Origin of the sequence: Conexibacter sp. CPCC 205762 (assembly GCF_030646155.1) — a bacterium.
Taxonomy (GTDB): domain Bacteria; phylum Actinomycetota; class Thermoleophilia; order Solirubrobacterales; family Solirubrobacteraceae; genus Conexibacter.
Genome location: NZ_JAUTDN010000006.1, coordinates 1 through 55,728, shown reverse-complemented (window position 1 = coordinate 55,728; position 55,728 = coordinate 1). Strand labels below are relative to the sequence as shown.

General features: G+C 72.7%; 54 protein-coding genes. 18 read left to right on the top strand and 36 right to left on the bottom strand.

The features are described 5' to 3' along the window. Positions 1–4: 4 nt before the first annotated feature. The 8 genes from Q7L73_RS08035 to Q7L73_RS08000 form a co-directional block, all read right to left on the bottom strand. Positions 5–844 (bottom strand): 2-keto-4-pentenoate hydratase, encoded by an 840-nt coding sequence (locus tag Q7L73_RS08035; RefSeq protein WP_304688304.1) that lies wholly within the window; start codon positions 842–844, stop codon positions 5–7. Beyond that, positions 841–1,905, bottom strand: coding sequence for a 4-hydroxy-2-oxovalerate aldolase (dmpG, locus tag Q7L73_RS08030; protein WP_304688301.1), 1,065 nt, complete (start codon positions 1,903–1,905; stop codon positions 841–843). Before dmpG ends, Q7L73_RS08035 begins: the two co-directional genes overlap by 4 nt. A gap of 34 nt (positions 1,906–1,939) precedes the next feature. Further along, positions 1,940–2,911, bottom strand: coding sequence for an acetaldehyde dehydrogenase (acetylating) (locus Q7L73_RS08025; RefSeq protein WP_304688300.1), 972 nt, complete (start codon positions 2,909–2,911; stop codon positions 1,940–1,942). Positions 2,912–2,934: 23 nt separating this feature from the next. After that, the gene (locus Q7L73_RS08020) at positions 2,935–3,333 is read right to left on the bottom strand and encodes a hypothetical protein (protein ID WP_304688298.1); all 399 of its coding nucleotides are present in this window, start codon (positions 3,331–3,333) and stop codon (positions 2,935–2,937) included. Further along, positions 3,330–4,349, bottom strand: a complete 1,020-nt coding sequence (locus Q7L73_RS08015; RefSeq protein WP_304688296.1) for a cyclopropane-fatty-acyl-phospholipid synthase family protein — start codon at positions 4,347–4,349, stop codon at positions 3,330–3,332. Before Q7L73_RS08015 ends, Q7L73_RS08020 begins: the two co-directional genes overlap by 4 nt. 294 nt (positions 4,350–4,643) lie before the next feature. After that, complete coding sequence (locus tag Q7L73_RS08010; RefSeq protein ID WP_304688294.1) at positions 4,644–5,594, bottom strand: TerC/Alx family metal homeostasis membrane protein; 951 nt, start codon at positions 5,592–5,594, stop codon at positions 4,644–4,646. A gap of 122 nt (positions 5,595–5,716) precedes the next feature. After that, positions 5,717–6,493 carry a polyphosphate kinase 2 family protein gene (locus Q7L73_RS08005; protein ID WP_304688292.1) on the bottom strand — a complete coding sequence of 259 codons (777 nt, stop codon included), beginning with the start codon at positions 6,491–6,493 and terminating at the stop codon, positions 5,717–5,719. Continuing rightward, complete coding sequence (locus Q7L73_RS08000) at positions 6,460–7,254, bottom strand: hypothetical protein (RefSeq protein ID WP_304688290.1); 795 nt, start codon at positions 7,252–7,254, stop codon at positions 6,460–6,462. The genes Q7L73_RS08005 and Q7L73_RS08000 overlap by 34 nt, the downstream gene beginning before the upstream one ends. 115 nt (positions 7,255–7,369) lie before the next feature. On the opposite strand from Q7L73_RS08000, the gene Q7L73_RS07995 reads away from it, so the two are divergent. Genes Q7L73_RS07995 through Q7L73_RS07985 form a run of 3 tightly spaced genes read left to right on the top strand, consistent with a single transcriptional unit; the run spans position 7,370 to position 10,010 of the window. Then, positions 7,370–8,149, top strand: a complete 780-nt coding sequence (locus Q7L73_RS07995; protein WP_304688289.1) for an ABC transporter permease — start codon at positions 7,370–7,372, stop codon at positions 8,147–8,149. Positions 8,150–8,172: 23 nt separating this feature from the next. Further along, a complete protein-coding gene (locus tag Q7L73_RS07990) occupies positions 8,173–9,240 on the top strand; it encodes an ABC transporter substrate-binding protein (protein WP_304688288.1) in 1,068 nt (355 codons plus the stop codon). After that, positions 9,237–10,010: an ABC transporter ATP-binding protein gene (locus tag Q7L73_RS07985; RefSeq protein WP_304688286.1), complete on the top strand. Its 774-nt coding sequence runs from the start codon at positions 9,237–9,239 to the stop codon at positions 10,008–10,010. The genes Q7L73_RS07990 and Q7L73_RS07985 overlap by 4 nt, the downstream gene beginning before the upstream one ends. A 6-nt stretch (positions 10,011–10,016) precedes the next feature. Here Q7L73_RS07985 and Q7L73_RS07980 read toward each other — a convergent pair whose 3' ends face one another. Then, positions 10,017–10,673, bottom strand: coding sequence for an SDR family oxidoreductase (locus tag Q7L73_RS07980; RefSeq protein WP_304688284.1), 657 nt, complete (start codon positions 10,671–10,673; stop codon positions 10,017–10,019). A 3-nt stretch (positions 10,674–10,676) separates the two neighbouring features. Then, complete coding sequence (locus Q7L73_RS07975; RefSeq protein WP_304688282.1) at positions 10,677–11,549, bottom strand: hypothetical protein; 873 nt, start codon at positions 11,547–11,549, stop codon at positions 10,677–10,679. 233 nt (positions 11,550–11,782) lie between these two features. Here Q7L73_RS07975 and Q7L73_RS07970 point away from each other — a divergent pair, with 233 nt between their 5' ends. Then, positions 11,783–12,658 (top strand): VOC family protein, encoded by an 876-nt coding sequence (locus tag Q7L73_RS07970; protein WP_304688280.1) that lies wholly within the window; start codon positions 11,783–11,785, stop codon positions 12,656–12,658. Here Q7L73_RS07970 and Q7L73_RS07965 read toward each other — a convergent pair. Beyond that, the gene (locus tag Q7L73_RS07965) at positions 12,655–13,257 is read right to left on the bottom strand and encodes an NADPH-dependent FMN reductase (protein ID WP_304688278.1); all 603 of its coding nucleotides are present in this window, start codon (positions 13,255–13,257) and stop codon (positions 12,655–12,657) included. The two genes, Q7L73_RS07970 and Q7L73_RS07965, sit on opposite strands and share 4 nt — an antisense overlap. 41 nt (positions 13,258–13,298) lie before the next feature. On the opposite strand from Q7L73_RS07965, the gene Q7L73_RS07960 reads away from it, so the two are divergent. Beyond that, entirely contained in the window at positions 13,299–14,246 is a 948-nt protein-coding gene (locus Q7L73_RS07960) for an aldo/keto reductase (RefSeq protein ID WP_304688276.1), read from the top strand. Here Q7L73_RS07960 and Q7L73_RS07955 read toward each other — a convergent pair. Continuing rightward, positions 14,221–15,279, bottom strand: a complete 1,059-nt coding sequence (locus tag Q7L73_RS07955; RefSeq protein ID WP_304688274.1) for a C4-dicarboxylate ABC transporter — start codon at positions 15,277–15,279, stop codon at positions 14,221–14,223. The genes Q7L73_RS07960 and Q7L73_RS07955 overlap by 26 nt on opposite strands. A 112-nt stretch (positions 15,280–15,391) precedes the next feature. Here Q7L73_RS07955 and Q7L73_RS07950 point away from each other — a divergent pair, with 112 nt between their 5' ends. Continuing rightward, positions 15,392–16,306 (top strand): LysR family transcriptional regulator, encoded by a 915-nt coding sequence (locus Q7L73_RS07950; RefSeq protein ID WP_304688272.1) that lies wholly within the window; start codon positions 15,392–15,394, stop codon positions 16,304–16,306. A gap of 12 nt (positions 16,307–16,318) precedes the next feature. On the opposite strand, the gene Q7L73_RS07945 is transcribed toward Q7L73_RS07950, so the two are convergent. Together Q7L73_RS07945 and Q7L73_RS07940 are read right to left on the bottom strand one after the other, a co-directional pair. Next, the gene (locus tag Q7L73_RS07945; RefSeq protein ID WP_304688270.1) at positions 16,319–16,774 is read right to left on the bottom strand and encodes a hypothetical protein; all 456 of its coding nucleotides are present in this window, start codon (positions 16,772–16,774) and stop codon (positions 16,319–16,321) included. Positions 16,775–16,887: 113 nt separating this feature from the next. Next, the gene (locus Q7L73_RS07940; RefSeq protein WP_304688269.1) at positions 16,888–18,381 is read right to left on the bottom strand and encodes an aldehyde dehydrogenase family protein; all 1,494 of its coding nucleotides are present in this window, start codon (positions 18,379–18,381) and stop codon (positions 16,888–16,890) included. Positions 18,382–18,545: 164 nt separating this feature from the next. Here Q7L73_RS07940 and Q7L73_RS07935 point away from each other — a divergent pair, with 164 nt between their 5' ends. Next, the gene (locus Q7L73_RS07935; RefSeq protein ID WP_304688268.1) at positions 18,546–20,846 is read left to right on the top strand and encodes a glycosyltransferase; all 2,301 of its coding nucleotides are present in this window, start codon (positions 18,546–18,548) and stop codon (positions 20,844–20,846) included. A 59-nt stretch (positions 20,847–20,905) separates the two neighbouring features. On the opposite strand, the gene Q7L73_RS07930 is transcribed toward Q7L73_RS07935, so the two are convergent. The 7 genes from Q7L73_RS07930 to Q7L73_RS07900 are packed head-to-tail and all read right to left on the bottom strand — an operon-like array spanning position 20,906 to position 27,843. Beyond that, a complete protein-coding gene (locus Q7L73_RS07930) occupies positions 20,906–22,438 on the bottom strand; it encodes a GAF domain-containing protein (protein WP_304688267.1) in 1,533 nt (510 codons plus the stop codon). A gap of 39 nt (positions 22,439–22,477) precedes the next feature. Beyond that, on the bottom strand, positions 22,478–23,056 hold the full coding sequence (locus Q7L73_RS07925) for a propanediol/glycerol family dehydratase medium subunit (RefSeq protein ID WP_304688266.1): 579 nt from the start codon (positions 23,054–23,056) through the stop codon (positions 22,478–22,480). A 14-nt stretch (positions 23,057–23,070) separates the two neighbouring features. Continuing rightward, entirely contained in the window at positions 23,071–24,771 is a 1,701-nt protein-coding gene (locus Q7L73_RS07920) for a propanediol/glycerol family dehydratase large subunit (RefSeq protein ID WP_304688264.1), read from the bottom strand. Positions 24,772–24,792: 21 nt separating this feature from the next. Continuing rightward, positions 24,793–25,224: a diol dehydratase small subunit gene (locus tag Q7L73_RS07915; protein WP_304688262.1), complete on the bottom strand. Its 432-nt coding sequence runs from the start codon at positions 25,222–25,224 to the stop codon at positions 24,793–24,795. Between the two features lie 20 nt (positions 25,225–25,244). Beyond that, complete coding sequence (locus Q7L73_RS07910) at positions 25,245–25,676, bottom strand: heme-binding protein (protein WP_304688260.1); 432 nt, start codon at positions 25,674–25,676, stop codon at positions 25,245–25,247. After that, the gene (locus Q7L73_RS07905) at positions 25,673–26,014 is read right to left on the bottom strand and encodes a glycerol dehydratase reactivase beta/small subunit family protein (RefSeq protein ID WP_304688258.1); all 342 of its coding nucleotides are present in this window, start codon (positions 26,012–26,014) and stop codon (positions 25,673–25,675) included. Before Q7L73_RS07905 ends, Q7L73_RS07910 begins: the two co-directional genes overlap by 4 nt. Then, the gene (locus Q7L73_RS07900) at positions 26,011–27,843 is read right to left on the bottom strand and encodes a diol dehydratase reactivase subunit alpha (RefSeq protein WP_370552368.1); all 1,833 of its coding nucleotides are present in this window, start codon (positions 27,841–27,843) and stop codon (positions 26,011–26,013) included. The genes Q7L73_RS07905 and Q7L73_RS07900 overlap by 4 nt, the downstream gene beginning before the upstream one ends. Positions 27,844–28,044: 201 nt before the next feature. Here Q7L73_RS07900 and Q7L73_RS07895 point away from each other — a divergent pair, with 201 nt between their 5' ends. Together Q7L73_RS07895 and Q7L73_RS07890 are read left to right on the top strand one after the other, a co-directional pair. Next, on the top strand, positions 28,045–29,112 hold the full coding sequence (locus Q7L73_RS07895) for a hypothetical protein (protein ID WP_304688254.1): 1,068 nt from the start codon (positions 28,045–28,047) through the stop codon (positions 29,110–29,112). 14 nt (positions 29,113–29,126) lie between these two features. After that, a complete protein-coding gene (locus Q7L73_RS07890) occupies positions 29,127–30,707 on the top strand; it encodes an acyl-CoA synthetase (protein ID WP_304688248.1) in 1,581 nt (526 codons plus the stop codon). A gap of 31 nt (positions 30,708–30,738) precedes the next feature. On the opposite strand, the gene Q7L73_RS07885 is transcribed toward Q7L73_RS07890, so the two are convergent. Genes Q7L73_RS07885 through Q7L73_RS07845 form a run of 9 tightly spaced genes read right to left on the bottom strand, consistent with a single transcriptional unit; the run spans position 30,739 to position 40,798 of the window. Continuing rightward, on the bottom strand, positions 30,739–31,908 hold the full coding sequence (locus tag Q7L73_RS07885) for an alanine racemase (protein WP_304688246.1): 1,170 nt from the start codon (positions 31,906–31,908) through the stop codon (positions 30,739–30,741). A gap of 28 nt (positions 31,909–31,936) precedes the next feature. Then, on the bottom strand, positions 31,937–33,373 hold the full coding sequence (locus Q7L73_RS07880) for an LLM class flavin-dependent oxidoreductase (RefSeq protein WP_304688244.1): 1,437 nt from the start codon (positions 33,371–33,373) through the stop codon (positions 31,937–31,939). A 16-nt stretch (positions 33,374–33,389) separates the two neighbouring features. Then, complete coding sequence (locus tag Q7L73_RS07875; protein ID WP_304688242.1) at positions 33,390–34,202, bottom strand: carbohydrate ABC transporter permease; 813 nt, start codon at positions 34,200–34,202, stop codon at positions 33,390–33,392. Further along, positions 34,199–35,062 (bottom strand): carbohydrate ABC transporter permease, encoded by an 864-nt coding sequence (locus tag Q7L73_RS07870; RefSeq protein ID WP_304688239.1) that lies wholly within the window; start codon positions 35,060–35,062, stop codon positions 34,199–34,201. The genes Q7L73_RS07875 and Q7L73_RS07870 overlap by 4 nt, the downstream gene beginning before the upstream one ends. Further along, positions 35,059–36,390 (bottom strand): ABC transporter substrate-binding protein, encoded by a 1,332-nt coding sequence (locus tag Q7L73_RS07865; RefSeq protein ID WP_304688237.1) that lies wholly within the window; start codon positions 36,388–36,390, stop codon positions 35,059–35,061. The genes Q7L73_RS07870 and Q7L73_RS07865 overlap by 4 nt, the downstream gene beginning before the upstream one ends. Positions 36,391–36,411: 21 nt before the next feature. Next, positions 36,412–37,617 (bottom strand): acyl-CoA dehydrogenase family protein, encoded by a 1,206-nt coding sequence (locus Q7L73_RS07860; protein ID WP_304688234.1) that lies wholly within the window; start codon positions 37,615–37,617, stop codon positions 36,412–36,414. 10 nt (positions 37,618–37,627) lie between these two features. Next, positions 37,628–38,941, bottom strand: coding sequence for an SfnB family sulfur acquisition oxidoreductase (locus Q7L73_RS07855; protein ID WP_304688231.1), 1,314 nt, complete (start codon positions 38,939–38,941; stop codon positions 37,628–37,630). Then, the gene (locus Q7L73_RS07850; RefSeq protein WP_304688229.1) at positions 38,938–40,113 is read right to left on the bottom strand and encodes an LLM class flavin-dependent oxidoreductase; all 1,176 of its coding nucleotides are present in this window, start codon (positions 40,111–40,113) and stop codon (positions 38,938–38,940) included. Before Q7L73_RS07850 ends, Q7L73_RS07855 begins: the two co-directional genes overlap by 4 nt. A 40-nt stretch (positions 40,114–40,153) precedes the next feature. Then, complete coding sequence (locus tag Q7L73_RS07845) at positions 40,154–40,798, bottom strand: LuxR C-terminal-related transcriptional regulator (RefSeq protein ID WP_304688227.1); 645 nt, start codon at positions 40,796–40,798, stop codon at positions 40,154–40,156. Positions 40,799–40,869: 71 nt separating this feature from the next. Here Q7L73_RS07845 and Q7L73_RS07840 point away from each other — a divergent pair, with 71 nt between their 5' ends. After that, positions 40,870–42,123 carry an SfnB family sulfur acquisition oxidoreductase gene (locus Q7L73_RS07840; RefSeq protein WP_304688225.1) on the top strand — a complete coding sequence of 418 codons (1,254 nt, stop codon included), beginning with the start codon at positions 40,870–40,872 and terminating at the stop codon, positions 42,121–42,123. Between the two features lie 250 nt (positions 42,124–42,373). Continuing rightward, complete coding sequence (locus Q7L73_RS07835) at positions 42,374–42,889, top strand: SRPBCC family protein (RefSeq protein ID WP_304688223.1); 516 nt, start codon at positions 42,374–42,376, stop codon at positions 42,887–42,889. Positions 42,890–42,908: 19 nt separating this feature from the next. Here Q7L73_RS07835 and Q7L73_RS07830 read toward each other — a convergent pair whose 3' ends face one another. Beyond that, on the bottom strand, positions 42,909–43,064 hold the full coding sequence (locus tag Q7L73_RS07830; protein ID WP_304688221.1) for a DUF6131 family protein: 156 nt from the start codon (positions 43,062–43,064) through the stop codon (positions 42,909–42,911). 112 nt (positions 43,065–43,176) lie between these two features. Between Q7L73_RS07830 and Q7L73_RS07825 the strand changes: the two genes are divergently transcribed. After that, positions 43,177–44,310: a YbdK family carboxylate-amine ligase gene (locus Q7L73_RS07825; RefSeq protein WP_304688219.1), complete on the top strand. Its 1,134-nt coding sequence runs from the start codon at positions 43,177–43,179 to the stop codon at positions 44,308–44,310. Between the two features lie 238 nt (positions 44,311–44,548). On the opposite strand, the gene Q7L73_RS07820 is transcribed toward Q7L73_RS07825, so the two are convergent. The 3 genes from Q7L73_RS07820 to Q7L73_RS07810 form a co-directional block, all read right to left on the bottom strand. Next, positions 44,549–44,908, bottom strand: coding sequence for a hypothetical protein (locus Q7L73_RS07820; protein ID WP_304688217.1), 360 nt, complete (start codon positions 44,906–44,908; stop codon positions 44,549–44,551). Between the two features lie 480 nt (positions 44,909–45,388). Beyond that, entirely contained in the window at positions 45,389–45,727 is a 339-nt protein-coding gene (locus tag Q7L73_RS07815; protein ID WP_304688215.1) for an STAS domain-containing protein, read from the bottom strand. Positions 45,728–45,858: 131 nt separating this feature from the next. Further along, positions 45,859–46,320, bottom strand: a complete 462-nt coding sequence (locus tag Q7L73_RS07810) for a YtoQ family protein (protein WP_304688213.1) — start codon at positions 46,318–46,320, stop codon at positions 45,859–45,861. Between the two features lie 85 nt (positions 46,321–46,405). Between Q7L73_RS07810 and Q7L73_RS07805 the strand changes: the two genes are divergently transcribed. From Q7L73_RS07805 to Q7L73_RS07780, 6 genes are all read left to right on the top strand, one after another. Beyond that, positions 46,406–47,878, top strand: coding sequence for a phospholipase C (locus tag Q7L73_RS07805; RefSeq protein ID WP_304688211.1), 1,473 nt, complete (start codon positions 46,406–46,408; stop codon positions 47,876–47,878). A gap of 71 nt (positions 47,879–47,949) precedes the next feature. Continuing rightward, positions 47,950–49,149, top strand: coding sequence for a S1C family serine protease (locus Q7L73_RS07800; protein ID WP_304688209.1), 1,200 nt, complete (start codon positions 47,950–47,952; stop codon positions 49,147–49,149). Further along, positions 49,146–50,123 (top strand): VWA domain-containing protein, encoded by a 978-nt coding sequence (locus tag Q7L73_RS07795; protein WP_304688207.1) that lies wholly within the window; start codon positions 49,146–49,148, stop codon positions 50,121–50,123. Before Q7L73_RS07800 ends, Q7L73_RS07795 begins: the two co-directional genes overlap by 4 nt. A gap of 22 nt (positions 50,124–50,145) precedes the next feature. Beyond that, positions 50,146–51,204 carry a MoxR family ATPase gene (locus Q7L73_RS07790; protein WP_304688205.1) on the top strand — a complete coding sequence of 353 codons (1,059 nt, stop codon included), beginning with the start codon at positions 50,146–50,148 and terminating at the stop codon, positions 51,202–51,204. Positions 51,205–51,212: 8 nt separating this feature from the next. After that, complete coding sequence (locus tag Q7L73_RS07785; protein ID WP_304688203.1) at positions 51,213–52,121, top strand: DUF58 domain-containing protein; 909 nt, start codon at positions 51,213–51,215, stop codon at positions 52,119–52,121. Continuing rightward, entirely contained in the window at positions 52,118–53,095 is a 978-nt protein-coding gene (locus tag Q7L73_RS07780) for a VWA domain-containing protein (protein WP_304688201.1), read from the top strand. The genes Q7L73_RS07785 and Q7L73_RS07780 overlap by 4 nt, the downstream gene beginning before the upstream one ends. Positions 53,096–53,123: 28 nt before the next feature. Here Q7L73_RS07780 and Q7L73_RS07775 read toward each other — a convergent pair whose 3' ends face one another. Continuing rightward, positions 53,124–54,236 (bottom strand): ATP-binding protein, encoded by a 1,113-nt coding sequence (locus tag Q7L73_RS07775; protein ID WP_304688199.1) that lies wholly within the window; start codon positions 54,234–54,236, stop codon positions 53,124–53,126. A gap of 58 nt (positions 54,237–54,294) precedes the next feature. Beyond that, a partial coding sequence (locus tag Q7L73_RS07770) for a hypothetical protein (protein ID WP_304715517.1) occupies positions 54,295–55,728 on the bottom strand: 1,434 nt, incomplete at its 5' end.

Here is a 55,728-nt window from a genome sequence, read left to right as displayed (position 1 = left end):
GCTCTCAGACAAGGCCGACGCTCACCTCGCCCAGACGGTCGAAGGTCGCGTAGGCGGTCTGGCCCTGCGCGATCGGGACGGCGCGGGAGACCGAGCCCGGCATCACGATGTCGCCCGGCTCCAGCCGCTCGCCCTGTTCGGCGAGCATCCGCGCCAGCCACGCGACCGGCTCGGCCGGGTGGCCGAGGACCGCGTCGCCGCGGCCGCGCACCAGCTCCGGGCCGACCGCCAGCGAGACGCCGAGCGTCTCCGCCTGGACGTCCTCGGCCGGCTCCCAGTCGCCGATCACGCACATGCCCGAGGAGGCGTTGTCGGCGACCGTGTCGACGATCCCGATCCGCCAGTCGCTGATGCGCGAGTCGATCACCTCGAGCGCCGGCGCGAGCGCGTGCGTCGCCTCCAGCACCTCCTCGCGGGTGACGCCGGGGCCCTCCAGCGGCGACTTCAGCAGGAAGGCGATCTCGGCCTCGACGCGCGGCTGGATGAAGCGCGAGGCGCGCAGCTGCGCGCCGCTGTGGACGACCATCGACTCCAGCAGGTAGCCGGAGTCCGGCTGGTCGACGCCCATCATCTCCTGCATCGCCACGCTCGTCAGGCCGACCTTCCAGCCGCGCAGCTCCTCGCCCTCGGCGGTCCGCAGGGTGCGGCCGATCGCCTGTATTCGATAGGCGTCCCAGAGCGTCAGGTCCGGGAACGTGCCGCTGAGCGGCTCGATCGCCTCCCCGCGCAGCTCGGCGTGCCACAGCAGCCGCGCCAGCGCTTCGTGATGTGGCGTCAGCGCGGCGGCTTCCAGGAGCGCCGGGCGGTCGCCGTCAAAGGTCCTCGTGATCGTGTGCGGAGTCATGCCTTGTCCCCCTCGGCATCGCTGATCTCGTCGTCCTGCTGCTCCAGCCCCTGGTTCTCCACTGCATCTCGCAGCGCCATCGCGACCTCGAGGATCACGTCCTCCTGGCCGGCGATCACGTCCCGTCTGCCGAGCGCGAAGAATACGTCGCGCGGGTCGATCCCGAAGTCTCTCGCGATCCGCCGCACCGGCTTCGAATAGCCGGAGAAGACGCCCGCGAGCCCGCTGACGATGCCGACCGAGTCCGTCGTCGGCAGCTGCTGCACCAGCTCGGCGTCGGCCAGGTCGGCCGCGTCGAGCACCTTGTACAGGTCTATCCCCGTGTCGTGGCCAAGCTCGGCCAGCACCGCGACCAGCACCTCGAGCGCGGTGTTGCCGGCACCGGCGCCGAATCCCCGCGCCGTGCCGTCGACGATCGTCGCGCCGGCGTCGACCGCCGCGACCGAGTTGGCGACCGCCAGGCACAGGTTGTTGTGCCCGTGGAAGCCGATCGCGATCTGCGTCGCGTCCACCATGCGCGCTATTCGGTCCTGCAGGTCGCGCGTCAGGAAGGCGCCGGCCGAGTCCATCACGACGACCCCCTGGGCGCCGTAGGACTTCATCTTGAGCGCCTCTTCGCAGAGCTGCTCCGGCGTCGCCATATGACACATCATCAGGACGCCGTACACCTCCTTGTCGCGCTCGCGCAGGTAGGTGATGTGACGTTCCGTGAGGTCGGCCTCGGTGCAGTGCGCGCCGACCCGGAAGACGTCGACGCCGACGTCGATCGCGAGATCGAGGTCACGCCGCATCGTCGCGAAGCCGGGGATGCCGAACGCCCCCAGCTTCACGTCGGACAGCTCCTCGCGCGCGATCCGCAGCATCTCCTCGTCGCTCAGCAGCGCCTCGCCGACCTGCAGCGAGGACGCCCCCAGCCCGTTGCCGTGCCCGACTTCGACGATCGCGACTCTGGCGGCGTTGGCCGCTGCCGCGTAGCGCCGGATCTGCTCTGCGGTCAGGCGGTGCTGGACGGCGTGGTTGCCGTCTCGCAACGTCGGATCGCTGATCAAGATCTGTGCCATCTGTCTGGTTCCCCCTTGTTCCCCCAAGAACCGTTCAGGCTTGCGTTGACGCGGCGTCCTGCAGCAGGACGCGCGCGTTCTCCTCCGCCGCGGCGACCGCGGCGCAGGTGATGATGTCCAGGTTGCCGGCATAGGCCGGCAGGTAGTCACCGGCGCCCGCGACCTGGACCGTCATCGCGATGCGCCCGTTCTCGTAGAGCGGCGGCACGACGAGCCGGTAGCCCGGCACGTACCGCTGTATCCGCTCGACCATCTGCTCGACCGCCGTCGTGAGCGCCGGCAGGTCGGTCTCGTCGGCCTTCGCGAAGACCGTGTTCTGCATCATGATCGGCGGCGTCGACGGGTTGACGAGCAGGATCGACTTGCAGCGCCCGACGCCGCTGAAGTGGCTCAGCGCCGCCTCGGTGGTCGCCAGGTACTCGTCTATGTTGATCCGCGTCGCCGGCCCGACGGAGGCCGACGCGCTCGTCGAGACGATCTCGACGTAGTCGACCTGCGGGTGCGTCTCCATCACGGTGCGGGCGAGCGGCACCGCCGCCTGCCCGCCGCACGTGACCATGCAGAGGTTCGGCTCGCCGACGCAGTCGGCGAGGTTGAGCGCCGGCACGCACATCTTCCCCAGCTTCGCCGGCGTCAGGTCGATCACCGGTATGCCGTGCGGCTTCAGCAGCTCGTAGTGGCGGCGCGCGTCGACCGCCGAGGTGGCGTCGAAGACGAGGTCGAACCGCTCCGGCTCCTCCAGCAGCGCGTCGATGCTGCGGTCGGAGGTCTCGACGCCCATCGCCTGGGCCCGGCGTATCCCGGCCGAGCCGCTGCTGCGCCCGGCGAACAGCTCGCAGTCGAGCAGCTCGGAGCGCTGCACCTTCAGCAGCAGGTCCGTGCCGATGTTGCCGGTGCCGATGATCGCGACGCGCAGGCGTCCGCGCCTGCCCGGACCGGCGAGCCGCAGCCGTGGCCGGCGCGTCTCGGCTTCCGTCGTCGTTCCTTTGATCGCCGAAGCTTCCATTCCCCTCGTGCCCCTCTCCCCCCCTACGCGGGGAGCGTGCCCTTCTCGACCAGGATCCCGAGGAAGGGGCAGTGGTCGCCCTCGACCTCGTGGCAGATCAACCGATGCCTGACGCCGGCGGGGATCGAGATCGTCGCCGGCGAGTTCAGCTCGATCCGCTCCTCCTCCGTCTCGACCGTGAAGCGCAGCCCCGGCGTCGCGACGAGGTACAGCTCGTCGTGGTCGTCGTGGACGTGCAGGTCCGCGTGCGGCGCGCCGACCAGTCTCGCGGCGTCGACGACGGCGATGCTGAAGGGCGTGCCCGGCAGCGTCTCCGGGGTGACCATGAACGGCGTCGGGCCGTGGTGGCCGTCGACCTCGACCGGCACCGGCAGGCCCTGGGTGATGAGGACGCCGGCGCGTCTGGTGATCTGCGCGCTCACGCCTCCGCTCCGTTCTCGTTGCGGTAGAGCAGCAGGATCGCGCCCGGCAGGCCCAGCTCGACGACCTCGTGGCGGCTCCAGCCGGCCTCGGTGAACGCCTCGTGCCAGCCCTGCTCCGTCAGCAGCTGTTGACGCATGATCGCGTGCAAGAGCGTGAATTCTGGCCGCCAGCGCTCCTCCGGTGCGCCGCTTGCCGGCTGCACCTCCGCGACGAGCATGTGCGCGCCCTTCGGCATCAGCGTGCCGAGCTTGCGCAGATAGGCCATCAGCGCGTCACGCCCGTGCTCGAAGATCTCGTGCAGCAGGAAGAAGGCGACGGCGAGATCGGAGCGCTCCAGCTCCGGGATCGCGTCGAGGTCGCCGGCGTCGCCGCAGCGGACGGTGAGGCGATCGCTGAGGCCGGCGGCGGCGATCGCGTGCTCGGCGTCCTCGCACGCCTCCGGCGCGAGGTCGACGCCGACGCCGCTGACGCCGAACCGTCTGGCGGCGGCGATCAGGAAGCGGGCGTTGCCGCAGCCGAGGTCGACGACGTGCGAGAAGTCGATCGTCTCGAGCACCGCGGTGGCGTGCGGCGAGACGTCGTCGCGCCCGATCAGGGCGGAGCCGTCGGCGACCCAGCGACCGTCGCGGATCACGTCGCTCCCGTAGCGTCTGGCGCCGGTAGAGAAATCGCCCAGCGCGGCGAGAACGTGGCCGTAGCCGCCCTGCAGCCAGACGAGGTAGCCCTTGTCCTTGACGATCGCGCGACCGCGGTCCGAAAGACTGTAGGTTCCGTCGCTCTCCTCAACGATGCCACGTTGAGCAAGATACCGGAGCGTGGCCAGCGGCAGTCCGTCGGGACCGTCGTCGGCGTCGGCAGGCAGACCGCCGCCCTCCAGCCGCTCGAGCAGCCCCGCGCGCTCCAACGAAGCGAGCACGCTCGTCAGCGCGAAGCCCTCGAACAACTCGAAGACCGGGCGAACGCCGTCGCCGGCGCCCTCCTGCTCGGCCTTCAGCGTTGGCTGGACGTCAGTCATCAACCGCTCACCTCGTCCTCCGGGCAGGAGCGACCGTGACGCGTCGTGCGCCCGTGCCGTCGTCCCCCGACATCGTTTTCACGCAGCTCGAACCTGCCGGCCCCCTGTGCTTGCGGACTCGGTCGGCACCTTCCACGAGCTGCTCCTCGGATCGTTCCCCCGGCGCCGCTGGACGCAGCGCCAACTCGTGTTATATGCCGGCCACGGAGGTCCCGTCAAGCGGCGATGTAGCGAGAGGACGCTGCGCTCTGGTCGTCGTGTTCCCGAAGATCGTCGGTCTGCGGGCGCTGAGCGCTACTTCTCGACGCGCTCCTGCTCGCGCTCGCGGCGCTCCTGCGCCAGCCGCATCTCTCTTCTCTCGACGATCATCGAGGCGAGCGCGGCGCCGGAGAGCGCGAGCGCGATCACGATCAGCGAGATGCCGTTGGACGGGTGCCAGACGTCGACGAGCAGCAGCTTGGCGGCGACGAAGGCGAGGATCACCGCGAGGCCGAAGTGGAGGTAGCGGAAGCGGTCCAGCAGGCCGTCGAGCAGGAAGTAGAGCGACACCATGCCGAGCAGCGAGAAGGCGTTCGCGGCGAAGACGATGTAGGTGTCGCGCGTGATCGCGAAGATCGCCGGGATCGAGTCGATCGCGAACATCACGTCGAAGGCGGCGACCAGCGCCAGCGCCGCGAACAGCGGCGTCGCAAGTCTCTTGCCGTTCTGGACCGTGAACAGCTTGTCGCCGTCGAACTCTCTGGAGAGCGGCAGCAGCTTGCGCAGCCAGCGCATGATCAGCGTTCTGTCCGGGTCCATCTCCTCGGCGCCGCTTCTGGCGATTCTGATCGCGGTCAGCAGCAGCAGCGCGCCGAGCACGTAGGTCGTCGCGTGGAAGGCGTCGAGCGCGGCGGCGCCGACGAGGATGAAGATCGTGCGCAGCACGATCGCGCCCGCGATGCCCCACACGAGCACCTTCAGCCGCTGCGTGTCCGGCACCTGCAGGAACGAGAAGAGGATCGCGAAGACGAACAGGTTGTCGAGCGAGAGCGACTTCTCGATCAGGAAGCCGGAGAGGTACTCACCGGCCGACTCGCCGCTGTCGAAGACGGCCAGCAGTATCGCGAAGGCGGCGCCGATCGCCGTCCACGCGATCGACCAGATGAGCGCGTTGCGCGGCGTCATCGGTCTGCCGCCGTGGCCGCGCAGGTCGATCGTCAGCGAGACGACGATGAACACGACCAGGCCGAGCCAGGGGATCAACATCTATTGGGACTCCTTCGAGAACGATTCGATGGTCTCGAAGGTTTGACCCGCCGCGGGGCTGCAGCCGGCGCGCCGGGCTCCCATCTGGGGAACCGTGTTGACGAACGCGCCGTGTCGCAGGGCTACTTCCCTTCTCGTGCAGGGAAAGATATCGGCTCTCTGCCGTGTGCGCGCAAAGCTCGCACGATTGCCGCGTTGACAGTCTCCAAAACGGCGACTCGCGCGTACGCCTTCGACTCCGCCGGCACGACCGTCCACGGCGCCGCCGGGCGGTCGGTGCGCGCGAACAGCTCCTCCAGCGCCTCCTCGTACTGCGGCCGCTTCTCGCGGTTGCGCCAGTCCTCGTCGGTCAGCTTCCACTGCTTGAGCGGATCCTGCGCCCGCTTCTCGAAGCGCTGCTTCTGCTCCTCGTCGCTGATCTGCAGCCAGAACTTGACGATCGTCGTGCCCTCGACGTGGAGCATCTGCTCGAACGCCGCGATCTCGTCGTAGCCGCGCCGCCACTCGGCCTCGTCGGCGAAGCCCTCGACCCGCTCGACCAGCACGCGGCCGTAGTAGGAGCGGTCGAAGACGGCCATCCCGCCCCAGCCCGGCAGCGGCGGCCAGAAGCGCTGGAGGAAGTGGTGGCGCTTCTCGTCGGCGGAGGGCGCGGCGAACTGCACGACGCGCACGTGGCGCGGATCCAGCGGCGTCACCAGCCGTCTGATCGCGCCGCCCTTGCCGGAGGCGTCCCAGCCTTCGAAGAGGACCAGCAGCGGCGGGCCGAGCCAGCCGTCGCCGATCAGGCCGCCGAGCTGGAGGCGCAGCGCCAGCAGGCGGCGCTGCTCCTCGGCAAGCCGCCGCTCGCCCTCCGCCTTGTCGAGCGTCAGTGAGAGGTCGGTCTCGTCGAGTCGTCCCATGGAGGCAGGCTACCCGCAGCGCTCGGCGGCGCCCATCTTCTGGCAGGTGCCTCCTGGGCCGGCGGCGGCGCGCTGAGCCGCGGCGGCGGCGCGCTCGGCGGCGCCGCGGGGGCGCCGTAGGCCGGGTGCGGCTGCGGCTGCGGCTGCCGCGACGGCGCCGCCTGGACGCCCCCGTAGGGCCCGCCGAACGCCGCCGGCTGCGGGGCGCCGCCATAGGGCCCGCCGTACGTGTCCGGCCGGGTGGCGGGGACGCGCGCGGGCGCCGGCGCGACCGCCTTCATCAGCTTCAGCGGGATCGCCGCGAAGAAGGCGCCGCCGAGCACGACCGTGAGCGCGCCGGCGCCGATCAGCCAGATGCCGGAGCCCGGCGACAGCTCCGAGCTGGAGGCGTGGTACGGGCCGCGGTAGGCGACGTTGTAGAGGTCGTGGTTGTTGATGTCGACGACCCAGAAGACGACGAAGCAGAGCCCCCAGACGCCGATCGACGATGGGATCCACGCCGGCATCGGCACACCCCGCCAGCGCCCGATCGCGAGCGCGAGCGCGCAGGTCGCGCCGACGATCGTCAGCACGCCGGGCCCGGCCGCGCCGGAGATCGCCGCGTTGTCGACGATCGTCACCGCCGGATCTGGCGTCGAGAAGAACGGCAGGAAGATGCCGACGTAGGCGAGCACGGCGCCGACGGCGACGAGCAGCATGCCCACGAGTGAGAAGGCCTTCTGCCGCGGCGTGAGCAGAGGCGGCTGAGCTGTGGTCTCCATCGGCCGGAATCTTCGCACGGACGACTGCGTACGCGCCACCGCCGCTTATGCTGTATTAATCCCGCCTATCTTGGTCGAGATTGTGCAAAATGCTCCGCGGATTTCCGTGCGGCGGGTGGCGACACGGCTTGCGATCCCGCTGCTGTCGCTCGCGATCCTGCTCGGCGTCTGGTGGCTCGTGGTCGAGCTGAGAGTGTGGTCGGAGGTCTTCGTGCCGAGCCCGGCGAGCGTCTGGGAGCGGCTGAAGGAGGGCGAATCGGTCCACGACGGACAGGTCGGCCTGTCGGGCTACTACCTCCACCAGCACCTCTGGGCGAGCCTCTGGCGGATCCTCCGCGGCGTTGCCTTCGCGCTCGTCTTCGGCGTCGCGCTCGGCCTCGCATTGGCGACGATCAAGCCGTTCCGGCTGGTCGTCGAGCCGTACGTCAACTTCATCCGCTCGCTGCCGCCGCTGGCCTACTTCTCGCTCCTGATCATCTGGTTCGGGATCGAGGACACGTCGAAGATCTGGCTGCTGTTCCTGGCCGCCTTCCCGCCGATCGCGCTGTCGGTGCTGGCGGGCGTCGAGGGCATCAGGCGCGAGCGGGTCGACGCGGCGCGGGCGCTCGGCGCCAGCCGCTGGCAGGTCGTCCGCTTCGTGACGCTGCCGTCGATCCTGCCGCAGCTGTTCACCGGCACGCGGCTGGCGCTCGGCTTCGCCTGGACGACGATCGTCGCGGCCGAGACCGTCGACGGGATCCCCGGGATCGGCGGGCTCGCATGGCAGACGAAGAAGTTCCAGCAGACCGACGTGGCGGTCCTCTGCATCATCGTGATCGGCCTCACCGCGATCGCGCTCGATCAGCTCGTCAAGCAGCTGGAGAAGCGTGTCTTGCCGTGGCACGGCAAGGCGTGAGAACCCACCAGGAGGTACGTCGCATGTCCACCGTCAGACGCGGCCCGCTCAGGCCGCTGCTCGCGCTGCTGCTCGCCGCGCTGCTCGTCTTCGGCGTCGCCGCGTGCGGCTCGTCCGACGACGACAAGGGAGGGGCCGACACGGCCGCCGCCGCTTCCGGCGACGGCGGCTCGGGCGCGCCCGAGAAGATCACGATCGCCTACCAGGCGATCCCCAACGGCGATCTCGTCGTCAAGAACCAGAGATGGCTGGAGGAGGCCTTCCCCGACACGCAGATCGAGTGGAAGCTGTTCGACTCCGGCGGCACGGTCAACGAGGCGGTGCTGGCCAACTCGATCGACATCGGCCTCGCCGGCTCGAGCCCCGTCGCACGCGGCCTCTCGACGCCGATCGAGTACCAGGTGCCGTGGATCCACGACGTGATCGGCAGAGCCGAGGCGCTCGTCGTCAAAGACGACATCGGCTCGATCGAGGACCTCAAGGGCAAGAAGATCGCGACCCCGCTCGCCTCGACCTCGCACTACTCGCTGCTGGCCGCGCTCGACAGAGCCGGGCTGAGCGAGAGAGACGTCGACGTGATCGACGCCGAGCCCGACGACATCTACGCCGCCTGGACGCGTGGCGACATCGACGGCGCCTACGTCTGGAACCCGAACCTGGCGAGAATCGTCGCCGACGGCGGCAGAGTGCTGATCTCCAGCGAGGAGCTGGCGAGAGAGGGCAAGACGACGTACGACCTCGCGGTCGTCACGAACTCCTTCGCCGACAAGTACCCGGACGCGGTCACGACCTGGGTCAGAGCGCAGGACAGAGCGGTCAGACTGATCCAGGACGACCCCGACGCGGCGGCGAGATCGATCGCGGCCGAGCTGAACATCGAGCCGGCCGACGCGAAGGCGCAGGTCGCCGACCTGATCTTCGTGACGGCGGCCGACCAGGCCGGCCCCGAGTACCTCGGCGGCGGCGTCGGCAGAAACCTCTTCGCGACGGCCGCCTTCAACCAGAGACTCGGCCAGATCCCGTCGGTCTTCGACGAGCAGAGATACCTCGACGCCGTCACGACGAGATTCGTGGAGGCCGCGTCGAAGTGAGCGTCTCAGGCGACCACACGGTCGTCCTGCGCGGCGTCGCGCACCGTTACCGCGGGCGCGACGCCGACGTGCAGGCGCTGGCGCCGCTGGAGCTGGAGATCGGCGCCGGCGAGTTCGTCGCCGTCGTCGGCCCGTCGGGCTGCGGCAAGACGACGCTGCTGCAGCTGCTGGCCGGCTTCCTGACGCCGACCGAGGGGACGGTGACGGTCGGCGGCGCGCCGGTCACGGCGCCCTCGCCCGACCGCGGCGTCGTCTTCCAGCAGGCCAACCTGTACCCGTGGATGACGGTCCGCGGCAACGTCGAGCTGGGGCCGCGGCTGCGCGGCGTCCCACGCGCCGAGCGCCGCCGGATCGCCGAGCGGTACCTGGAGCTGGTCGGGCTGAGCGAGTTCGGCGGGGCCGCCACCTACGAGCTGTCGGGCGGGATGCAGCAGCGCTGCCAGATCGCGCGCGTGCTCGCCAACGACCCGGCGATCATGCTGCTGGACGAGCCGTTCGGGGCGCTCGACGCGCTCACGCGCGACCGTCTCCAGGACGAGCTGCACCGCATCTGGCGCGGCTCCGGCAAGACCGCCTTCTTCATCACCCACAGCGTCGAGGAGGCGGTCTACCTCGGCACGCGCGTGCTCGTGATGAGCCCGCGCCCGGGGCGGATCGTGCTCGACGAGCAGGTTCCCTTCGACGCCGGCGCGCGCACCGCCGAGCTGCGCGCGACGCCGGCGTTCGTCGCCTTCCGCGAGCGGATCGCGGCGACGATCGGGCAGGGGTAGCTCGCGCTAGGAGCCGGCGGCGATCTGCTGGACCGCTTCGGCGACCGGCGTGTCGCCGCCGACCAGCAGGAAGGTTCTGCCGGCCGTCGCGGGCTCGTCGAGCACGGCGACGAGCGTCGCGGCGACGTCGTCGCGCGAGATCTCGCCCTCGCCCGTGTCGGTGCGGACCCGGCCCGTGCCGGAGTCGTTGACGAGCGCGCCGGGGCGGACGATCGTCCAGCTCAGGCCGCTCGCTCTGACGGCCTCGTCGGCCTCGCCCTTGGCGCGCAGGTAGGCGGAGAAGCCGTCGCCCTGCGCCTGCGCGTCGGCGCCGCGCGAGGAGACGATCAGGTAGCGCTCGATCCCGTTCGCCTTCGCCCCCTCGATCAGCTTGACGGCACCGTCGCGGTCCATCGTCTGCTTGCGCCCCTCGCCGCTGCCGGGGCCGGCGCCCGCGGCGAAGACGACCGCGTCGGCGCCCTCGACGGCGTCGGCGACGGCCTGCGCACCGGCCGCTTCGAGGTCGAGCACGACCGGCTCGACGCCGGCGGCGCGGAGGTCGTCGGCGTGGTCGGGGTTGCGGATCAGGCCGCGGACGCGGTCACCGCGGGCGGACAGGAGCTTGCCGAGGCGGAGGGCGATCTGCCCGTGCCCGCCTGCGATCGCGACGTCGAGAGGTGCCATGCGTCAGAGGCTAGCCGGGGCGGGCACCGGTTCAATCGCGGTTGCGATCGGATCGGCGGCGGGCTCGCGCTCGGGGCGGCCGCCGGCGCGGCGGCGGCGACCGCGGCGGATGCGCCAGGCGAGGCGGGCGGCGCCGGCGGCCTCGACGACGAGCAGCGCGAGCGCCACCGGGACGGTCGCGGGCAGGCGGTCGAAGGCGAGGAAGACGAGCCCCGCCAGCAGCGCGAACAGCAGCGTGAGGCCGGCCGCCCAGGTGCGCGGGCGGGCGCGCGCGGCCAGCAGCGCACCGACCAGCGCCGGCAGGAAGATGTCGCCGTAGCCCATCTCCAGCGGCCCGATCTCGACCCGCTGCAGCTGCGGCAGGTGGTCGCTGACGCCGGCTGCGTTGAGCACGTCGCTGGCCGGGCCGAGCAGGCCGCTGGCGACGAGGACCAGATCGGCGACGGCCATCGCGATGATGCCGGCGCCGAGCCACTCGGGCGGCGTCAGCGCGACCAGCAGCGTGCCGAGCAGCAGGCAGCTGCCGCCGATCAGCGTCAGCGCCGCGACCTGGCCCAGCAGCGAGTGGGTGTCGTGCAGCACGAGCGCGATCGCGGTCAAGGTGATCAGCAGCGCCGGGGCGCCGACGCGCGCCGCGCCGAGCAGCGCCAGCAGCGGCACGCAGACGAGCGCGACCGTCGCGAAGCTGTCGGCGTACTCCGGGTGCAGCCGCAGCAGCACGACGACGCCGACGAGCGACAGCAACGGCACGAGCGCGAACAGGCGGTGGCGCAGCTGCTTTATCCAGACCGGGGTCGCCGTCGCCGTCGCGCCTGCGACGAGTGCCGCCTGCGCGACGGAGCTGCCCGCGTAGGCGGCGATGAAGTCGACGCTCATCGAGCGTTCCGGCGGCCCGGGGGGAAAGCCATGAATTCGACTGTTCCCGCAGTTGATGAGAGGAGAATTAACGCAACCCGAACGTCTGCCCATAGAGCGTGTGAGGTCGCTCACGCTCGGGCACGTCGGCGTTCTTGAAACGCCGCGCTCCGGCCTCGCGCCCGCCGCGCCCGCGGCGGTGGCGTCGTTTGCTATTGTTGATTGCGCAAGCAACCTTGATGACGAGCGTGAACATGCCTCCTTCACTCCCCGCTGCGACAACCCTCGGCCCGATCCGCCTCACGGTCAACGATCTCGCGACCGAGGCCGCCTTCTACGAGCAGGTGATCGGGCTCGTGCCGCTGCGCCACGACGGTGACGAGGCGACCCTCGGCACGCCCGACGGCACGCCGCTGCTGGAGCTCGTCGGCCGCGCCGACGCCGAGCAGCGCCCGCGCCGCTCCGCCGGCCTCTTCCACCTCGCGATCCTGCTGCCGACGCGCGCCGACCTCGCGCTCGCACTGCGGCGCCTGGCGAGCGCCCGCTATCCGCTCGAAGGCGCCTCCGACCACCTCGTCAGCGAGGCGCTCTACCTCAGCGACCCCGAGGGCAACGGGATCGAGATCTACCGCGACCGCCCACGCTCGGAGTGGGGCCGCGAGGCCGACGGCCAGATCAGAATGGCGACGCTTCCGCTCGACCTCGACAGCGTGATCGACGACATGCCGGCCGGCATCGACGCCAGCACGCCCAACGCGCCGGTCGCCGACGGCACCGTGCTCGGCCACGTCCACCTGCAGGTCTCCGACCTCGAGCAGGCGGAGGCGTTCTACAACGGCGTGCTCGGCTTCGACGTCGTCGTGCGCGGCTACCCGGGCGCGCTGTTCGTCTCGGCCGGCGGCTACCACCACCACCTCGGCCTCAACACCTGGGCCAGCGCCGGCGCCCCCGCCAACACGCCGGCGACGCGCGGCCTCGACCGCTTCGAGGTCGTCCTCCCCGACGCCGCCGCGCTCGCCGACCTGCGCGACCGCCTCGACGCCGCCAGAACGCCGGCGCTGGAGAGCGACGGCGCGCTGTTCGCGACCGACCCGTTCGGCAACGGGCTGCGCTTCGTCGCCGCCGCCTAGGAGGGCTTCGGCGGCTTCGGCCGCCGCGGCAGCGGGCGCGCGCCGCCGAGGCTGAGGCCGTCGGTCGCGCGCGCGAGCGTCGCGACCGCGGCCAGCAGCGTGTCGAGGTCGGCGGCCGCGTGCTCGGTCGGGACGCCGTCGGCGAAGTCGGCCGAGGTCAGGTAGACGCCGACCGGGGCGACGAGCGCGCCGAAGAAGGCGAGCACGTCGCGCAGGTGGCTCTCGGCGCCGAGGAAGTGGTGCGGCGTCGCGCCCATCGCGACGATCCCGACCGGCGTGTCCTGCAGCGCCTCGACCGGCACGTGGTCGAGCAGGTTCTTCAGCACGCCGGTGAACGAGCCGCGGTAGACCGGCGTCGCCAGCACGACGGCGTCGGCCGCGGCGATCGCGGCGACCGTCGCCGCGGTGTCGTCGCCGAGCTGCTCGGGCGGCGTGCCGTCGGCGTTCGCGATCCGGACCTCGGCGAGGTCGATCAGGGCCGGCGCGATCGCGCCCGTGCGCTCAGCGCGCTCCAGCGCCTCGGCGACGGCGCGGCGCAGGCGGCCGGGCGGCGTCGCGCTGCCGATCACGACGGTCACTCTCACGGTGTTCTCGACCATTTGGGTCGAGATGGTACAGACCCTGCTGATAGGTTCGAGCGATGGCGAACACTGCATGGACGAACCTCACGCTCTTCCCGCTCGCGCTCGGCGGCAACGTCTTCGGCTGGACCGCCGACGAGACTGAGTCGTTCGCGGTGCTCGACGCCTACGCGGCGGCCGGCGGCAACCACATCGACACCGCCGACTCCTACTCGGCGTGGGTGCCCGGCAACTCCGGCGGCGAGTCGGAGACGATCATCGGCAACTGGATGAAGGCGCGCGGCAACCGCGACCAGATCATGGTCGCGACCAAGGCCGGCAGACTCGGCAGACTGACCGGCGCCAACATCGCCACGTTCGCCGACGCCTCGCTGAGACGGCTGCAGAGCGACTACATCGACCTCTTCTACATGCACGACGACCACAGCGACGTGCCGCTGGAGGAGTCGCTCGGCGCGCTCGACGCGCTCGTCAGAGCAGGCAAGGTGCGCGCGATCGCCGCCTCCAACTTCACCGCCGCGCGGCTCGCCGAGGCGCGCGAGGTCTCCGCCCGCGAGGGCTTCGCCGCCTACGTCGCGCTGCAGCCGTACTACAACCTCGTCGAGCGCCGCCACGACGAGATCCCCTACGAGGGCCCGCTGCAGGACTACGTCGTCGCCGAGCACGTCGACGTCTTCCCCTTCTTCAGCCTCGCGATGGGCTTCCTCGCCGGCAAGTACCGGCCCGGCGGCGAGCAGGTGCAGAGCGCCCGCGCCGCCGGCGCCGCCGCCTACCTGGAGACGGCCAGAGGCCCGGCCGTGCTGACCGCGCTGGACCAGATCGCCGCCGCGCACCAGACGAACGTCGCCGCCGTCGCGCTCGCCTGGACGCTCGCCCAGCCCGGCATCGCCGCGCCGATCGCGAGCGCGCGCACGACCGATCAGCTGGCGCAGCTGCTGCCGGTCGCCGAGCTGAGGCTCGCCGAGGACGAGCTGGCCGCGCTCACGCAGGCGTCGGAGCTGGAGTAGCGCCCGCGCGGCGCGTGTAGGCATGGCGGGCGGTCGCCGCGGCGACCGTCACCCACGCCGCCAGCAGCGCCGCGAACAGCAGCCCGGCGATCCACGTCAGCGGCGCGGCGCCGAGCCGCTGCGCCAGCCCGGAGCTGCCGGTGACGCAGGTCCCGAGCGGGAAGATGAAGCTCCACCAGGTCGCCGCGAACGGCAGGCCGGGGCCGCGCGCGGTGCGGGCGGTGACGGTCGCCGCGACCGTCAGCCAGATCAGCGCGAGCGCGAAGACCGGTATCGCGAAGACGAGCGCGAACACGTCGATGCCGTGCGCCAGCCGCGCGCCGACCGCCACCGGCGCGACCGCCGCCAGCAGGCAGGCCGCGGTCACCGACTGGCCGAGCGGGCCGAGCGCGATGAACAGCGTCGGCACCATCCGCGCGGGGCCGGCGCCGTGCCGCCTGAGACGGCGCACGAGCAGCCGCTTGGTCGCGATCACGGCCGTGATGCTGAGCGCGAACAGCGCGCAGCAGGCGAGCAGCAGACCGGTCCGCAGCGGGCCCGCGGGCGCTCTGGCGATCAGCGCGGCGCCGCTGGTGGCGGAGACGAGCGGCGGCACGACCGGCAGCAGCCAGGTCGCGTAGACGTCGTCGAGCCGGCTGTCGGGATGGTTGCGCAGCCAGCGCGGAACGGCCCAGACGGCGACGAGGCCGCCGATCGTGCCGGTGCTCCACATCACCGCCGCGACCGCCAGCGCGGCGTCCTCGCCGAGCAGGTCGCGGCCGACCAGCAGCGTGCCGGAGGCGATCGTCATCAGCGCCATCGGCGGGGCGCCCCAGAAGGGCGCGCTGGCGAGCGTGACGCTCGGCAGCGACCAGCCGCTGCGCCACTGCTGGAAGCAGAGCGCCAGCAGTCTCGCCAGCAGCAGCACCGCCGCGACCCAGGCGGCGAGCGCGAGCGCATGCAGACCGGGCAGGTCGAGCGGCAGCAGCACGGCGGCGTTGGCGACGATGCCGGTGCCCATCGCGGCGGTGAACCAGTTGGGGGCGACCCTCACGTCATCCATGGTGCGCCCGGACGGGGCTCGGAACCAGTCGACATCGGCCGCGATCGATTCCGATGTGGAATGGGTCAGTATTCCGAATTGGAATTGTTGCGATGATGACGAGATGGGCGAACTGACCGCCAACCCGCTCCCGAGCGCCGACCTGGCGGCGTTCGTCGCCGCCTTCGAGGCCGGCACGATGCGCGGCGCCGCCGACACGCTCGAGCTGACGCAGTCGGCGGTCACCAAGCGCGTCGCGGCGCTGGAGCGGCGCACCGGCGCGACGCTGCTGGAGCGCGGCCGCTTCGGCGTCCGCCCGACCGGCGCCGGCCGCGTCCTCTACCCGGAGGCCAAGCGCGTGCTGGCCGCCCTGCGCGACGCCGAGGAGGCGCTCGCCAGCCACCAGCGCGACGGCGGGCCCTCGCTGGCGCTCGCCGCCAGCCACACCGTCGGCGAGTTCCTGCTGCCGGACTGGCTGGCGCGCTTCCGCGGCGAGCTGCCGACCGTCCACGCGCAGGTCGACATCGTCAACTCGGCGGGCGTGATCGCGGCGCTGCGCGAACGGCGCGCGCAGATCGGCTTCGTCGAGGGCCGCGACCCGCTCGGCAGCCTCGAGCCGCTCGTCGTCCACCGCGACGAGATCGCCGTCGTCGTCTCGACCGCGCACCGCTGGGCACGCCGCAGATCGCTGCGCGCGGCTGAGCTGCGCGGCCAGCCCTATGTCGCCCGCGAGGCCGGCTCCGGCACCCGCATGGTCGCGACCGCCGCGCTCGCCGAGCAGGACGTCGCGCTGGAGCCGCTGCTGGAGCTGGCGAGCGCCGAGAGCGTCAAGCGCGCGCTCGCCGCCGGCGGCTTCGCACTGCTGTCACGCCTGGCGGTCGACGCCGAGCAGCGCAACGGCACCCTCCGCACCGTCCCCCTCCGCGACGTCCCGCTGGCGCGCGAGCTGCGCGCCGTCCGTGACCCCCGCCGCGCCCTGCCGAGACAGGCCGAGCGGTTCTGGAGCTGGCTCGCAACGACCCTCGCCCCGCAGGCCTGACGCGCCTCCCGCTCAGCCGCCCGCGCAGCCGTCTATCCCCAGTCTTCTGGCGATCGCGTTCTGCTTCTCGTTGGCGACCGCGCTGTCGGTCGAGGCTGCGTCCGCGGTCGCTCTGTCGCCCGACGCCATCGCGTCGTGGATTCTCTGAAAGCTGTCGGTCTGCTCTCCGATCAGCGCGACGAACTGGTCGTACTCACCCTTCGCGTCGGCAGGCACCTCCACCTGCGCAAGTCTGCTCGCGCCGTCGCGGCGGATTCTGATCACCTGCTCGAGCCACACGGCCGTGTCTCTGGCCGGGTCCTGCTGCGTCAGCGACGATCTCGGCACGGCCGCGATCTCGGCGTTCAACCCGTCGCAGACGTCCCAAGCCGCTCTCACGAACGCGGCGCTGCCGTCAGGTGCCGCCGTCGCGACGGTGGCGGAGTCGTCGCCGCCCGAGCTCCCACATCCGGCAACCGCGAGCAGCATGGCGGTCGCCAGGATGGCTAGTGCAGATCTTCTGTCGAACATCGCATCACGCTACGCCTCCCCGGGGAGCGGGCGCAAGCGGGAACCAGCGCGCCGCCCCCTGGGAAAGGAATTCAGAGCCCGACGATGACCGACTTGGTCTCCATGTAGTTGTTGAGCACCTCTTCGCCCATCTCGCGGCCCCAGCCGGACTGCTTGTAGCCGCCGAACGGCAGCTCGGCGCTGAAGACGTGGTACGAGTTGACGTGGACGGTGCCGGCCTTGATCCGCTTCGCCAGCTTGTGCGCCTTCGAGATGTCGCGCGTCCAGACGCCGGCGGCGAGGCCGTAGTGGGAGTCGTTGGCTTGGCGGGCGAGGTCGTCGACGTCGCTGAACGGCATCGCCGCGATCACCGGGCCGAAGACCTCCTCCTGCACGATCGTGTGCTCGGGCTTGGCGTCGACGAGCACGGTCGGCTGGACGAACCAGCCCTCGCCGTCGATCGCGCTGCCGCCGGCGGTCGCGCGGTTGCCCTCCTGCTCGCCGATCGAGAGGTATCTCGTGACGCGGTCGAACTGCTCCTGCGAGACGAGCGGGCCCATCTCCGTGTCGGGGTCGAGGCCGTGGCCGACTCTGATCGACTGGGCCGCGCTGGTGAGGCCCTCGACGACGCGGTCGAACTGATCCTCCTGCACGTACAGGCGCGAGCCGGCCGAGCAGACCTCGCCCTGGTTGAAGAAGATCCCCTGCGCGGCGCCGGCGATCGCGGCGTCGACGTCGGCGTCGCTGAAGACGATGTTCGGCGACTTGCCGCCGAGCTCCAGCGAGACGCGCTTGAGGTTGCCGGTCGCCTGCTGGGCGATCAGCTTGCCGACCTCGGTCGAGCCGGTGAAGGCGACCTTGTCGACGCCCGGGTGCTGGGCGAGCGCGGCGCCGGCGGTCTCGCCGAAGCCGGGGATCACGTTGACGACGCCGTCCGGGACGCCGGCCTCCTGGATCAGCTCGGCGAGCCGCAGCGCACTCAGCGGCGTCTGCTCCGCCGGCTTCAGCACGACCGTGCAGCCGGTCGTCAGCGCCGGGCCGAGCTTCCACGCCGCCATCAGCAGCGGGAAGTTCCAGGGGATGATCTGGCCGACGACGCCGACCGGCTCACGCAGCGTGTAGGCGTGGAACTCCGCCCCCGGCATGTACGGCACCGACGGGTTGATCGTGCCGCCGTTGAGCTTCGTCGCCCAGCCGGCCATGTACCAGAAGAGGTCGGCGGCGAGCGGAACGTCGGCGGCCAGCGCGACGCCCTTCGGCTTGCCGTTGTCGAGCGTCTCCAGCTCGGCCAGCTCCTCGGCGTGCTCCATGATCAGGTCGCCGATGCGGTGCACGATCCGGCCGCGCTCGGAGGGGTTCAGCTTCGCCCACGGTCCGTCGAGCGCCTTGCGCGCGGCCGCGACGGCCAGCTCGACGTCCTGCTTGTCGCCCTCGGCGACGGTCGCCAGCACGGCGCCGGTCGCGGGGTCGTAGGTCTCGAACGTCTTGCCGCTCACGGAATCGCGCCACTCGCCGCCGATCAGCAGCTTGCGCGGTTCGGAGGTGAAGCGGCGGGTCGCGTCGGCCATGGAAACGGCAACAGCCATGACGATCTCTCCTTCGTCGGGTTCTCCTGCCATCGACAGTACGCCGGCCGACGTTGCGGAACCGTTGCGATGCAACGTTGCGGCGGGTGCACGTTCACTCCCCGGCCACACGATCTTCGCTTGCTGATCACAAAAGGCGCTGATTTGCACGCCATTTTGTGAGCATGCGCGAGAACCAGGTGACGCGAGCCGATCTGCACTGCCACTCGACGGCGAGCCAGCTGTCGAAGCTCGGCGTGCAGCGGGCGGTCGGGCTGCCGGAGTGCGCCACGCCGCCGCAGGCCGTCTACGAGCTGGCGAAGCTGCGGGGGATGGACTTCGTCACGATCACCGACCACGACACGATCGACGGCTGTCTCGAGCTGCAGCGGCTCGGCCTGCCGGACGTGTTCGTCTCGGAGGAGCTGACGACCTGGTTCCGCGGCGAGCCGCAGGCCGTCCACGTCCTCTGCTGGGGGATCACGCCCGCGGACCACGCCTGGCTGCAGGCCAACGCGCGCGACGTCGAGGCGGTCGCCGAGTACCTGCAGGGCAACGAGATCGCGTGCGCGCTCGCGCATCCCTTCTACGCCGTCGAGGCGCCACTGGCTCCGCGCCACCGACGGCGGCTCGCGCAGCTCTTCCCCGTCTGGGAGGTCCGCAACGGGTCGCGCGCACCGGAGCTGAACGCTCCCGCCGCGATCTACATCGAGACCCACGGGGGAACGGGCGTCGGCGGCTCGGACGACCATGCGGGCGTCGACATCGGTCGCACGTGCACGCAGGCTCCGGCCGCCGCCACGCCCGACGAGTTTCTCGCCCACATCCGCGCCGGCCGCGTCGCCGCGCACGGCAGACAGGGCAGCGCCGCGAAGTGGTCGCACGCCGCGATCGCGCTCGCCGCGCGCTCGATCGGCGCCGACCGCACGGAGGCGCCGGACCCGTTCGCGGTCCTGCAGATGTGCGAGCGGATGATGCTCGAGGCCGACGACCGCAAGGGCGAGGAGGGCAGCGGCCTCGGCCCCGACGACGGCCGCCGGCTGCTGTCGGCGTGGCTCGACGCGCTCGACCTCGCGCCCGACGCCGACGCGCTCGTCGCGCTGATGCAGCGCGACGACTTCTCGCACTCCGACCTCGCCCGCCGCGCCCGCCGCGTGCACGAGAAGCGGCTGGCGCGCGCCGTCGAGAACGCGCTCGCGAGCGCCGGCGACATCGACCGCATCGGCGCCGTCGGGCTGGAGCTGTTCGCCGCCTGCCTGCCCGCGATCCCCTACGTGCCGGCGCAGGCCTTCCTCGCGAGAGAGAAGGACAAGCTGTCGGCCCGCGAGCGCGACGTCACGCGCGTGGCGCTCGTCGCCGACGGCGTCGGCTCGATGCACGGCGTCACGCACACGCTGCAGCAGATCCGCGAGCACGGGCTGCCCGGCTTCGAGGTCGAGGTCGTCGGCACCGACCCGCACGTCGACCGCCGCCTCGCCGCGGTCGCCGAGGTCGACGTGCCGTTCTACCCCGGCCTGCGCGTCGGCGTGCCGTCGCTGCCGACGATCGCCGAGGCGCTGACCGACGGCGGCTACGACCTCGTCCACCTCGTCTCCCCCGGCCCGGCCGGGATCGGCGCCGCGCTGATGGCGCGGCTGCTGGGGCTGCCGGTCGTCGGCAGCTACCACACCGAGCTGGCCGCCTACGCCCGCCTGCGGACCGCCGACGAGCGGATCGAGGCAGCCGTGCAGATGGCGCTGGCGGTCTTCTACGGGCAGTGCGGCCAGGTGCTGTCGCCGAGCGCGGCGGCCGACAGCTCGCTCGCCGAGCTGGGGATCGCGCGCGAGCAGATCGGCCGCTGGGACCGCGGCGTCGACCTCTCGCGCTTCTCGCCCGCCAAGCGCACGCGCCCGCAGCCGGCCGAGGGCCTCAGCGGCGTCGGCGCGCGCGAGCCGCTGACCGTCCTCTACGCCGGCCGCCTGACGGCCGAGAAGGGCGCCGACCTGCTCGCCGACGCGTTCCTGCGCGCCCACGCGCGCGAGCCGCGGCTGCAGCTCGCGCTGGCCGGCGGCGGCCCGGAGGAGGAGACGCTGCGCGCCCGCCTCGGCGACAGCGCGCGCTTCCTCGGCTGGCTCGACGGCGACGCGCTCGCGCAGGCGTACGCCGACGCCGACATCTTCCTGTTCGCGAGCGAGACCGACACCTTCGGCCAGGTGATCCTGGAGGCGCAGGCGAGCGGCCTGCCGGTGATCGCGGTCGACGCCGGCGGCCCGGCCGAGCTGGTCGAGCACACGCGCAGCGGCTGGCTCTGCCCGCCCGACGCCGACCTGCTGGCGGCGGCGCTGGTCGACCTCGCGCGCCGGCCGGCGCTGCGCGAGCGGCTGTCGGCCGCCGGCGTCGAGGCCGTCCGCCACCGCTCCTGGAGCGGCGCCCTGCGCCAGCTCGCCGACGGCTACCGCCGCGCGCTCGCGCCGGCGGAGGCCGCGGAGGAGGCGCAGACGGCCTAGTTCCCGCCGAGCTGCGTGAAGTTACTGCGGTTTATCGACAGTAACGTCACGCGGCTCGCTCAGCGCCGCGCGAACAGATCGGCTTCGACGACCGCCACGGCTGTCGCGCGGCGGGGGTCACGGGCTGAGATCAAGGTGGTCAGGCGGCGCGCGACGGCCGCATCGCGCGCACCGTGCGGGGCGCGGATCCACTGGAACAGCGCGTCGGCGTCGTCGCTGGCGAGCAGCGCGGCGCGCAGCTCGTAGTGCAGCTGGTCGCGCAGGTCGACGATCCGCGGCGACTGCGACGCCGGCAGCACCGGCCCCGCGTACGCCTGCACCGCCGCCCTCAGGTCGCCGCTGTGCAGCAGCCGCTCGACGTGCTCGACGTCGGTCGCGACCGGCGCCGAGAAGCGGTACGGGCGGGCCGCCAGCGCCGGGCCGAGCGTCCGCCGCAGGCGCGACAGCTCGCTGCGGATCGTCACGTCGGCGACGTCCTGGTCGCCGTACAGCAGCTCGCGCAGCTCGCCGCTCCCGAGCCCGTCGGGGTGGAGCGCCAGCAGCGCGCAGATCTCCAGCTGGCGCGGCGTCACCGTCAGCCGGCGGCCGGCGGCGACGAGCGCGTCGGCGGGCGTGCCGAGCAGGCGCAGGTCGAGCGTGCCGCCGGCGCTGGCGATCGCGGCGCGCCCGCCCGCGGCGACCTCGCTCAGCGACGGCGCGGCGCGGCGGCGGCTGTTGGGATGCAGCACCCAGTAGCCGGGCGCGCCCGCGAGCTGCTCCGCCTCGACGACCGTGCGGCCTATCCGCAGGCGGCCGGCCTCGGTCGGCGGCGGCACGCGGCGGCGGCCCATGTCGTCGCCCAGCAGCCGCCCGCCGGGCGAGACGACGGTGACGCTGGAGCCGGCGCCGATCTGGCCGCGCGCCGCCTCCAGCGCGGCCGCGTCCTTCCACGCCGCCAGCGCCGCCAGGTGCGCCTCGACCGCTCTCGCGGTCGCGTTCGCGAGCGCCAGCGTCGACGGGTGAGCGGTGTCGAAGGAGCCGGTCAGGTCGACGGCGCCGAGCAGGTTGCCGTCCTCGGGATCGTGGATCGGGGCCGCGGCGCACATCCAGGAGGCGTGGGTGGCGTGGTAGTGCTCGGCGGCGAAGACCTGGATCGGATGGTCGGCCTCGATCGCGGTGCCGGGCGCGTTGGTGCCGGTCGTCCCCTCGCTCCAGTCGGAGCCGGGCACGAAGCCGATCCCCTCGGCGGCGCGCTGGGTCGCGCGGCTGCCCTCGACCCACAGCAGGTGGCCGGTCACGTCGCAGACGGCGACGACGTGACGCGCCTCCTCGGCGACGTCGACCAGCAGCGAGCGGATCAGCGGCATCGCGACCGCCAGCGGATGGCGCGCGCGCCGCTCCTCCAGCTCCTCGTAGGTCAGCTGCGGCGGCAGCTCGTCGTGCTCGGCGTAGACGCCGGCTCTGGCCGAGCGCTGCCATGACTCCAGCACCACCGGCCGCAGCACGCGCGGCGGCGGGTTGCCCTCCAGCACGTGCTCGCGCGCGCGAGCGATCAGCCGTGCCTGCGAGACGGGTTCAACCGACGCTTCGATCGCGACCCATGGGTTCCGCATGGATGGTGCGCTCGCTCTCCTCCGGCCGGAGGGTCGACCCTACCGGCCGATCGTGACTTCGAGCTGGACGGGCTTGCCGCTTCGCACGAACTCCATTTCCTTATTGTGCAGCAACGCCGCCTTCGCCTGCCAGCGCGGCCGCGCCATGAAGTCGTTGCGGACCGGCACCGGCTGCGGCGTCTCGCCCTTCGCATAGCGCGCCGCATTGCGGCCGATCGCGCGGAAGGTCTCCAGGTCCAGCAGCGGCGCCTGCGGGAACAGCTCCAGGTTCGACAGCCGCGGCAGGTCGCGCTGGTGGATCACCGTCGTCCCGCGCGAGAGCACGCCGACGCCGATCCCGGAGCCGCTCAGCTTGGCGCCCGTGAACGCGACGATCGCCAGATCCGCGCTGTGGGTGACGCGGATCACGCGCAGCGAGGCGCCCTCCTCCTCGACGCCGGCGAACAGCTCGCGCAGCACGCTGCCGTGCGGCACGTCGACGATCGTTCTGGTGAAGAACTCGCCGAACGCGGGCGACAGCGCGACGACGACCTCGTCATGACGCGTGCCCTGCTCGGCCGGGCCGAGCTCGGCCAGCCTCAGCTCGTGGACCGGCGCTGAAATCGTGGTGGGGCTCATTGCTCTCCTCCGCCTCAGGCTTCCGGGTTGCTCGGGCTGACGGTGTGCCGCAGCCGCTTCATCTCTTCCCAGCGCGCCCCTTCGGGTCGATACCCGCTTCCGGGTCCGGCGTAGTCGTTGGGCGCGTTGACGGCACTGACCGCCTCGCCGTCGCGACCGACGATCGCGGCCGTGTGCAGCAGGTCGCCGCCGACGCGCTGGCGCAGCAGCGCCAGCAGCGACTCGGCGACGTCGCGGAAGCCGCCGGCCTCCAGCGCGCGCACGACGTCGAGGCCGGTGATGCCCTCGTCCATGATCATCTGCGCGCCCTTGAGGTCCTCCAGCACGTCACGCGGCGGGAGGTCGTTGGAGCCGTGCGCGTAGGTGACGGCCTCGACCTCGGCGTCGCTGATCGCCGGCAGGCCGAACTGCTCGAAGACCGCCTGCATCGCGCGAGCCGCCTTGTCGCGAACGGCGAGGATCTCGCGCTCGTCGACGTGGCGCAGGCCGCCGTCGACCTGCAGGTCGCGCTGGATCGTGTTCCAGTCGTCGTAGTCCTCGCAGTCGACGTTGGAGCCGGCGAACATGTTGTCGTAGTTGGGGCAGGCCGAGTAGCCGCTGCAGATCAGGTCGGTGCCGGGCAGGAACTGCATCAGCAGCCGCGCGGTGCGGCGCATGTCGGAGTGCGAGAAGGTCTGGTCGTTGCCGGAGGCGACCTCCAGGTCGACCATCGAGGCGACGAGGTTCTCGGCCAGCACGGCGCGGATCCCGGCGGGGACGGCGCCGGGCACGCCGATGCAGGAGATCGAGCCGTTCTGCAGCCCCTGCACGCCGGCGCCCTTCGCCGTCAGGATGCAGCGGATCTCCAGGTACAGCATCGACTTGCCCTCGGCGCTGCCCATCTGCACCTCCGAGCCGGTGCCGGAGGTGAAGCGCATCTTGATGCCGCGGCTCGCGTAGGCGGAGGCGAGGAAGGCCTTCGACCAGGGCGTGTCGTCGCCGTCCATGAAGACTCTCTCGGTGCCGTAGATCGAGATCGTCTCGGCGTAGGTGGTGAGGCCGCGCAGCCCGAGCCGCAGCTCGGTCGCCTCCTCCAGCGCGCACTGCGTCAGCACGCCGCCGCGGCCGACCTGCGCGCCGACCTGCAGGCCGAGCGCGACCAGCGGCGCGTAGCGGACGATGCCGAGCGTCGTCTCGACCTCGTCGAAGCCGCGCAGCGCGCCCTCGGCGGCGTCGGCGGCGACCTGCAGGGGGTTGTCGCGCGCGCTCGTGCAGTGGGCCTGGTTGGAGGGCGTGCGGCGGGCCCGCATCTTCTGCATCGCCATCATCATCTCGACGACGTTCATCGTCTTCATGACGGCGAGGATCTTCGCCGGCGTGAGGCCGCGGACGGTCCGCAGCACGGTCTCGCGCGGGGTGCGCGGGTCGACCAGCATGTGCGCGATCTCGACCGCGTCGATCGCCATCGATCTCTCCGCGCTGCTCGCGTCGATCGCGGTGTCGGCGATGAACTGGTCGAGGAAGTCGAACTGCTCGCGCGTGCGGCCGTCCATCTCGACGACGCGGCCGTCCTCGATGCGGATGCTCGGCTGCGGGTCGTTGGGGCTGTCCATCGCGACGAGGCCGACCTCGGGCCACTCGTCGACGAAGCCGTCGAGGTTGACGGGGCGCGCCTCCAGCGCGGCGGTGCGCTTGGAGGTCTTGGTCTGCGGATCGGGTGCTCGCAAGGCGGTCATGGCGGTTCTCCTCCCCCGGGATCAGTCGTCGGCCGCGAGGCAGTCGCGGCGCTCGTAGACGTCGGCCGCCTCGCGCACGAGCGCGGCGTTGACCGGGGCGTCGTACTGCCCCTCCAGCTCCTGCGCGATGCTCAGCAGCTGCGGCTTGGTGCTGGCGCCCGGCCGCAGCGCGGCGTAGATCTCCAGCAGCCGCTCGTCGGGCACGCGCGTCAGCTCGCCGGCGCGGCGCAGGTTGGCCGCCATCTGCGGCCGCTCGGTCTGCTCGGCGATCTGCGCCTGCAGCTCCAGCGTGTCGGGCGTGATGCGCAGGTCCTCGGCGGTGACGCGCTTGTCGAGCACCGCCTCCAGCGTGATCTCGTCGAGCGTCTTCCCGCTCGGCGTCCGCAGCAGCTCCGGCCGGCGGCTGGAGAGCGGGTAGTCCGCGGCGGTGACGGTGCTTGTCTGGTCGCTCATCGTTCTCTCCTCTGGGACGCTCACGCGAAGGCGGCCGCGCCGGCCTCCGCGACCTCCTGGTCCTGCTCGACGGAGCCGGCGGAGACGCCGACCGCGCCGACGACCTCGCCGCCTCTGCCGATCAGCGGCACGCCGCCGCCGAAGCTGACGAGGCCGCCGCTGCTGTGCTCGAGGCCGTAGAGCGGCTGGCCCGGCTGCGTGATCTCGGCCAGCGCGTGCGTCGGCAGCTTCATCATCATCGCCGTGTAGGCCTTGCGCTGGCTGATGTCGATGCTGGCCATGATCGACCCGTCCATGCGCGCGAAGGCGACCAGCCGCGCGCCCGCGTCGACGACCGCGATGTTCATCGGCTGGCCGAGCTCCTCGGCCTTCTCCTTGGCGGCGGCGATCACCGCCTCAGCAGCGGCGAGGGTGACCTTGGCGGGCTTCGTGCGGGATCGTGTCGCGCTCATGGCAGCTCCTTCAGCGGTGCGCCCTTGACGAGGCGCGCGGCGTTGTGACCGAGCGCCCGCAGGCGCTCCGGGAGGTGGTCGACGGGCAGGCGCAGCAGCGGCGACTCGGGCGCCAGCTGCGGCAGGTGCAGGCAGACGGACTCGGCGTCGAGGCCGATCCCGACCGAGACGGGCGAGGCGCGCGCGGCGATCCAGGCGATCGTGGCGGCGTCGCCCTCGACGACACGCAGCCGGCACGGCACGCCCTCCTCCTCCAGGCCGGCGCGCAGCTCGCGCAGGGCGGGGCCGGCGTCGGCCTCGGAGGCGGCGACGTGGAGGAAGACCGCGGGGCCGTTCATGCGAGCACCTCCTCGCGCACGTAGGCCTCGACCAGCCCGGTCGCGACCGCGTTGCGCGGCCCCTCGACGGCGCGCACGTTGCCGGTGCCGCAGACGACGCCGAAGTCGGCGAGCGCCTCGGCGACCAGCTCCGGGATCTCGAAGTCGAGCGCCGAGCCGCCGATCAGCACGACGAAGTCGATCCCGCGCACGTTGCCGTGCGGGGCGACCTCGCGCAGCGCGCGCAGGGCGTTGACGGCGAAGACGCGCCGCTTCGCGTCGCGGCGCACGCGGCGGATGCGGTCGAGCCCGTGGCTGACCGGGATCGGGACCATCCCCTGCTGCTCGGTCAGCGCGACGACGCGCGCGAACGTCTCGGCCGGCAGCGCCTTGTCGAAGTACTGGACGGTGCCGTCCTCCAGGCGGATGTGGAAGAGCGACTCGACCTTCGCCAGCGGCGAGGTCTTGACGTGCTCGGCCAGCTCGCGATCGTCGATCCCCAGCTCGGAGCCGATCAGCTTCGTGACGAGGTCGCCGGCGCCGGCCGCGTGGTAGGTCGCGGAGGCGTCGTCGCCGAGCGCGAAGGCGGCGTCGGTCGAGCCGCCGCCGAGATCGAGCACCGCGACCGGGGTCGCCGTGCCGGGCGTGGTGAGCGCGCCGCGGACCGCCATCTCCGCCTCGACGCCGCCGACGCGCACCGTGACGCGCGCCGCCTCCTGCAGCGCCCGCGCGACCTGCTCGATCGGGCCGCGGCTGGTGCGCACCATCGCCGCCAGCGCGACCGCGTTCTCCAGCGCGAACTCGCCCGCGAGGCCGCCGCGCACCTCGCGCGGGACGAACGTGTCGGCGGCGAGCACGTCGCGGATGCGGATCGTCGCGACCTCGTCGCCGGTCAGGTCGGCCATCGTCTCGCGCACGCCGGCGAGCATCCCGCCGACGTGCGAGCCGGTCTCCCCGACGACGTCGGCGAGCGGCTGAACGCGCTTGAGCGCGTCCATGATCTCGGCCGCGCCGCCGTTGACGTCGACCGCCTTCTTGGCGCGCTCGCCGTGCAGCTCGAGCGTGCCGGCGGGGATGCGGCGGTCGGTCACGTCGCCGCCGGGCGTGCGCACGACGACCGCCGAGCGCGTCCCCATCAGCGCCCGTGCGACCGGCGCGACGACGCGCGTCTCCTCCGGCGTCAGCGTGAAGACGGTCGCGAGGCCGTAGGAGTTGGCGAGCGTGCGGACGCTGCGGCCGGGCGCCGCGACCTCGACCGCGGCCGCCATCCCGAGCGGGACGCGCTCGACGTGGGTGACCTCGTCGACGATCGGGATCGGCGTCGTGAGGCGGTTGGCGATCAGGCGCGCGTCGTCGCGCTGGACGATCGCGCCGCTGACCGTGACGCCCCGCTGCGCGGCGGCCTCGATCGCGGCGGCCGCCTCCTCGAAGTCGACCGCGGCGGGGATCACGCAGATCAGGTCGTCGCCGCCGGGATGCAGCGTGCCGAGCTGCTCGAAGGCGACGGTGACGCCAACGCCGAGCCCCTCGCCGCCGGGCGTCTGCGGGTTGTGGCCGATCATCGTCGACTCGGTGATGATCGTCTCGGTGATCGTCTCCATCGCGAGGCCGCTGATCACCGGGGTCGCCTCGTTGAGCAGGATCGTGTCGACCTCGGCGTAGGTGCGGCCGGCGCGGCCGAGCGCGCGGTCGATCGCGCGGACGGCGCCGGTCACGTTCGGGACCGTGCCCTTCACGCCCGTCGTGGCGGCGAGGCCGGAGCCGAGATAGGCGACCTCGCCCTCCCGCACCGCGGCGACGCATGCCTCCGTCGTCGAGTTCCCGATGTCGACACCGACGATCAGGGTCATCATCAACTCTCTCTCCTCGGCGGACTGGAATTGATTGACCCCAATCCGACTGTGAGCGATCGTTGCGGACGCCTGTGGTCAGAGGCAAGCTCCGTTGCAACACTCCCGCAACGTTTGGGCGCGGCATCTCTCCTGCAACACCGCGCTGCCTAGCGTCACTTCCCGGAGCGACGGGTCACCGTCAAAGAGGAGAGTGAACGAATGGACTTCAGCCTGTCCATGCTGCTCGCCGCGTTCGCGGGCGGCTGCTTCGGGGCGCTCTGCGGCGCCCTGATCGCCTTTGCGCTGACCGGGGCGATCGTCCTGCTCGGCGCCGCCGTCGCGCTTGCCGGCGGCAGAGTCGACGTGCTCGGCACGGTCGCGTTCGGGCCGGTCTTCGGCCCGCACGTCGCGTTCGCGGGCGCGGTCGCGGCGGTCGCCTACGCGGCGCGGCGCGGCTACGCCGAGAGCGGGCGCGACATCGCGACGCCGCTGGTCAGCCTCGGGCGGCCCGACCCGATCGTCGTCGGCGGCCTGTTCGGGATCGGCGGCTACGCGCTGCAGCAGCTGTTCGCGGAGCTGCTGGCCAAGAGCGACGGGACCGGCTTCTACACCGACACGGTCGCGCTGTCGGTCGGCGTCACCGCCGTGGTGGCGCGCTTCGCCTTCGGCGCCGGCGGCCTGCTCGGCACCCGCCCCACGCGGCGCGCACGGCCGATCATGGCCGGCGGGTCGCAGGAGGCGGACCTCCTGCTCTCTGGCGAAAGCATCGGCGTGGCTGCCAAGGACGCAGAGAGCGTGGCGGGCGCCAGCCCGCGAGCGATCGAGGACGCCGGCAGGCGCGCCGATGCGCCGCCAGAGGAGGCGACGTGGGTGCCGTGGCAGAGAGCGTGGTCGATGGCCGCACTGCTCGGACTCGTCTCCGGCCTCGCCTCGGCATGGGTGGTCGCGTCGCTCGCCGAGGTCGACGCGGCCTACGCCGGCGCGGCGACGCTGATCGGCTTCGGCGTCTCCGCCAGCCTGCTGGCGCTGCTCGTCGTCGGCGCCTCGGTGCCGGTCACCCACCACATGACGCTGCCGGCCGCGGTCGCCGCCGGCTTCGTCCTCGCGGCCGGCGGCAGCGCGCTGACGGCGGTCGCGGTCGGCGCGCTCTGCGGCCTGCTCGGCGCGCTGCTGGGCGAGCTGTGCGCCCGCCTCTTCCTGATCCACGCCGACACCCACGTCGACCCGCCCGCGCTCGCGATCGCGCTGATGACGACCGCGATCGTGCTGACCGATCTCGCGCTGTGAAGGAGCCCCACCCGATGACGACCGTCACCACCGACTACGAGCAGATCCGCGCCGAGCACAGATGGCTCGTGCCCGACCGCTACAACATCGCCTTCGACGTCTGCGACAAGCACCCGCGCGACGGCCTCGCGATGATCTGGGAGCGCTGGGACGGCGCCCGCCGCGACCTCACCTGGGGCGAGCTGCAGGACCTCGCCAACCAGGCCGCGCACGTGCTGCGCGCGCACGGCGTCGGGCGCGGCGACCGCGTCGCCGTCGTGCTGCCGCCGACGCCGGAGACGGCCGCCGTCTTCCTCGCGACCTGGAAGCTCGGCGCGGTGCTGCTGTCGATGTCGGTCCTCTACGGCGACGACGGCATCCGCCACCGGCTGCAGGACAGCCAGCCGCGGCTGCTCGTCACCGACGCCGCCAACGTCGGCCGCTTCGACAGCGCGCTCGCCGAGGAGCTGCTCGTGCTCGACAGCGAGGAGGGCGCGCGACTGCTGGCGACCGCGCCGGCCGATCCGATCTCGACCGACACCTCGGCCGACGATCCGGCCCAGCTCTACTACACCTCCGGCACGACCGGGCTGGCGAAGGGGATCGTCCACGCCCACCGTTACATCCTCGGCCACGAGGAGTTCGCCTGGTCGCACGAGGTGCAGGAGGGCGAGCGCTTCCACGGCATGGGCGAGTGGGCGTGGGCGGCCGGGATCGCGCCGCTGCTGGGGCCGTGGCGGCTCGGCGCGACGCAGGTCGTCCTCCAGCGCAGAGGCGGCTTCGACCCGGCCGAGCAGCTCGCCTTCCTCTCGCGCCATCGGGTCACGAACGTCTTCACGACGCCGACGGCGATGCGGGCGATGATGACGCTGGAGGATGCGGGCGCTCGCTTCCCGCAGGTCTTCCGGCGCGTCTGCAGCGCCGGCGAGCCGCTGAACCCGGAGGCGATCCGCTGGTTCCGCGAGCAGTACGGCGTCACCGTGCTCGACTACTACGGGCTGACCGAGTCGTATCCGCTCGTCGGGAACTTCCCCTGGATGGAGGTGCGCGAGGGGTCGATGGGCAAGCCGATGCCCGGCTGGGAGGTCGCGATCCTCGACGAGGACGAGCGACCGGTCGCGCGCGGGGAGCGGGGCGAGATCTGCCTGCGGGCGCGGTCGAACCCGCACTACCCGCTCGGCTACTGGCGCCAGCCCGAGGCGACCAGCGCGACCTTCGGCGGCGCGTGGTTCCACACCAAGGACGCCGCCTCCGAGGACGCGGACGGCTACTACTGGTACGAGGGCCGCGCCGACGACGTGATCATCGCCGCCGGCTACCGGATCGGCCCGTTCGAGGTCGAGTCCGCCTGCCTTGAGCACCCGGCCGTGCGAGAGGCGGCCGCCGTCGCCTCGCCGGACCCGGTCAAGGGCAACGTCGTGAAGGCGTTCGTCGTGCTCGCGGACGGGTTCTCCGCTTCGGACGAGCTGGCGGCCTCGATCAGAGCGCACGTGCGCGGGCGGCTGTCGGCCTACGCGTACCCGCGCAAGGTCGAGTTCGTCGACGACCTGCCGAAGACGCTGACGGGCAAGATCCGGCGGATCGAGCTGCGCCAGCAGGAGGCGGAGGCCGGTTAGGCGATCACGCGTGCGAGCGCCCGCCAGCGGGCTACCGCACCTCGCCGCGGGCGATCAGGGGCCAGACCTCTTCGACGACGCCGCCGCGGGCGGCGTAGAGGAAGGGGTGGAGGTTGGCGCAGGTGCAGGCGTGGTTGGGGACCAGCTCGTGGCGGTCGCCGACACGGGCGGTGGCGCCCTGCGGGAGGACGCAGACGGCGTGCTCCTCGTTGAGCGCGACGACCTCGGCGCCGGGCGCGGTGGCGACCTGGGCCCAGCCGGTCAGGCCCGCGGGCGGGCCGGCCTCGCTGAGCGTCTTGGCGCCGGCGTCGAGCACCATCCGGCCCGGCACCGCCGTCGAGACGACCGCGGCGTGGACGCGCAGGGCGGCGTCGGCGGCGCTCCAGCCGCCGCGCGCCTCGCTGCGGTCGAGGAAGACGTAGTTGCCGGCGCGGACCTCGGTCATGCAGGTCTCGTGCGACAGCTGCAGCGTCGCGGTCGAGCCGCCGGAGATGCGCGCGCAGTCGATGCCCGCGCGGGTGAAGGCATCGCGGGTCGCGCACAGCAGCGCGTCGACCTCGGCCAGTCTCGCCCGCACCTGGTCGAGCGTGCCGCGGACGTGGCCGGGATAGCAGGAGATGCCGGCCACGTGCAGCACGCCGCCGCCGGTCGCGCCGGAGCCGGTCGCGCCGCGCCCGCCGCCGGCCGCCGCGCCGCCGCCCGCGATCCGCTCGATCGCCTGCGCCAGCGCGAGCGCCTCGTGCGCGTCGGCGACGCCGGTCCGGCCCATGCCCGCGTCCAGCTCGACCAGCACGTCGGCGCGCGTCCCGCGGGCGCGCAGGGCGCGGGCCAGACCCTCGGCCGCGCCGAGCCCGTCGAGCGCGACCGTCAGCGGGACCTGGCCGGCGACCTCCGCCAGCCGCCGCCACTTCTCCTCGCCCCACGCCGGGTAGTGCAGCAGCAGCGGACCGAAGCCGGCGGCCGCGAACAGCTCCGCCTCGCGCGACTTCGCGACCGTGAAGCCAACCGCCCCCGCCGCCCGCTGGCGCGCCGCGACCTCGACCGTCTTGTGCGTCTTCAGGTGCGGCCACAGCGCCAGCCCGCGCAGCTCCGCGTACGCCGCCGCGCGGGCGATGTTGGCCTCCAGCAGGTCGAGGTCGACGACGAGCGCCGGCGTCTCCAGCTCCAGCACGTGGCGGCCGATCGCATCCGCGGCGGTCATCGGCGCATCATCGCGCACGCGGCGAGTTCTACGCGGCCGCCTCCGCGCTCGGCGCGGCCGCGGTGGGCGCGCCGCCCGCCGCCAGCCGCCGCGCCCGGTGCACCGCCGCCGGGTGGCCGTCGGCGACGTGCGGGCCGGAGCCGGTCAGGCGCTCGCGCAGCGACAGCGCCGCGCCGGCGTCCTCCGCGTCGGGGATCCGCCCGCGCCGCCGCAGCTCCGGCACGACCAGCGCGACGAAGTCCTCGAACGTCCCCGGCGCGACCGCGTAGGCGAGGTTGAAGCCGTCGACGCCGGACGCGTCGACCCACCGCTCCAGCTCGTCGGCGATCGTCGTCGGCGAGCCGGCGACGACGGGGCCGATGCCGCCGAGCGTCAGGTATCTGGCGACCTCGCGCGGCGTCCAGGTGCGCGTCGGGTCGGCCTTCGTGAAGATCTCCAGCGCCGAGCGGGCGGCGTCGGTGTCCTGGTAGGCGAGCGGCGTGTCGGGATCGTGGCCGGAGAGGTCGAGCCCGCTCCAGCCGCCGTACAGCGCCAGCGCGCCGTCGATCGAGGCGTGCGCGTAGTAGTCCGCCAGCTTCGCCTCGGCCTCCGCGTCGGTCTCCCCCGCGATCGCCGTCAGCAGGATGAAGATCTTCACCGACGCCGGGTCGCGCCCGCCCTCCGCCACTCTCGCGCGGATGTCGTCGACGAGCCGTCTCGTCGCCGCGACGTCGACCGCGTTGATGAAGATCGCCTCCCCGTGCTTGGCCGCGAACGCCCGCCCGCGCGTCGAGGCGCCGGCCTGGAAGATCACCGGCGTCCGCTGCGGCGAGGGCTCCGACAGGAAGATCCCCGGCACGTCGTAGTACCTGCCGTGGTGATCGATCGGGCGCACCTTGTCCGGGTCCGTGAAGACTCCGCGCGCGGCGTCGCGCACGACCGCGTCGTCGTCCCACGAGTACTCCCACAGCTGGTAGACGACGTCGAGGAACTCGTCGCCGACGTCGTAGCGGTCGTCGTGCTTGCGCTGCGCGTCGAAGCCGAGGTTGCGGGCGGCGCTCTCCAGGTAGGAGGTGACGACGTTCCAGGCGACGCGGCCGCCGGTCAGGTGGTCGAGCGTCGTGAGGCGGCGCGCGAGCGCATACGGCTGCTCGTACGTCAGCGAGACGGTGACGCCGAAGCCGAGCCGCTCGGTCACCGCCGCCATCGCGCCGACCAGCGGCAGCGGGTCCAGCAGCGGCACCTGCGTCGCCTCGCGCACCGCCGCCGCGTGCGAGCCCTCGTAGACGTCGTAGACGCCGAGCACGTCGGCGAGGAAGAGCGCGTCGAAGCCGCCGCGGTCGAGCAGCCTCGCCAGCTCGGTCCAGTAGGAGAGCTGCGTGTAGCGGTGGGCCTGGTCGTCGGGGTGGCGCCAGAGGCCGGGCGCCTGGTGGCCGACGCAGGCCATCTCGAACGCGTTCAGGTAGATCCGCTTGGCGGAGGACATCACGAGGCTCCTGGGGTCACTTCACGGCGCCCGCGACCAGCCCGGCGACGAGCCGGCGCTGCGCGAGCACCGCGATCAGGTACACGGGGACGATGCCGACGAGCGAGGCGACCGCCTGCTGGCCGAACTCGATGTTGCGGTCGCCCTGGAACAGCGACAGCGCGACGGGGAGCGTCTGGGTGCTCTGCTGCTGCTGGAAGCTGATCGCGAACAGCAGCTCGTTGTAGGAGAGGAAGAAGCAGATCAGCGCGGCGGCGACGATCCCGGGCGAGGCGAGCGGGATCACGATCCGCCGCAGCGTCGCCCAGTGGCCGAGGCCGTCGAGCCACGCCGCCTCCTCGATCTCGCGCGGGACGCGCCGCAGGAAGCCGTCGAGCAGCCAGACGGCGACGGGCAGGTTGGCGAGCCCGACGACGAGCGCGAGGCCCGGCAGCGTGTTGTTGAGCCCGGCCCAGCGCAGCATGAAGAACAGCGGCAGCACCGCGACGACCGGCGGCGCGCAGTAGCTCGCCATCGTGATCGCGGCGAGCCGGTCGCCGGCACGACCGGCGCGCGCGACGTAGTACGCGCCCGGCAACGCCAGCGCCATCGTCAGCACGACCGCGAGCAGCGCGACGATCCACGAGTTGACGAGGAAGCGCGTCAGGTCGATCGCGTCGAACGTGTCGGGCCAGTTGTCCCAGTACAGCTTCGACGGCAGCAGCGAGCCCGACAGCACGTCGTCGCGCGAGCGCACCGACAGCGTCGCGAGGTAGAGCAGCGGCAGCGAGGCGAGCGCGATCGCGACCGTCACGACGGCGGTCGCCCAGCGGCGCGGTCTGGCGATCACGGCGCCACCTCCCGCACCCGCTTGTGCAGCCGCGAGACGACCGTCACGAAGATCCCGACCAGCAGCGAGAAGACGACCGTCGCGGCCGCCGCCTCGCCGACCTGGAAGTCCTGCAGGCCGGTGCGGTAGATGTCGAACGCCGACAGCGTCGTCGCGAAGCCGGGCCCGCCCGAGGTGACGACGTAGACGATGTCGAAGACCTTGAACGCGATCACCAGCCGCAGCAGGAAGACGGCGACGAGCGTCCCGGCGATCAGCGGCAGGATCACGTGGCGCAGCAGCTGGCGCGTGCTCGCGCCGTCGATCCGCGCCGCGTCGAGCAGCTCGCGCGGCACGCCCAGCAGCGCCGCGTACAGCAGCAGCGTCACGAACGGCGTCCACTGCCAGGTGTCGATCGCGAGCAGGCTGACGAAGGCACCGAGAGAGGAGCCGAGCGGGTTGAAGCCGCTGGACCCGAGCGTGTCGGCGATCTCCGGCAGCGCTCCGCCGACCGGCGCCAGCAGCAGCTTCCAGGCGACGCCGACCATCACCGGCGGCGTCACCAGCGGCAGCAGCAGCGCGACGCCGAGCCAGCCGAGCCGGCGCCCGCGGATCGCCAGCAGCAGCGCCAGCGCGGTGCCGAGCGCGAGCTGCAGCAGCGCCGCGCCGACGGCGAACAGCGCCGAGCGCCACAACGAGCTCTTGAAGGCCGTCGAGGCGAGCGCGTCGGCGTAGTTGTCGAGACCGCTGAAGCCGTTCAGCGGTCTCGCCAGCGTCGAGTCGGTCAGCGACAGACCGATCAGGTACGCGAACGGGAAGGCGCTGAACAGCAGCAGCGCCCCGATCAACGGCCAGCTGAGGCTGGCCGGCGTCTTCCTCACCCCCGCTCCCACGCGTCCTGGGCCTTCTGCAGCGCCTCTCTGGCGCTCTGCTTGCCCTGGATCCCGAGCGCCAGCTCGTCGACCAGCGTCTGCAGCCGGTCGACCGCGCCGACGGAGTTGGGCCACACCAGCGGCTGGCCGCTGAGGCCGGCCTGCACGTCGCCGGCCGCCTGCCCGAACGTTCTTCTGAACTCAGGCGCGGCGAAGGTCGATCTGCGGATCGGGTCGGCGCCGGTGCCGAAGTTGCCGATCACCGTCTCCTGCGATCTCGGCGAGGCCTGGAACTGGACCAGTGCCGCGGCCGCCTCCTTGTGCTTGGAGAGCGTCGAGACGGCGGCGCCGAAACCGGCGTTGAGCGAGGTGCCGTGGGTCGTGTTGGAGCCGCCGACGGGGAGCTGTATCGGTCTCCAGCTGTCGACGATTCTCGACTGCTCCGGGTTGGAGGCCATCACCGACAGGTCGGTCCAGAACTCCATCATCGCGGCTCTGCCGGAGAGGAAGGCCGGTATCGCCTGGTCGAAGCCGGTCTGCAGCGGCGTCGGCAGCGCGTCGGGCGAGACGGCGAACAGCGCCTCGGCGGCGGCGACCGCCTCCGGCGAGGTGAGCGCCGGCTTGCCGCTGTCGTCGAGGAATCTGCCGCCGAAGCCGACGAGCCGGTCGGCAAAGGTGCAGCCGAGGATGATCGGCACCTGCTGGCCCATCACGGCCGCGCCGTAGACGTTGCCGCCGCCTCTGCCGGTGATCGTTCTGGTGACGTCGGCGTACTGCTCCCACGTCTGCGGCGGCTGAACGCCGAATCTGTCGAACAGCTCCTGGTTGTAGAACAGCAGGAAGGTGTCGCCGTCGAACGGGAGGCCCCAGCGTCTGTCGTCGATCAGCGTGTACGGGTCGTAGATCGACGGGAGGAAGTCCTCCGGTCTGATCTCCGCTCTGCGCTCGTCGATGAAGTCGGTCAGGTTCTCCAGCGCGCCCGCGTCGACGAGGTCGCCGAGGCCGACGTACCAGTACTGGAAGACGTCGAACTCGCCGGCGCCCGACTGCACGTCGCGGATCGCGTTCGAGGTCAGCTTGTCGTACGGGATCGGCGTCAGCTCGACGGTCGCGCCGGTCTCCTGCTCGAACAGTCTGGCGGCGATTCTCCAAGCGCCGAGGTTCGGCTGGTTGACGAGCACCTTCAGCTTCACGCCGTCGAGGTCGGTCGCGCTCTTTGACGGGTCGAGCGCCGCCCCGGCGTCGTCGCTGCCGCAGGCCGACAGCAGCGGCAGGGTCGCGAAGGCGGCGCCGAAGGCGACGCCGCCGCGCAGGAAGTCCCGGCGGGAGGTGGTCATTGGTCGTCTGGTCCCCGGTGGTCAGGTGTAGAGGGTGAACGGCGGGTGCTCACCGGTCAGGAAGTGAGCCCCCACTTCCCGCTGCTTGTAGGCAACGGGGTCATGCAGGGTGTGCGTCCGCACGTTGCGCCAGTGGATGTCGAGCCCGACGGCGTTGCTCGTCGCACGCGCGCCGGTCAGCTCGAAGATGCGTGAGGTCGCCTCCAGCGACGCTCTCGTGGCGACGACCTTCGCCGCCGCGACCAGCTCCGCCAGCTCGCCGCGCCCCTCCCACGTGAGCGCGTCCGGCCCGGCCTCGATCGTCTGCGCGAGCGCCTCGATCCCCTCGTCGGCGAGCGCTCTGGCCGCCTTCAGGTGGGCGACCAGCTCGCCGTACGTCTGGAGGATGTACGGGTCCTCGGCGGCCGCGTCGACGCCGCTCAGCAGCCACGGCCGCGTTCTCGCGAGCGTGTACTCGCGCGCCCGCGCCAGCGCCCCCTCGGCGATGCCGATGTAGAACTGGATGAAGACGAGCTGGATCGCCGGCGTGACGAGCGTGCCGAAGGGCGCCAGCGCCTCCGGCGCGAGCGACGCGACGACGCCTTCGGGCGCGACCTTCACGTCGTCGAAGCTGACGCTGCCGCTGGCCGTCAGCCGCTGGCCGAGGTTGTCCCAGTCGTCGCCGAAGCGGACGCCGGGCTGCGCCGGGTCGAGCACGATGAAGCGCGGCTCGCCCGTGTCGGCGTCGATCGCCGAGGCGCCGATGCGGTCGGCGACGCGGGCGCCGGTCGCGAAGCTCTTGCGGCCGTCGAGGCGATACCCGCCGCTCGTGCGGGTCAGCTTCAGGTCGGCGTCGCGCGGGTTGAAGGCGCCGCCCCAGAACCAGCCCTGCGCCGCGCCCTCGCGGCTCAGCTCGGCCAGCAGCTCCCAGTTCGCGAAGAAGCCCGCGTTCCAGGAGATCTGGAAGTGGTAGCCGATCAGCTGCCCGAGCGAGCCGTCGCCGGCCGCGATCTCGCGGATCACCTGGTAGGCGGTGCGCCAGTCACCGCCGCCCCCGTCCTGCTCGGCGGGGACCAGCAGGCTCAGCAGCCCGCTGCTGCGGAACAGGTCGATCTGCGCGTGCGGGAGCGTGTTCGCGCGGTCGCGTTCGAGCGCGTCGCTCGCCAGCTCGGCGGCGACCGTGCGGGCGGTCGCGAGCCAGTCGTCGTGGGTGCGCGGCGTCGTGCCGCTCGGCGTGGTCGATGTCACGGTCGTGCTCTCAGACGATTCCGCTGCGCGGCGGGGCGACGCCGTTCAGCTCGTAGTTGCCGAGGTGCTGCAGCTTCCAGCGGCGCGGGTCGTGCAGCGTGTGCGTGCGCGCGTCGCGCCAGAAGCGGTCCAGGCCGCCTCTGGTGGAGGCGGCGCGGGCGCCGCCGAGCGCGAGGAAGTCGCTCGCGACGGAGACGGCGCTGATGTCCGCCTGCGCCCGCGCGGCCGCGACGGCGGCGGAGGCTTCCGCGGCCAGCGCTTCGGCGTCGGCGGCGCCGGCGGCGGGCGCGGGCGCGGGCGTGTCAGACGCCTGCGCCGCGATCGCGGCGCGCGCGGCGTCGAGCGCCTCGGCCGCCTCGCGCAGCAGCGCGCGGGCGGCGCGGACGCGCAGCGCCAGCTCGCCGAACTGGTTGATCACGAGCGGCTCCTCGGCCGCGCGCGCGACGCCCGCCTCGGCCCACGGCCGCGCCTTCGTCTGCACGAACTCGCGCGCGGCGTCGAGCGCTCCGATCGCGATGCCGGTGTCTATCGCCGCGTGCAGGAACTGGCCGTAGGCGCCGAACGCCTCGGTCTTCTCGAACGTCTTCCAGTGCGGCACGACCTGGTCGGCGGGGATGCGGACGCCGTTCAGCCGTACGGTGCCGCTGGCGGTCGTGCGCTGGCCGACGCCCTCCCAGTCGTCGACGATCTCCAGCCCGTCGGCGCCGGCCTCGACGTAGGCGGCGTTGACGCGGCCCTGCTCGTCGACGGCGTAGACCGGCACCCAGTCGGCCAGCAGCGCGCCGGTCGAGTAGTACTTCGCGCCGTCGAGCCGGAACCAGCCGTCGCCGTCGGGGCGGATCGTCGTTCTGAACTCCAGCGCGTGGGTCGCGCCCGGCTCGGCGAGCGCGTTGCCGAAGCGCTTGCCGGCGAGCACCTCGGCGAAGAACCGCTGCTGCTGCTCGGGCGTGCCGTTCTGCCGCAGCACCTCGACGAAGAAGAAGTGGTTCTGCGGGATCTGGCCGATGCTGGCGTCGGCGGCGGCGAGCGTCGCGATCACCTCGCCGAGCACGCGCGTCGGCACGTCGGCGCCGCCGTGCTCGGCCGGGACGGTGATCGCGGTGATGCCGGCCGCGCTGACGCGGTCCAGCTCGGCGCGCGGGAGGCGCCGTTGGAGGTCGCGCGCGGTCGCGTCGACGGCGAACTCGGCCGCGAGCGCGCGGGTGGTGGCGAGCGCCTCCTCCGCGGTCGCGATGACGGCGGCGGGCGGACGCGACTCGCTCGTCGCGGACGCGGCGACGTCGCTTGCGGCGGCGGCGCTCGCGGGCTGCAGCGTGTCGCTCATGACGCCGCCTCCGCCTTCGGCCGCGCCGTCGGCGCGAACGGCACCGCCGCGCGCTCGTCGACGTCGGCGGCGCCGGCCGGGTGCTCCCACAGGCCGCGCCGGCGCAGCAGCGGCAGCACGCCCTCGCCGAACCAGTAGGCCTCCTCCAGGTGGGGATGGCCGGAGAGCACGAACTCGTCGATCCCGAGCGCGTGGTACTCGGCGATCCGCTCGGCGACCTCCTCATGGGAGCCGACGAGCGCCGTGCCGGCACCGCCGCGCACGAGTCCGACGCCAGCCCACAGGTTGGGCGCGACCTCGAGCTCGTCCTTGCTGCCGCCGTGCAGCGCCAGCATCCGCTTCTGCCCCTCCGACTCGCTTCTGGCGAGGCCGGCCTGGACTCTGGAGATCGTCGCCGGGTCGAGCCCGTCGAGCAGCCGCTGCGCCTCCGCCCACGCCTGCTCGGAGCGGTCGCGCGTGATTACGTGCAGGCGGATGCCGAAGCGGACCGTGCGGCCCTCGGCCTCGGCGAGCGCCCTGATCCAGGCGATCTTCTGCGCGACCGCGGCCGGCGGCTCGCCCCACGTCAGGTAGACGTCGACGTGCTTCGCCGTGACCGTGCCGGCGGCGGGGCTGGAGCCGCCGAGGTAGATCGGCGGCGCCGGTTCCGGCAGGCGCCCGAGGACGGCGCCCTCGACCCGCTCGTGCGCCCCGTCGAAGTCGACCGTCTCGCCGGCCCACAGCCGTCGGACGATCGTCAGGAACTCGTCGGCGCGGGCGTAGCGCGCGTCCTTGTCGAGGAAGTCGCCGTAGGAGCGCTGCTCGTGCGACTCGCCGCCGACGACGACGTTCAGCAGCAGGCGGCCGTTCGAGTGGCGCTGGTAGGTCGCCGCCATCTGCGCGCCGAGCGTCGGCGACAGCAGGCCGGGGCGGAAGGCGACGAGGAACTTCAGCCGGCGCGTCTGCTCGACCAGCATCGCGGTCGTCAGCCAGGCGTCCTCGCACCAGGCGCCGGCGGGCGTCAGCGCGCCGTCGAAGCCGAGCTGCTCGGCCGAGCGGGCGATCTGGCCGAGGTAGTCGAGCGTCGCCGGTCGGGCGCCGCCGGCGGTCCCCGCCTGGAGGCCGTGACCGCCGCCGACGAGGTGGCGGCTGTCCCCGTACGTCGGGAGGAACCAGTGGAAGGTGAGCGACATGATGCGCTCATCCTTGCTTTGTCGATCGCTTTTGTCAGGTTTATGCCCGAGGAGTACCCGATCGGGGAAGCTGGGCGTAGCGCTGGACCGCCTCGGTGCGGTTGCGGACGCCGAGCTTGCGGTAGATCGCGGAGGCGTGCTTCTTGATCGAGTCGGGCCCCAGATGCAGCTGCGCGGCGATCTCGCGGTTGGTCGCGCCTGTCGCCAGCAGCGTCAGCACGTCGCGCTCGCGCGGGGTCAAGGGATCGTCGGCGACCGGCTGGCCGCTCGCAGCCGCGGGCGCCGCCTCGCGCACGGCGGCGAGCACGCCCTCGACCAGCTCTCTGCCGGGCGTTCCATACGGCAGGAAGGGCGCGTCGACGTGCCGCAGCAGGGCGCAGGAGACGGTCGCGCAGCGGGCGGTCAGCAGCAGCCGCAGACCGGGGTGCGGCGCGCGCAGCGTCTCGACCACGAGGCCGACGAACGGGCCGGCGTTGGAGATGTCGACGACCGCGACGTCGGGCCGGTCGCGGCGGACCAGCTCGGCCGCCTCGCGCTGGTCGGTCGCGAGCGCGCAGCGGCGGACCCACGGCTGGCGCCGCAGCAGCAGCGCGAGGCCGAGGCGGCTGGGGTCGTGCTCGTCGACCACGAGCACGTCGACACGCCCGTCGAATCCCGGCGCGACCGCTTCCGGTTCGGTACCCATCGGGTGAATCGTACGATGTCGACCGGAATGGTTCCGTTTTCTTCCACCTACCCGTATAAGTTGTCGCGACCGTGTCTTCGTCTTCCCGTCCCACCCGCCCGCCGGCCGACCTGATCGCCGACGAGGCGCAGGCCGTCGCGGCCGCCGCCCGGCTCGGCAGAGAGCTGGCGGTCGAGGCCGCCGAGCGCGACGCCGAGCGCCGCCTCCCCCACGCCGAGGTGCGCGAGCTGGCCGCCAGCGGGCTGCTGGCGATCACCGTCCCGCGCGAGCACGGCGGCATCGACGCGAGCGCCGCGACGCTCGCCGAGGTCTTCCGCCTGCTCGCCGCCGGCGACCCCAACGTCGCGCAGATCCCGCAGAGCCACTTCGTCTACGTCAACGTCCTCAAGCAGCAGGGCGACCCCGGCCAGCGGGCGTTCTTCTTCGGCGAGCTGCTGGCCGGCGCGCAGATCGCCAACGCCCAGTCCGAGCGCGACACGCGCCATGTGCAGGACTACCGCACGCGGCTGGCGCGACGCGACGGAGGCCGGCTCGCGCTCGACGGCGTCAAGCACTACTGCACCGGCTCGCTGTTCGCCGACTGGCTCGGCGTGCTCGCGCTCGACGCGCAGGAGCGCGCCGTCGTCGCGTTCGTGCCGGCCGACGCCGCCGGTGTCGAGATCGTCGACGACTGGGACGGGATGGGCCAGCGCACGACCGCCTCCGGCACGGTCAGGCTGACCGACGTGACGGTCGCCGAGGGCCACGTCGTCGAGCACCACCGCACGTTCGACGGCCCGCAGCTGTTCGGCGCGCAGGCGCAGCTGCTGCACGCCGCGATCGACACCGGCATCGCCGGCGCCGCGCTGCGCGAGGCGGTCCGCTTCGTGCGCGACTACGCGCGGCCGTGGTTCGAGGCCGGCGTCGAGTTCGCCAGCGACGACGCGCTGCTGCTGCAGCGGTTTGGCGAGCTGCAGCTGACGCTGCGCACCGCCGAGGTCCTGCTCGCCGACGCGGCCGCCAGCATCGACGCGGCGCGCGCGGGCGGCGACGACGCGCAGGGCGCGACGGCCGCGCGCGGCGCGGGCGTCACCGAGGAGGCCGCGGCCGCCGCCTCGATCGCCGTCGCGACCGCCAAGGTCGCCGCCGACCGCGCCGCGATCGAGCTGACCAACGCGCTCTTCGAGGTCTCCGGCACGCGCTCGAGCCTGGCGGCGCTCAACCTCGACCGCCACTGGCGCAACGCCCGCACCCACACGCTCCACGACCCGCCCCGCTGGAAGCTCCAGCACATCGGCCGCCACGTGCTCAACGGCACCCCGCCGCCGCGGCACGGGCTGCTGTAGACGGCGGACGCGCGCTGTTTGAAGCGGCGCGCGCAGGACAGCGGTACCTCGCGCCCGGCGGCGCCGGCGCGCTCCCCGCGCGGAAGAGCTGCTGCGCGCCGAGGTGCTGCAGGCGGAAGATCGCGAGATCTGTTTCTCCCGCGGCGCGCCGGGCAGCTCAGTCTCACGACACCGAACGAGGAGAATCCACGATGCTCGACAGAACGACCGCGCCGCAGCTGGCGCGCGCGGAGATCGCGACGGCCGCCTGATGGCGCACAACGAGATCGACGTCGCCGCGCCGCCCGAGCGGGTCTTCGACGTGCTGAGCGATCCGCGCGCCTACGCCCGCTGGGTCGTCGGCTCCAAGCGGATCCGCCGCGCCGACGCGCACTTCCCCGCGCCCGGCTCGGCCTTCGACCACGCGATCGGCTTCGGCCCGCTGCAGCTGAAGGACCACAGCGCCGTGCAGCAGTGCGAACGACCGCGGCTGCTGAGACTGCTGGTGCAGGCGCGGCCGTTCACGAGAGCGCACGTGACGCTGCGCTTGCACCCCTCGCCTGCGGGCACGCGGGTCGAGATGGACGAGGGCCCGGCCGACGGGCGCAGCCGCCTGTTCATGAACGCGCTCACCGACCCGCTCGTGCGGCTGCGCAACCACGAGTCGCTGCGGCGGCTGAAGGCGCTCGCGGAGCGGCGCGAGCCGATCCCCGCCGGCACCCTGCCCGACCGCGGCGACGCAGCCGAGGCGGCGGTGGAAGGCTCCAGCAGACCGGCCGCCGGCTAGCGGCGGCCGTCTGCGGGCGTCAGTACCAGCGTTCGCGTCCGCCGACCGCGCGGCCGGTGGCGCCGAGGATCCACAGCACGATCCCGACGAGCACGAGGACGATTCCGATCGTCCACAGGATGCCGCTGCTCACGAGCAGCCCGATCAACAACAGGATCAATCCCAGCGCAATCAATGTCTGCTCCGATTCAGAGAAGTTTCAGTCGTTATGAGCTGCCCGTGAAGCGAGCGGCGAAAACGTTGACGGACGGCGTCGCCTTGCCGGCTGGCGGGTACTCCCTCCCAGCATGAGCGACGACAACCGCTTCGGTGACGGGACGCCGTTCTCGCTCGGGGTCGAGGAGGAGCTGTTCCTGGTCGACCCCGTCAGCGGCGCGCAGGTCAACAGCTCCGCCGCCGTGATCGAGCGGCTCGGGCCGCACGACGGCCGCGTCGAGCGCGAGCTGCACGCCTGCCAGGTCGAGCTGATCACCGACGTCTGCCGCACCGTCGGCGAGGCGGTCGGGACGCTCGGCGGGCTGCGGCGGGCGGTGATCGCGACCGGCGCCGGGCTGCTCGGCGCCGGCACCCATCCGCTCGCCGGCGAGGGCGAGGCGGAGATCACCGACAAGGAGCGCTACGAGCGGATCCGCGAGCTGCTCGGCGACGCCGTCGCGACCTCCGTCAGCGGCCTCCACGTCCATGTCGGCATGCCGGACGCGCAGACCGCCGTGCGCGCCTTCAACGGCCTCCGGCGCCATCTGCCGCTGCTGCAGGCGCTCGGCGCCAACTCGCCCTTCCGCCACGGCCGCGACACGGGGCTGGCGTCGGTGCGCGAGGTGACGATGCGCGGCTGGCCGCGCTCCGGCGTCCCGCGCGCGCTGCGCGACTTCGACGACTTCGACGCGATCACCGCGCTGCTGACGAGAGCGGCCGACGTGCCCGACTACACCTGGTTCTGGTGGAAGCTGCGGCCGCATCCGCGGCTGGGCACCGTCGAGATCCGCGCGCTCGACACGCAGGCCTCGCTCGACGACCTCGCCGGCCTCGTCGCGCTCGTCCACTGCCTCGCCCGCCACGCCGCCGACGAGACCAACGGCGACGCGAGCGCCGACCCGCCCGGCGAGCTGCTGGACGAGGGCGTCTTCCGCGCCGCCCGCTTCGGCGTCACGGCGCGGCTGCCCGGCGCCGACGGCACCCTCCGCCCCGTCTCGCAGCTGCTGGACGAGCTGCTCGCGACGCTCGCCCCGACCGCCCGCGAGCTCGACTGCGGCGCCGAGCTCGACAGCCTCCGCGGCCTGCTCGAACGGGGTGGCGGCGCCGGCCGCCAGCGGGCGCTGCACGCGATCGGCGGGATGGGGACGCTGCTGCGCGAGATGACCGCGTTGACGGCGGCGGGCACGGCCGCGCCGCCCGGTCCCGCGGCGGCCGCCGCGGGCTGAGCGGCGGCTGCCCACCCGGCCGACGCAGACGCCGGCGCCGCGGCCGGACCGCGGGCGCGGCGGGGCGAAGATCCGGCGCGCGGGCCTCAAGAGGTCATGCGAACGGGACTGAGCGAGACGGAGCTGGCGGCGCTGGCCGAGGTGGTCGAGGCGATCGGGCGGGCGGCGGCGAGACTGCCGCAGTCGTCGGCGGTGCGGAGCGGGCTGCTGGCGGTGCGGCGGCCGCTGCTGCGGACGCTCAGCCGAAGCGGCGCTGCGCCTCCGCCGCCGCCTCTTCGAGATCGAGCAGCGCCTGCACGCGGTTGAACGCGGCGAGCGCCTCCTCGACCCCGACGACGCGCTCGTCGAGCCGGCTGCGCGCGTTCCAGAGGCGATGCTCGACGAAGTAGCTCGGCGCGACGCCGGCCGCCCGCGCGATCAGCGCGAGCGCGGCCAGGCTCGGCCTGTCGGCCCCGCGGGCGATGTTGCCGATGTGCCCGGGAGAGAGTCCTCTCGCCGGGGCGTTGACCTCGTCGGTCAGCCGCGCCAGCTTGCGATTCGAGAGCCGTCTCTCCGCGATCAGCGCCCTGAGCGCCTCAGGGGCTGGGAGATTGCTCACCGAATGGCTGGCGTTTGCCATACGTCCAGTCTGAACGCCCGAACCGTTGACAACAAGAGCACTGGCTGGCACCATCCAGTCACACGCGCGGCTGCAATGACTGCTGCCTACAAGACAGATATGGCAGCGGCGTACACTGTGCGTGCATTCCGAGCAGGAGTTACTCGAGGCAGCCGCCTCAAAAGAAGAGCCCGGCGTTGGGTGCCGGGCTCTTCGCTCTTCTGGGACGTGCTACCTGGTGACGACCACGAGGATCAGCAGCAGGAGCAGCATCCCAAGCAGGAGTTGCTCAATGGCAACCACCTCCTTTCTCAGGCCGCGAGGCCCGCGCGCCGGTAATCGCCGACGCGAATTCTGGAGGCGCCCGACGCCTGCTCGAGGGCGACAGTACTCGATCCTGACTGGCGCGTATACGCTGAAAAGATCCCGTCCCACACTGCTGTGGCGGGATGCACTATTTGACTGTCAGTTGGCGGCGGTTCAGCGACGCGACGGCGCTGCGAAGCGGCCGTCGAGGCGGGTGAGGCGCAGCACGCGCGCGGCGGCGCCGTCGCCCGGATCGACGGAGAAGCGGCAGTCGTCGCTCTTCAGCCGGTCGTCGAGGCGCATCAGCAGCCGCAGGCCGCTGGAGTCGAAGAAGGTGACGCCGCGCAGGTCGAGGCAGACCTCGGCGAAGCCGCGCTCGCAGAGTGCGACGACCTCCTGCTCGACCGCCGGCGCGGTCGCGATGTCGAGCTCGCCGTGCGGGGCGACGATCGCGCGCTCGCGATCGGGCGTGACGGTCAGCTCCAACGGCTGGGTCGGCGGCGAGATGGTCATCGAACGGCTCCTCTGCTCCAGGTGATGCGCGGCGCTGTTGCTCGAGGGATTGGGAGCGGCAGGACGTGCTGTAGCCCCAACCCTACTCGCCCCCGCCCCTCTTACGTGAGCGATTCTCCCGCGCGGGCGCGTCAGCGTCGCCGCGGCAGCGTCCCGTCGAGCACGTAGCGGAGGATGTCGACGACCTGCTCCGGCTCGCGCGCGACGGCGAGCGCGGCGCGGTCGACCTCCTTCAGCGCATGGTCGTGCTCCTCGGGGTGGAGCGTGATCAGCGGCTTGCCGAGCGCCGCGGCGTAGCCGGCGTCGAAGGCAGCGTTCCACTGGCGGTACTGGTCGCCGAAGCGGACGACGACCACGTCCGCCTGCTCGATCAGCGTGCGCGTGCGAATCGCGTTGACGCCGGCGCCGATGTGGTCCTTCCAGAAGCTGTTCGGCTGCTCGCCGAGGATCGCGACGCCGCAGTCGTCGCTGCTGGCGTGGTCGGTGACGGGAGCGCTCAGCTCGACGTCGAGCTCCTCCTCGTCGATCTGGTTCGCGATCCGCGCGCGCCAGCTGGAGTGGATCTCGCCGGAGAGGTAGACGTGCCAGGGCATGGCCGGCACTCTAGCCAGCCTGCTCATACCGGAGCCATCCGGAAAGCTGAGCGCAGCTTGAGAATGCGGGCGGACGATCGCTGGCGTGGTTGCGATCAGGCCCCGACGACGCACCGTCGCCGCGGCGAGCGCGGGCGCGGTGGCCGCCGCGCTGGCGCTCGCCGGCTGCGGCGGCTCGACCCCCGCGGTCCACGGCGCGCCGGTGGCGGCCGGCGCGGGGATCCACAAGATCAGACACGTGATCGTCGTGATGCAGGAGAACCGCTCGTTCGACTCCTACTTCGGCACCTTCCCCGGCGCCGACGGGATACCGGCGCGCGACGGCCGCTTCAGCGTCTGCGTGCCGGATCCGCGCCGCGGCCGCTGCGACCGGCCCTACCACGACCCGCAGCAGATCAACGGCGGCGGCCCCCACGACGCCGCGCCGGCCAAGGCCGACGCCGACGGCGGCCGCATGGACGGCTTCGTCAGAGTCGCCGAGTCGGCCGCCGGGCGCGGCTGCGGCGGCGTCGCGCTCGCCTGCGAGTCGTCGACCCCGCCGGACGTGATGGGCTACCACGACGCGCGCGAGATCCCCAACTACTGGCGCTGGGCGCACGACTACACGCTCACCGACCACCTGTTCGAGTCGGTCGCCTCGTGGAGCCTGCCGTCGCACCTCTTCCTCGTCTCCGGCTGGTCGGCCCGCTGCAGCAGACAGGACGACCCGATGTCGTGCGTCAACGACGACGAGCTGCAGGGCTTCCACCCCGGCGAGATCGACGGCCACCATCCGCGCAGCGCGCACGAGCTGCGGCTGCTGCGCAAGCGCGCCAACTACGCCTGGACCGACCTCACCTGGCTGCTGCACAGAGCCCACGTCAGCTGGCGCTACTACGTCCACACCGGTCTCCAGCCCGACTGCGCCGACGGCGACGACAACTGCAAGCCCGGCCCGCAGCGGCTGACCACGCCGGAGATCTGGAACCCGCTGCCGTCGTTCTCGACCGTCCGCGCCGACCACCAGCTGAAGGACATCCAGGACACGCGCGCCTTCCTGCGCGCCGCCCGCCGCGGCCACCTGCCGAACGTCAGCTGGGTCGTGCCCGACCAGACCCACAGCGAGCACCCGCCGGCGACGCCGGCAACCGGCGAGGCCTATGTCACGCGCCTGGTCGACGCGGTCATGCGCGGGCCCGACTGGAGCTCGACCGCGATCGTCGTCGCCTGGGACGACTGGGGCGGCTTCTACGACCACGTCGCGCCGCCGCCGGTCGACGTCAACGGCTACGGGCTGCGCGTGCCGGGGATCGTCATCAGCCCGTACGCCCGCCGCGGCCACGTCGACCACGTGACGATGTCGTTCGACGCCTTCAACCGCTTCGTCGAGGACGACTTCCTGCACGGCCGGCGGATCGACCCGCGCAGCGACGGCCGCCCCGACCCGCGCCCCGACGTGCGCGAGACCGTCCCCCAGCTCGGCGATCTGCGCAGCGCCTTCGACTTCCGCCAGCGCCCGCTGCCGCCCGACCCGCTGCCGCTCCACCCCGCCCCCGGCCCCGCCTCCCGCCCGGGCTGACCGAACACTCAGGAATCACTGGGAAACGCTTAACGTTGGCTTTGGGTCTGCGGGTAGCCTCGTTCCTACCGATGGGGTCACCGAGACATCTGTGGACCGGCACGTGGCGAGCCGAGTCCGATCAATCACGTGATGACGGCGCGTCCGCGCTGAACCGCACGCCACCGCCGAGACCCGCGACCGAGACGCCGCAGGAACCGCCCTCCGCGCCACCCAAGCGCAGCAGCACCGGGCTGTGGATCGTCGGCGTGCTGGTCGTCCTGCTCGCCGTCGGCGGCGGGGTCGCCGCCGGCTTCTTCCTGCTCGGCGGCAACGACAGCAACACCCCGGACGCGCTGCCGGCCCTCTCCAGCAAGCCGATCAGACCGGAGCAGGGGCAGACGCGCGCGGGCGCGATCTACGCGCAGGCCAGCCCCGCCGTCGTCTCGATCCGCACCAACACCGGTCAGGGCACCGGCTTCCTGATCGACGACAGGGGCACGCTCGTCACCAATTACCACGTGACCGACGGCGCCAGCCACGTCGTCGTCAAGTTCGGCCAGGACGGCGCCGCGATCGACGGCGACGTGCTCGGCACCGACGAGTCGTCCGACCTCGCCGTCGTCACGATCGAGCCCAGCCGCATACCGAGAGGCGTCAGACCGCTCGCCTTCGCCGACTCGCGCAACGTCCAGGTGGGCGACTTCGCGGTCGCGATCGGCAACCCGTTCGGCCTCGACCGCACCGTCACCGAGGGCATCGTCTCCGGCCTCGGCCGCTCGATCCAGGCGCCCAACGGCTTCGAGATCGACCAGGTGATCCAGACCGACGCCCCGATCAACCCCGGCAACTCGGGCGGCCCGCTGCTCGACTCCGGCGGCCGCGTGATCGGCGTCAACTCGCAGATCGCGACCAGCGGCATGGGCTCGCAGGGCAACATCGGCATCGGCTTCGCCGTCCCCTCCAACACCGCGCGCCAGATCGTGCCGAAGCTGGAGAAGGGCGAGAAGATCTCGCGTCCCTACCTCGGCATCTCGACCTCGCCGACGTCCGCCGCCGGCACCGGCGCGAGAGTCGCCCAGGTCAGAAGAGACAGCCCGGCGCAGAGAGCGGGCATCCAGGTCGGCGACGTGGTCAGAAGCGTCAACGGGCGCAGCGTCACCGAGCCGGCTGACGTCGCCGCCAACATCAGCAGAAACGAGCCCGGCGACAGAATCCAGATGCAGGTCGAGCGCAACGGCAGAACGCTGACGTTCGACGTGACGGTCGGAGATCGTGCCGACGCGCCGTGAGCTTCCTGCACCTCCCGCATTTCGAGGACGCTTGGCTCCTCCTGCTGCTGCTTGCCATTCCGCTGCTGGCGATCTGGTACGTGCTGGCGCAGCGCAACCGGCGCGCGGCGGCGGCCTCGTTCGCCGCGCCGCGGATGCAGTCGTCGATCGCGCCGCGGCGGCCGGGCGGCGGACGGCACCTGCCGATCGTCTTCTTCCTGCTCGCGATCGCCGCCCTGCTGATCGCGGTCGCGCGGCCTGAGACGAAGAAGAAGGTGCCGGTCGAGCGCGCCTCGATCGTGCTGCTGACCGACGTCTCCGGCTCGATGCTGGCGACCGACGTCGACCCCAACCGGCTGATCGCCGCCAAGCGCGCCGCGCGCCGCTTCGTCGAGAGAGTGCCGAGAGAGGTCAACGTCGGCGTGATCGCCTTCGGCTCCAGCGCGACCGTGCTGCAGAGCCCCACGCGCGACCGGCTCGACGTCGACAACGCGATCGACCGCCTCTCCGTCCGCGGCACGACCGCGACCGGCGACGCGATCCGGACCGCGCTGTCGGTGCTGAAGACGCAGCCCGGCGAGAGAGGCAGAATGCCGCCGTCGGCGATCGTGCTGATCTCGGACGGCAAGTCGGTCCAGGGCGAGGACCCGGTCACCGTCGCCGCCGAGGCCGCGAGACTGAGAATCCCGATCTACACCGTCGCGTTCGGCACCGACGAGGGCACGATCACGACGACCGGACCCGGCGGCACCGAGAGAGTCGAGCGCGTCCCGCCCGATCCTCAGGCGCTCGCCAGAATCGCCGACGTGACCGGCGCGGAGACGTTCAGCGCGCAGGACGCCGGCAGACTCAACGCCGTCTACGAGAGACTCGGCTCGCAGCTCGGGACGAGAGAAGAGACGCGGCAGATCACCGTCTGGTTCGCCGGCGCCGGCCTGGTGCTGCTGCTGGTCGGCGCCGGCCTCTCGCTCGGCATGTTCGGCCGCCCCATCTGACACTGACAAGGAGCAGAGACCCGTGAGCTTCGACATCCCGCCCACTCCCGAGCAGCCCCAGGAGCAGCCGCCGGCCGACCGCTTCCCGCGCAGGGAGGCGCCGCGCGACGCGCTGGAGGAGGCGCTGCACGAGATCAAGCGCGTGATCGTCGGCCAGGACGCGATGCTGGAGCGGCTGCTGGTCGCCCTGCTGGCCGGCGGCCACGTGCTGCTGGAGGGCGTTCCCGGCCTCGCCAAGACGCTGACGGTGAAGACGCTCGCGCAGGTGCTCGGCGGCAGCTTCAAGCGGATCCAGTTCACGCCGGACCTGGTCCCGGCCGACCTGATCGGCACGCGCGTCTACCGCCCCGACACGGGCCGCTTCGAGACCGAGCTGGGCCCCGTCTTCGGCAACTTCCTGCTCGCCGACGAGATCAACCGCGCGCCCGCGAAGGTGCAGTCGGCGCTGCTGGAGGTGATGCAGGAGCAGCAGGTGACGATAGGCGGCGAGACGCATCCCACTCCCCGCCCGTTCCTCGTGCTCGCGACGCAGAACCCGATCGAGTCCGAGGGCACCTACCCGCTGCCCGAGGCGCAGGTCGACCGCTTCCTGATGAAGGTGCTGGTCGACTACCCGACGATGAGCGAGGAGGCGGCCGTCGTCGACCGCTCGCTCGGCCACGCCGCCGCGCCGCGCGAGCGGCTGTCGATCGCGGACCTCGACCGCTTCGCCGCGGCCGCCGACAGGGTGCTGGTCGACCGCGAGGTGATCCAGTACGCCGTCACGCTCGCCGACGCGACGCGGCGGCCCGAGCGCTACGGCCTCGACGACGTCGCCCCCTACGTCGAGTACGGCGCCAGCCCGCGCGGGCCGATCGGCCTCGTCAGAGCGGCGCGCGCGCTGGCGCTGCTGCGCGGCCGCGGCTACGTCGCCGTCGCCGACGTGCGCGACCTCGCGCTCGACGTGCTGCGCCACCGGATCGTGCTCTCCTATGACGCGCTGACGGAGAACGTCTCCGCCGACGACGTGCTCGGCCGCGTCTTCAGCGCCGTCGACGAGCCGCCGGCCGACCACCTCCGCCGTCCGGAAGCCGCGGCCTGAGGAACGTCATGCCCGCGCCGCGCCTCACACGTCCCGCCGGCAGCCAGGGCCCCGGCCCGATACCGCACGGCCTGCTGGAGGGGCTCGACCTGATCGTCGCCAGGCGCGCCTCGGGCGCGCTGCCGGGCGATCGCCGCGCCGCCGGCCTCGGCGCCGGCACCGAGCTGGCGCAGCTGCGCCCGTACGAGGTCGGCGACGACGTGCGCCAGATCGACGCGGCCGCGACCGCCCGCACCGGCGAGCCGCACGTGCGGCTGCACGTGCCGGAGCGGACGCTGACGACCTGGATCGCGCTCGACCTCTCCCCCTCGATGGCGTTCGGCACCGCCGACCGGCTCAAGTTCGACGTCGCCGAGGGCGTCACGCACGTGATCGGGCGGCTGGCGATCCGCCGCGCCGGCCGCGTCGCGCTGATGACGTTCGGCGCCGGCGTGCCGCGGCTGCATCCGCCGCGCGCCTCCAAGCCGGGCGTCGTCGCGCTCCAGCGCGCGATCGCCGAGGGCGTCGCGCCCGACGGCTACGACGACCCCGCCGCGATGACCGAGGCGCTGCGCCGGATCGGCCGCGTCGCGACGCAGCCGGGGCTCGTCGTCGTGATCTCCGACTGGCGTGAGGAGGACACCTGGAGACGGCCGCTGGGGGCGCTCGCGCAGCGCCACTCGGTGCTCGCCGTCGAGATCCGCGACCCGCGCGAGGAGTCGGTCCCGGCGGTCGGGCGGCTGGCGGTCGTCGACCCCGAGACCGGTGAGCGCGTCGAGGTCGACACCTCGCGCAGATCGGTCCGCGACCGCTTCGAGCAGATCGAGCGCGAGCGGCGCGAGAGAGTCGCGCGCGAGCTGCGGCGGCTGCAGGTCTCGCACGTCGCGCTGTCGACGCAGGGCGACTGGCTCGGCGAGCTGGGGCGGCACCTCTCGTGAGCGCGCTCCCGTTCGCCTTCCCGCTGTCGTTCGGCACGCCGCTGGTGCTGCTGGCGCTGCTGGCCGTGCCGGCGCTGATCGGCATGATGGTCGCCAACCGCAAGCGCGGCGACAGATACGCCGTCCGCTTCACGGGCGTCTCGACGCTCAAGCTGGCGGCGGGGACGGTGCCGGCGTGGAAGAGACACCTGCCCGCCGGGCTGCTGCTGGCGGCTCTGGCGGTGCTGGCGCTGGCGCTCGCGAAGCCGCAGCGGACGGTCGCGGTGCCGGTCGAGAGAGCGTCGATCATGCTCGTCACCGACCACTCGCGCTCGATGCTCGCGCAGGACGTCAACCCCGACCGGATGACCGCCGCCAAGCGCGCCGCGGGCAGATTCCTCGACCAGATCCCGGCGGCGATCAGAGTCGGCGTGACGACCTACTCCGACGTCCCCGACGGCACCCAGCCGCCGACGCGCGACCACGACACGATCCGCCTGATGATCGACAACCAGGTCGCCGACGGCGGCACCGCGACCGGCGACGCGCTGCAGGTCGCGCTCGACACGCTCGACCGCCAGCAGGAGGCGGGCGAGAAGGTGCCGGCCGCGATCGTGCTGCTGTCCGACGGCGCGACGACGATCGGCCGCGACCCGGTCGCGGTCGCGCACGCCGCCGGCGAGGCGAAGATCCCGATCTACACGATCGCGCTCGGCACCTCCGACGCGACCGTGCCGAACCCCGAGCCGGGCCAGCCGCCGCTGCCGGTCCCGCCCGATCCGGAGACGCTGCAGGCGATCGCCGACTCCTCCGGCGGCCGCGCCTTCCAGGCGCAGGACGACCAGGAGCTGGCGCAGATCTACAGAACGCTCGGCTCCCGCCTCGGCACCAGAGACGAGAAGCGCGAGGTCACCTTCGTCTTCGCCGTCGCGGGCGCGATCCTGCTGCTCGGCGCCGGCACCGCGGCGATGTTCTCCGCCGGCCGGCTGCCGTAGCGGCCGGCCTGCGGCGCCGGCCCGCCCGTCACTCGCCGCGCAGCCAGGCGGCGAGGAACGGGTCGACGATCCGCCAGCCGCTGCGCGTCGTGCGGTCGACGACGAGCGTGCCGTCGCGCAGCAGCCGGTCGACGGCGACCTGCGTCGAGCCGCTCTTGACGAGCCCGAAGCGCTCCTGCGCGTCGCGGCCGGTCAGCGGCACGGTGAGATGGGCGATCGTCTTCAGCAGCCGCCGCTCGAGCCGGCTGCAGCCGTCCCAGACGACCTGGATCTCGCCCGCGACCTCGCGCGTGGCGTTCGCGTGCGCGCGTGTCCACGTCATCAGGTCGGCCGTCGTGCCCCTCTTCGTCTCGGCGAACAGATGGTGCGCGAGCAGCATCGTGCGCTGCGGATGCCCTTCGGCGGCGTCGAGCAACGGCTCGAAGGCCTCGCCGAGGCCGCGTCCGTGCTGCTCGAACCGCGCCGTCAGCGCGTCGGCCAGGTCGACCTCCGGCAGCGGCTCCAGCTCGACCGGCGCGGCCTGGCCGAAGAAGGCGTGGCGGCGGTCCGAGAACAGCTCGCGCATCAATCCCGGGTGGGAGCCGCAGAAGAGGTAGGCGGCCGCCTCGCGCTGCCCTTCGATCACCGAGCGGAAGACGCTCGGCAGCATCGAGTCGATCCGGAAGACCTCCTGGAACTCGTCGAACGCGATCACGCAGGTGCGGCCGGTGCGCTCCAGCACCCGTCTCGGCAGCGCGAGCCGCTCCGGCAGCCCCGGCGCGGTCACCTGCGGCTCGATCGACGCGCCGACGCCGCCCGGAGCCGCGCTGAACGTCGGCCTGAGCGTCCGCACGACGGCCTTGAACCACTGCTGCAGCGGCCGCTCGAGCTGGGCGCGGTAGGCCAGCTCGATCCGCTCGGCGACGTCGGCCGGCGTCACGCAGCCGAGGAAGTTGACCTCGATCGCGTGCGCGCCGTCGGCCTTGGCGGTGTCGAGCACGGCCCGGACCAGCGAGGTCTTGCCGAAGCGGCGCGGCCCCTCCAGACGGCTGTTGCGCCCGTCGAGGGCGCGCTCTCGCAGCAGTGCGAGGGCGTTCTGCCGCCCGATCAGCTCCTCCGCCGCGAGCGGCTCGTCGTAGATGAAGGGACTGCTGACGGTCACGGTGCTAAAAGTAGCACCGCTTTATTCCTAGGTGTAGCACTCACCAGAGCTAGCGCGCTCACCGCAGCGGTCGCTTCATCGTCCGTCTCAGCCACGGCGTCAGCGTCTTCACGAGCGCGCTGCGGGCGGGGGCGGCGAGCAGCGGGTCGAGGTGGGAGTAGGTCGCCGAGCGGTCGACGTAGGTGACGCTGGGGATCTGCGAGAGCGACTTGTAGCGCTCGGCGCCCGTCTTCAGCGCGCCGTCTCTGCCGGCGAGCGCGGCGCCGAAGGCGTAGAGCGGCACGTCGACCTGTCTGACGCGCGTGACCCGCAGGCCGAGCGCGCTCGCGGCGGCCGTCTGCCGCAGCGCCGAGGCGGCGCCGACGTCGAGCGACAGGCGCGCCGGGTAGTACCACTCGATCGCGCCCAGCGGCTCCAGCGAGAAGGCGTCGGCGAGGTTGGCGATCGGCGTCGGCTCGCGCGGGTCGTCGACCCAGTCGCGCGGATCGCCGCTCGCCGCCAGCGCGCCCGAGCGGACCTGGATCAGCGACAGGCCGGGCGGCGAGGTCTTCGCGTCGAAGGCGTAGCCGAGCTGGCCGCGGTTGGTGACCGGGAACGGCGCTCTGAAGGCCGCCGGCAGCAGCGGGAAGGTCTGGCCGATCGACGGCGCGGTCGGCTCGACGTGGGCGGCGAGCGCGCTCAGCTCGCCGAACGCTCCCGCGATCCACGGCAGCCCGAGACCGAGCAGGTCGGTGAACGGTCTGCCGGCCATTCTCGCCAGCGCGGCTCTCGCGTCGGCCGCGCTGGCGAGCGCGCCGTCGCGCAGACCGCCGGCGCCGCCGTCGATCTCGACGATCCCGGCGAGGTCGCTCGCGCCCGCGCGGCCGTCGAACTCCCAGGCGGCGTAGATGCCGGCGACGCTGCCGCCGAGCGAGTGGCCGCCGAGGATCACGCGCCGCGCTCTCGCGCCTCTGCCCGGCGCTCTGCGCGCCTCCTCCACGACCGCGTGGAGGTCGTCGATCGCGACCTTCAGCCCCCAGTTGCCGACAAACCCGTAGTCGGCCGCCGAGAGCGGTCTGTAGTGGTCGCTGACCGACGGCTTCGCGAGCCAGCCGAGGTAGTAGTCGAACGCCTCCTGGACGCTGACCCTGCCGGCCCGCGCCCGCTCCAGCACGCGCGTGTCGTGGAGCGCGCCCTCGCGCCGCATCAGCGCCCACACCTGCAGGCCCGGGACGCGTCTGACGAGCGCCGGCGCGAGCACGTGGAAGTCGGCCGCGCCGCCGAGCGTTCCGGGCACGAGCAGGTGCACCGTGCCGGCGCCGGCGGGGCCGTAGCGGCGCACCTGGACGCGGTCGTACCTGGCCGGCGTGCCGGGCGCGTGCGGCGCTCTGATCGTGACGATCGACGGCGCCGCGGCGGCTGCGGACGCAGCGGGCGCTGGCAGGGCGGCAGCGGCGGGCGCGACGGCGGCGGGCGCTGCGGCGGCGGGCGCTGCGGCGGCGGGCGCTGCGGC

Coding starts and splice junctions, on each gene's coding strand:
- Q7L73_RS07825 (WP_304688219.1), top strand. CDS start 43,177: ATGAGCGACGACAACCGCTTCGGTGACGGGACGCCGTTCTCGCTCGGG.
- Q7L73_RS07850 (WP_304688229.1), bottom strand. CDS start 40,113: ATGTCGCTCACCTTCCACTGGTTCCTCCCGACGTACGGGGACAGCCGC.
- Q7L73_RS07890 (WP_304688248.1), top strand. CDS start 29,127: ATGACGACCGTCACCACCGACTACGAGCAGATCCGCGCCGAGCACAGA.
- Q7L73_RS07920 (WP_304688264.1), bottom strand. CDS start 24,771: ATGACCGCCTTGCGAGCACCCGATCCGCAGACCAAGACCTCCAAGCGC.
- Q7L73_RS07990 (WP_304688288.1), top strand. CDS start 8,173: ATGTCCACCGTCAGACGCGGCCCGCTCAGGCCGCTGCTCGCGCTGCTG.
- Q7L73_RS07925 (WP_304688266.1), bottom strand. CDS start 23,056: ATGAGCCCCACCACGATTTCAGCGCCGGTCCACGAGCTGAGGCTGGCC.
- Q7L73_RS07975 (WP_304688282.1), bottom strand. CDS start 11,549: ATGAGCGTCGACTTCATCGCCGCCTACGCGGGCAGCTCCGTCGCGCAG.
- Q7L73_RS07930 (WP_304688267.1), bottom strand. CDS start 22,438: ATGCGGAACCCATGGGTCGCGATCGAAGCGTCGGTTGAACCCGTCTCG.
- Q7L73_RS07900 (WP_370552368.1), bottom strand. CDS start 27,843: ATGACCCTGATCGTCGGTGTCGACATCGGGAACTCGACGACGGAGGCA.
- Q7L73_RS07905 (WP_304688258.1), bottom strand. CDS start 26,014: ATGAACGGCCCCGCGGTCTTCCTCCACGTCGCCGCCTCCGAGGCCGAC.
- Q7L73_RS07845 (WP_304688227.1), bottom strand. CDS start 40,798: ATGGGTACCGAACCGGAAGCGGTCGCGCCGGGATTCGACGGGCGTGTC.
- Q7L73_RS07910 (WP_304688260.1), bottom strand. CDS start 25,676: ATGAGCGCGACACGATCCCGCACGAAGCCCGCCAAGGTCACCCTCGCC.
- Q7L73_RS07970 (WP_304688280.1), top strand. CDS start 11,783: ATGCCTCCTTCACTCCCCGCTGCGACAACCCTCGGCCCGATCCGCCTC.
- Q7L73_RS07880 (WP_304688244.1), bottom strand. CDS start 33,373: ATGTCCTCCGCCAAGCGGATCTACCTGAACGCGTTCGAGATGGCCTGC.
- Q7L73_RS07865 (WP_304688237.1), bottom strand. CDS start 36,390: ATGACCACCTCCCGCCGGGACTTCCTGCGCGGCGGCGTCGCCTTCGGC.
- Q7L73_RS07980 (WP_304688284.1), bottom strand. CDS start 10,673: ATGGCACCTCTCGACGTCGCGATCGCAGGCGGGCACGGGCAGATCGCC.
- Q7L73_RS08025 (WP_304688300.1), bottom strand. CDS start 2,911: ATGGAAGCTTCGGCGATCAAAGGAACGACGACGGAAGCCGAGACGCGC.
- Q7L73_RS07915 (WP_304688262.1), bottom strand. CDS start 25,224: ATGAGCGACCAGACAAGCACCGTCACCGCCGCGGACTACCCGCTCTCC.
- Q7L73_RS07895 (WP_304688254.1), top strand. CDS start 28,045: ATGGACTTCAGCCTGTCCATGCTGCTCGCCGCGTTCGCGGGCGGCTGC.
- Q7L73_RS07945 (WP_304688270.1), bottom strand. CDS start 16,774: ATGCTGCTCGCGGTTGCCGGATGTGGGAGCTCGGGCGGCGACGACTCC.
- Q7L73_RS08015 (WP_304688296.1), bottom strand. CDS start 4,349: ATGACTGACGTCCAGCCAACGCTGAAGGCCGAGCAGGAGGGCGCCGGC.
- Q7L73_RS07885 (WP_304688246.1), bottom strand. CDS start 31,908: ATGACCGCCGCGGATGCGATCGGCCGCCACGTGCTGGAGCTGGAGACG.
- Q7L73_RS07815 (WP_304688215.1), bottom strand. CDS start 45,727: ATGACCATCTCGCCGCCGACCCAGCCGTTGGAGCTGACCGTCACGCCC.
- Q7L73_RS07810 (WP_304688213.1), bottom strand. CDS start 46,320: ATGCCCTGGCACGTCTACCTCTCCGGCGAGATCCACTCCAGCTGGCGC.
- Q7L73_RS08000 (WP_304688290.1), bottom strand. CDS start 7,254: ATGGAGACCACAGCTCAGCCGCCTCTGCTCACGCCGCGGCAGAAGGCC.
- Q7L73_RS07960 (WP_304688276.1), top strand. CDS start 13,299: ATGGCGAACACTGCATGGACGAACCTCACGCTCTTCCCGCTCGCGCTC.
- Q7L73_RS08010 (WP_304688294.1), bottom strand. CDS start 5,594: ATGTTGATCCCCTGGCTCGGCCTGGTCGTGTTCATCGTCGTCTCGCTG.
- Q7L73_RS07835 (WP_304688223.1), top strand. CDS start 42,374: ATGGCGCACAACGAGATCGACGTCGCCGCGCCGCCCGAGCGGGTCTTC.
- Q7L73_RS07855 (WP_304688231.1), bottom strand. CDS start 38,941: ATGAGCGACACGCTGCAGCCCGCGAGCGCCGCCGCCGCAAGCGACGTC.
- Q7L73_RS07940 (WP_304688269.1), bottom strand. CDS start 18,381: ATGGCTGTTGCCGTTTCCATGGCCGACGCGACCCGCCGCTTCACCTCC.
- Q7L73_RS07950 (WP_304688272.1), top strand. CDS start 15,392: ATGGGCGAACTGACCGCCAACCCGCTCCCGAGCGCCGACCTGGCGGCG.
- Q7L73_RS07965 (WP_304688278.1), bottom strand. CDS start 13,257: ATGGTCGAGAACACCGTGAGAGTGACCGTCGTGATCGGCAGCGCGACG.
- Q7L73_RS07935 (WP_304688268.1), top strand. CDS start 18,546: ATGCGCGAGAACCAGGTGACGCGAGCCGATCTGCACTGCCACTCGACG.
- Q7L73_RS07800 (WP_304688209.1), top strand. CDS start 47,950: ATGGGGTCACCGAGACATCTGTGGACCGGCACGTGGCGAGCCGAGTCC.
- Q7L73_RS08035 (WP_304688304.1), bottom strand. CDS start 844: ATGACTCCGCACACGATCACGAGGACCTTTGACGGCGACCGCCCGGCG.
- Q7L73_RS07785 (WP_304688203.1), top strand. CDS start 51,213: ATGCCCGCGCCGCGCCTCACACGTCCCGCCGGCAGCCAGGGCCCCGGC.
- dmpG (WP_304688301.1), bottom strand. CDS start 1,905: ATGGCACAGATCTTGATCAGCGATCCGACGTTGCGAGACGGCAACCAC.
- Q7L73_RS08005 (WP_304688292.1), bottom strand. CDS start 6,493: ATGGGACGACTCGACGAGACCGACCTCTCACTGACGCTCGACAAGGCG.